Origin of the sequence: Pontivivens nitratireducens (assembly GCF_014235845.1) — a bacterium.
Taxonomy (GTDB): domain Bacteria; phylum Pseudomonadota; class Alphaproteobacteria; order Rhodobacterales; family Rhodobacteraceae; genus Pontivivens; species Pontivivens nitratireducens.
Window position 1 is genome coordinate 224,594 of record NZ_JACJUQ010000004.1, and the last position, 54,143, is coordinate 278,736.

Below are 54,143 nucleotides of genomic sequence, written 5' to 3' on the forward strand. Positions count from 1 at the left end.
CGGTCAGGCGCGGTGCGTCCACGACATTGGTGGCATCCAGGCGACCGCCCAGGCCGACCTCCAGAATGGTGTAATCCGCATCCGCGCGGGCAAAGGCCAGCAGGGCCGCGCAGGTCGTGATCTCGAAATAGGTGATCGGCACGCCGCCATTCGCCCGCTCGCATTCCTCCAGCGTGTCCATCAGCGCCTGTTCGGAAATCAAGCCGTCGGGCAGTCTGATACGCTCGTGAAACCGGGCGAGATGCGGGGAGGTGTAGGCACAGACCCGGTGGCCATCGGCCTGCAGCCCGCTGCGGATCATCGCCTGGGTTGAGCCCTTGCCATTCGTGCCCGCGATATGGATGACGGGCGCCAGATCACGCTGCGGATTGCCCAGCGCGTCCAGCAAGCGCCACATCCGGTCGAGGGTCAGGTCGATGATCTTGGGGTGCAGCGACATCAGCCGCTGCAACACCAGATCGGTGCCGCTGTCGCTCATGCGGGTTTGGCGGCCTGCGGTTGCGCGGCGGGTTCCGCCTCCTCCTTTTCGACCACAGGGGTCGGGGGGGGCAGATCCCCGTGACTGCGCGGACGTTCCTTGAGCAGCAGACGCAGCAGCGTTGCCAGTTCATCCCGCATCTTCAACCGATGCACGACGCGATCCAGCATTCCGTGATCCAGCAGATACTCGGCCCGCTGGAAACCCTCGGGCAGCTTTTCCCGGATGGTCTGCTCGATCACACGCGGGCCCGCGAAACAGATCAGGGCGTTCGGCTCCGCGATATGGATGTCGCCCAGCATCGCGTAGCTGGCTGTCACACCACCGGTGGTTGGATGGGTCAGGACGGCGACATAGGGAAGGCCCGCCTCCTTGACCATATCGACAGCGACCGTGCTGCGGGGCATCTGCATCAGACTCAGAATCCCCTCCTGCATCCGCGCGCCCCCGGCGGCGGAAAACAGGATCAGCGGGGCGTGCAGCTCCACCGCGCGCTTGGCGGCCGCGATGATCGCATTGCCGACATACATGCCCATGGAACCGGCCATGAACGAGAAATCCTGCACCGCGACAACGGATGTCAGATCACCGATCTTGCCCTCGGCGACCAGCATCGCCTCATGCTCACCGGTTGATTTTCGTGCATCGGCCAGCCGTTTCGGATAAGGCTTCTGATCCTTGAAATGCAGCGGATCGACAACCGGATCCGTGACCTCCACCGTGGTGAAGAGCCCACCGTCGAACAGCGCGTACAGGCGATCGCGCGGCGTGATGAACATGTGATGATCGCAGGTCGGGCAGGTGTTCAGCGCGTCCGACAGTTCCCTGTGGAACAGCATCGTTCCGCAATTGTCACATTTCGACCAAAGATTTTCCGGCACTTCGCGGCGCGAAAACAGCGAATTTATCATTGGACGGGTGAAGTTGGATATCCAGCTCATGCCAGTGCAGCCCCCAGTGTCTCTTTTCGCTCACCTATATCGCACGCCTGTGGATTGCAACGCCGCGGCACCCTGCCTAGGGTCAGCGGGACTGACACAAATGGAGAGCATCGCATGGCGATCGGAAGCGATATCCGCACATGGTACGAGGGGGAGTGGCACCAGGGCAATACGCCAATCATGGGTGCCGCCGACCATGCCACCTGGCTGGGCACAATGGTCTTCGACGGGGCGCGCACCTTTGGCGGGGTCACACCCGATCTGGACCTGCATTGCCAGCGGATCGTGCGCTCTGCCATCGCGATGGGCATGACGCCGCCGATGGATGCGGCGCGCGTGCTTGAGATCGCGCGGGAGGGCATCGCCCTCTACCCCGACGATGCGGAGCTATACGTGCGCCCGATGATGTGGAGCAAGGAAGGCGGTGAAGCGATGATCGCGGCCAAGGCGGACTCCTGCGCCTTCGCGCTGTGTATCGAGGCGATGCCCCTGCCCGCGATGCAAGCGATCGCGCTGTGCGTATCCCCGTTTCGCCGACCCCGGCCCGACACCGCCCTGACCGAGGCGAAGGCCGCCTGTCTGTATCCCAACAACGGGCGAATGCTGACCGAGGCCCGCAAGCGGGGCTTTGACAACGCCCTGTCACTGGATGATTGGGATCATGTTGCGGAAACGGCCACCGCGAACGTCTTTCTGGTCAAGGATGGCGTCGTGCGCACGCCGGTTCCCAATGGCACGTTCCTCAACGGCATCACGCGGCAGCGGATCATCACGCTGTTGTCGCAGGACGGCATGACGGTGGAGGAAACCTCGCTCGGGGTCGAGGATTTCGCCCAGGCGGATGAGATTTTCCTGACCGGCAACGCCTCCAAGGTTACGGCAGTCAAGCGGTTCGAGGACCGGGAAATGCAGCCCGGCCCGGTGGCCACACGCGCACGGGCGCTGTATTGGTCGTGGTCCGGCGCCGCCTGATCCATTTTCACGAGGACTCTTCAATGACCGACATGCGTTGCATCGAAATCTCGAAACCCGGCGGGCCGGAGGTTCTGGTCGAGGCCCGGCGTCCCATTCCCGTGCCCCAGGCCGGGCAGATCCTGATCCGCACCAAGGCGATCGGCGTGAACCGCCCCGACGCGCTGCATCGCGCCGGATCGTATAATCCGCCCCCCGGCGCCTCCGACCTGCCGGGGCTGGAAGCAGCCGGAGAGGTCACAGCAGTGGGCGAAGGCGTCAGCCGCTGGTCGGTGGGCGACGCGGTCACCGCCCTGCTGCCCGGCGGTGGCTATGCCGAATACGTCACGACACCGGCGGAACATGCGCTGCCGATCCCCGACGGTTATTCGTGGGAGCAGGCAGCGGCGCTGTGCGAAACCTTCTTTACCGTCTGGATCAACGTGTTCGATCGCGGCGGCTTGCAGGCGGGGGAGACGTTCCTCGTCCACGGGGGCACGTCAGGCATCGGCACGACCGCGATTCAATTGGCAAAGGCGCGCGGCGCGCGGGTGATGACCACCGCCGGCACCGATGAGAAATGCGCCCGCTGCCGCGAGCTGGGCGCGGACCTCGCCGTCAACTACCGCGAGGCCGATTTCGTGAAGGAAGCAAAGGCGTTCACCGACGGGCGCGGCCTGGACCTGATTCTCGACATGGTTGGCGGAGACTACATTCCCCGCAATATCAAGGCCCTGGCCGAAGATGGCCGTCTGTCGATGATTGCTTTCCTCGGCGGACCCAAGGCGGAGGTAAACTTCGCGCAGGTCATGGTAAAGCGGCTGGTACTGACCGGATCGACTCTGCGTCCGCGCAGTGATCTGGTAAAGGCGGATCTGGCGCGCGCGGTGGAACGTGAGGTCTGGCCCCTGCTGTCGGCGGGCACGATCGCGCCGGTGATGGACTCGACCTTCCCCCTGGCGGAGGCAGCCAAGGCGCACGCCTACATGGAAAGTTCGGCCCATATCGGAAAGATCGTATTGGTCCCCTGACGATCAGCGCACGGGCGGCAGGCTGGCCGTGCGCGAACAGTCGCGAATCACGTCGCGCCCGCAGCGGCGCGGTTCCAGATCGCGGGTCAGGCAGATGCGCACCTCCTGAATGCGGCCATCCTGGCAGGTTACGGTCACGCCGTCCGCCTCCAGATCGTCATTGGCCTCCAGAAAAGCGGCCTCGATCACCGAAGGGTCGAGCCGCAGAGTCTCACGCACCTGACGCAGGATGTCCGGTCGCTCGATGCTCTCGTAAGCCTCTCGCGACAGGGCGAAATAGTCGGTGGCGCGCAGCCCGGAACACCGACCGTGCTTTTGCCACTGATGCCATGCGGACCCGCCGGTTCCCATGATATCGGCCATCTCGCCGGTTTGGCGCCGCGACGGATCGCCATTGGACGTGCGGCAATAGTCGGGCCAGCCCGTCTCGTATTGCGGCCACAGCCCGTGCAGGACGAAACCCAGCGCCCGGTCGCATTGCGGCGATCCCTGCGCGTCGCCGGTCGCAGCACACCATGAGGGCGACCAGCTCAGGCTCAGCACGTAGTAATCGAACTCTCCGGCCTGATCCTGCTCCCGATGCTGCGAACTGACCGGCAATGCCAGCATGAGAAAGACCAGAAACCATCGCATGTCGAAACCCCTTTATCCTTCGTCCTCTACCGCCTATATACGGTGGGAATTCCCCAAACGGAAACGGACTGCGGCCCCGGCCTACCGATTTCTCGGCACGGGAGAAGATTGCAGTTTTCTGAAAGGCACGACATGGCGCTTCCTATCATGCAGAAAGCCACCGCCGTCTGGCTGGTGGACAACACCACACTCAGCTTCAAGCAGGTCGCGGACTTCACCGGCCTGCACGATCTGGAGGTTCAGGGCATCGCAGACGGCGAGGTCGCGGTCGGGATCAAGGGCTTCGATCCCATCGTGAACAACCAGTTGACGCAGGAAGAAATCACCCGCTGCGAGGAAAACCCCAAGGCCAAGCTGCAATTGAAATACAATGCCGCCGCCGAGGGCGAGCAAAAGCGCAAAGGCCCGCGTTATACTCCACTGTCCAAGCGTCAGGACCGCCCTTCGGCCATTGCGTGGCTGGTCAAGTTCCACCCCGAACTCAGCGACGGCCAGATCTCCAAGCTGGTGGGCACGACCAAGCCGACCATCCAGTCGATCCGCGACCGGACGCACTGGAACATCGCCAATATCCAGACAGTCGATCCGGTGGCATTGGGCATGTGTCGTCAGGGCGAACTGGACGCTGCCGTTGCGAAGGCCGTCGCCGCGAAGGCGAAGAACGGCGATGTGCTGACGGATGATGAAAAGATGCGGCTGATGAGCACGGACGAAAGCCTCGCCTCCGAAAACCGCATTCCCACCGCGATGGAGGGGCTGGAAAACTTCACATTCTCGGACACCGCAGCCGATGCGCCCGAGCGGGAGAAGGCGCTGCCGGACGCGGAGAGCCTGTTCAATCTGCCCGACAGCGATGATGAGGATGAGAGCGACGATTGATCGTCCTCTCCACCGTATTGAAGGGCCGGGGCATCGCTCCGGCCTTTTTGCATGGGCACCGTTAATGGGTTCGCAAGGAACCGACCGCTAGGGTCACTTCGTCAGGCGGAGGGGCGACGTGATCAGATCGAGCGGTAAGGTATGGCTGGGCGCGCAGATTTCGCGGCGCGCGATGGTTGGCAGCCTTGCCGGCATGGCAATCATGCTCCTGCTGACCGGGTTCGAAATGATCGCGATGCACGAACAGCTTGGACGAATCGACGCGATTTCAGCGCAGCAGGTGCTGATCGAACGCCAGATTTCCGATCTGCGCAGCTACGCCACCACCGCGCGGCATCTGTCGTTAGCGTCAGAGGAAACACTGGCAAGACAGGATCTGGTGACGCGGCTCGACCTGCTGACCACGAGGATTTCCGCGCGACAGGATACGTTCGCGTTCGGGCACTCTGCACAGGGGATCGCCGCATCGCTCGACTACAGCCTTGCGAAACTCTTCGCCCTCACGGCGCTCACTCGCAACCCGACGGAAGGCCTGCCGATAGGCGATATCGTCGAGCAGATAGGTCTGCTGGCGGGGGTCGACCTCAATGCAACGCTGCGCGATTGGGCAGACATGCTTTCGGCGGATGCGACGGATGCGCGCGGGCGCATCCGATTCGCATTGATCACGCTGGCGGGAATCGTATTGCTGGCGAGCCTCTCATTATGGCTCTTTGTTCTGCGCCCCCTTTCGCGCACAGTGCTGGACGGCACCGAACACGCACGCGCGCTCGAAGATGCGCTTGCGCATACCGCCGGGCATGATCGGCTGACCGGCCTGCCGAACCGGACCCGTTCCGCCGAGCTGATAGACCGGCACATCACCCGCCGCCGCAAGGAAAGTGTCGGTCTGATTCACCTCAACCTTTGCCATTTCCACATGATAAATGAGGAATTGGGTCATGAGGCGGGCGATCAGGTGTTGGTGGAAACCGCCCGGCGCTTGCTGCAGAGCATCGGTGAGAGGGAGTTTGTGGCACGGATCGGCGGCGATGAGTTTCTGATATTCGCGACTGATGTGCCCACGCCCGACGACCTGATGACACGGGCCGCCGCCCTGCGTCGCACGGTTCGCGAGCCCTTCGACCTGGCGCAGGGGGCGCGCCACATGGATTGCGTGATCGGCGCGGTCTGGTCCGCAACCGGAACGACGGACGCCGAATCGCTGAGCGTTCGGGCAGACATCGCACTGCGCTCCACCCTCAGCGGAGAGGAGGGCCCCCTGCGCCTGTTCACGCAGGCGATGATGGAGGAGGTCGCCCTGCGCGACGCGCTCAGCCGCGAATTGCGCAGGGCCTTGGAAAAAAAGGAGCTGGTCGCATTCTTTCAACCGCAGGTCAGTGCACAGGGTGGGGAAGTGACCGGGTTTGAAGCGCTGATTCGCTGGAACCATCCGACACGCGGCCTGCTATCACCGGCGAAGTTTCTGAAAATAGCGGAGGAGATGGGACTGGCCGATCAGATCGGCGCGCACATGCTGGATCAGGCTCTCGACGCGTGGCAGGGCTGGGCGGCAGCTGGATTCTCCGTACCGCACGTTGCGGTCAACTACTCAGCCGCGCAACTCGCCGACATCCTGCTGGCCGATCGTATCAAGTGGGCTCTCGAACAACGCGACCTGCCGGCGGATTGTCTGGCGCTGGAGGTCGTGGAAACAGTGGCCATCGAAACAGACGATGCGCTGGCCGTCCGCATTATCCGCAACCTTGCCGAGGCAGGCTTCGCGATTGAACTGGACGATTTCGGCACCGGCCATGCCTCGATCGCGAACATCCAGCGCCTGCGCGCCAGCCGGATCAAGATCGACCGCAGTTTCGTATCGGGCATCGACCAACGTCAGGACCTGTCGGTCATGGCGGATGCAATGGTGCGCATGGCCACGGCGCTGGGTGTCAGCACAATTGCGGAGGGGGTCGAAACAGCGGAGGAGCGTGCGAAAGTCACCGCCCTGGGCTGCACATCGCTGCAAGGCTACAACATCGCCCGCCCCATGGCGTTCGAGGATACGCTGCAGTGGCTGGCCGAACATCGCATGCTCAATCACGGGCGAAGGCGCAGTCGCGCGGCCTCGGCATAGGGCCGGTTGCGGTGGCCATCGGGGGGAAAGCCCTTGACCTTTAGCGATGTGACCTGTTGAACGCCTGCATCCCGTCAATATCCGCCGCGCAGGGGCTACTTTGCATGCAAGACGATAACAGAAATCTGATCCTGGCAATGGGGCTCAGCCTCGCTGTGCTGCTTGGCTGGACCGTTCTCTTCCCTCCGGTCGAGCAAACGCCGCTGACAGCCGAGCAACAGGCCGTCCAGCAAGAGCTGCTGGGCGACGTTGCGGATGGCACCCCCGCAGGTAACATCAGCGTGCCCGCAGTCGATACGCCGGTTGTCGAAAATCGAGATGCCGCCCTGACCAGCGTGGATCGTGTTGCGATCCGGACCCCCAGTCTGAGCGGTTCGCTTTCCCTGACTGGCGGACGGGTCGACGATCTGCACCTGACCCACTACCGCGAAACGCTGGATCCCGACAGCGAAACGGTGACTCTGCTCAATCCCGCAGGTGGTCCGGCAGCATATTACGTGCAGCACGGCTGGGCGCCCGCCGGTGGTCTGCCCGCCGATCAGGTTCCCGGTGCGACGACGGAATGGCAGCTCGAAAGCGGTGAGGCCCTGACCCCCGACACGCCCATTACCCTCAGCTGGGACAACGGCGCCGGTCTGATCTTCCGCAAGACGTTTACCGTGGACGATGATTACATGTTCACAGTCACGCAATCCGTGGAAAACACGACCGATGCAGCCGTGCGCATGTACCCCTATGGTATCATCGACCGCATTGGTGAGCCTGAGACCATCGGCTTCTACATCCTGCACGAAGGTGTGGTTCGGGAGAGTGACGGAGAGATCCACGAGATCGACTACGACAACATGCCCGACAACGATTTCGACGTGCGTGAGAACGCGAATGTCGAGCTGATCGACGTCCAGAACAGCGGCTGGATCGGATTTACCGACAAGTACTGGATGACGACCCTGATCCCCGAGGGCGGGCCGTTCACATCGGTGGTGCGCTATTCGGACCGCACGGAATCCTATTCCACCCAGGTGCGGATGCCGGTGGTTGAGGTTGCGGCAGGTTCGCAGACTGACAGCACCTCGCGCCTGTTCGCCGGTGCGAAGGAACGTGACGTGCTGACCCGCTACGAAGACGCGCTGGGTGTGGAACGTTTCGTGGATTCGATCGACTGGGGCTGGTTCTTCTTCCTGACGAAGCCGATCCACTGGCTGCTGACGCTGTTCAACAGCTTCCTCGGCAATTTCGGTGTCTCGATCATCCTCTTGACCCTGTTCATCAAGGCGCTGCTGTTCCCGCTGGCGTACAAATCCTACGTCTCGATGTCGAAGATGAAGAAGCTCCAGCCCGAAATGGAGGCGATCAAGGAAAGGGCCGGTGAGGATCGCGCCAAGCTTCAGCAGGAGATGATGGCCCTCTACAAGAAGGAAAAGGTGAACCCCGCCGCGGGTTGCCTGCCGATCCTGTTGCAGATCCCGATCTTCTTCTCGTTGTACAAGGTGCTGTTCGTCGCGATCGAGATGCGCCAGGCGCCGTTCTTCGGCTGGGTGCAAGATCTCAGCGCGCCCGACCCGACCTCGTGGATGAACCTGTTCGGACTGCTGCCGTTCGAGGCACCGGACCCTGCCAGCTTCATCGCGATCCTGTCGATCGGTGTCTGGCCGATCCTGATGGGCATCACCATGTGGTTGCAGCAGAAACTGAACCCGGCGCCCGCTGACAAGACGCAAGCGATGATCTTCGCGTGGTTGCCCTTCGTGTTCATGTTCATGCTGGGCCGATTCGCCGCAGGATTGGTGATCTACTGGGTGGCGAACAACACCATCACGTTCACGCAGCAATACCTGATCATGCGCAGCCAGGGCGTGAAGGTGGACTTGCTGGGCAACATCCACTCGAAGTTCCGCAAAAAGAAGGACGCGGAGTGATCCGGGTCTCCGCCCTCTGGCGCCATCCGGTGAAGGGGGTGGGGGCGGAACCACTGCAATCGACAATCCTGCGGGCGGGTGAATGCCTGCCCGGGGACCGCGCCTTCGCCATCGCACAACAGGGGGCGGAAACGACCGGCGCCTGGGCTGCATGCCGTAATTTCGTGCGTGGCGCAAAGGCGGGCAGCCTGATGGCCGTATCCGCCCGGCCCGATGGGGATAACTATATCTTCACCCATCCGGACCGGCCCGACCTGCGGGTTGCCCTGCCCGCACAGGGCGATGACCTGATCGAGTGGATCAGACCCCTTTACCCCGACAATCGGCCTGCGCCGGAACGACTGGTCACATCCCGCGAGCAGGGAATGACCGACGCCGCGTTCCCCTCGATCTCCCTCCTGTCGGATGCCTCACGCAGTGCGCTTGGTTCGGCGGCGGACGCGACACTGGATCGCCGGCGGTTCCGGGGCAATATATGGCTGGACGGGCTGGAGCCGTGGGAGGAATGGAACTGGATCGGCAAATGCCTGCGCATCGGGACTGCGCTGTTGGAGGTTCGCGAACGGATCACACGCTGCCGCGCGACTCATGCCAACCCCGTTACAGGGCGCGATGATCTGGATTTGCTGAACGTTCTGGCGCAAAACTGGGGCCACCGCGATTTCGGTGTCTATGCCGTTTGCGTCGAGGGCGGTGAAGTCCATATTGGCGATGAGGCTACCGTGCATGACCGGACCCGATCCTGATACGCTCCACCCGCTCGAACACGCGCCCGGTGTGGTCTTTCTCAAGCCGTTGGCCGCTGGCCGCCCGAATGTCGAGATCGGGGATTTCACCTATTACGACGATCCCGCGCGGCCCGAGGATTTCTTCGAGCGCAACGTCCTCTACCACTACGATTTCATTGGCGACTGCCTGCGGATCGGCGCGTTCTGTGCCATCGCCACGGGCGCACGGTTCATGATGAATGGCGGCGCACATGCCATGGGCGGGTTTTCGACCTTTCCGTTCAATATTTTCGGTCATGGCTGGCAGGAGGGGTTTGATCCCGCCACATGGGTGGCCGAACAGCGCGGCGATACCATCGTTGGAGCCGATGTCTGGATCGGGCGGGACGCCACGATCATGCCCGGTGTGACCATCGGGGCCGGTGCGATCATCGCGACCGGCGCAATGGTCACCCGCGACGTCGCCCCCTATGCCATCGTCGCGGGCAATCCCGCGGTCGAGATTCGCCGCCGGTTCGACGCCGACATCGTGGACAGGTTGCTGGGGATCGCCTGGTGGGACTGGCCGGTGGACAGGATCACGCGCAACCTCAACGCGATCCGCGCCGCCGATATCGACGCGCTGGCGAACGCAATTTGATCTCGCACCCGGACGGCGCATGAAGTATCCCGAAGCTCACCGTCCGGGCCGATCGCCCGCGACATGGACAATTCTGGAAGGTGCCGCCCCATGACCCCTCGTTTCCCACTGGCCGAAACACCGGACGCGGCGGCGCTGGCAAAGGGCCGCTCGCTGTTTCTGGGCCCGTGCGAATTCGTGAAGGGCGTGGTCGCGATGGAGGGCTTGCCCCCAGCGGACCGACTGGAATTCTGCATGGCGGGCCGCTCGAACGTGGGCAAGTCCAGCCTGATCAACGCGCTGACCGGACGCAAGGCATTGGCGCGGACCTCGAACACACCCGGCCGCACGCAGGAGATCAACTTCTTCGCGCTGGCCGACACGCATTACATGGTCGATCTGCCGGGCTACGGCTTCGCCAAGGCACCCGTTGCGGTGGTCGCGAAATGGCAGGCGCTGCTCAAGAACTATCTGGCCGGGCGCCAGACCCTGCGTCGTGTCTTCCTGCTGATCGACAGCCGCCATGGCGCAAAGGAAGTGGATGAGGAAATCATGTCCGTGCTCGACCGCGCGGCGGTACCCTTTCACACCGTGATGACCAAGATCGACAAACCGCGCCCGGCTGAGCTGGAAGCATCGCTGGAGCGCACCCGGCAGATCATCGCCAAGCATCCGACCGCCTATCCGGAAATCATACTGACCTCCTCCGACAAGGGGGACGGGGTCGAGACCCTGCGCGCGATCATCGCGGGCCTGAACTGAGAGTTGGGGATGGAACTGATGGAAAAATCGACTGCATCGAGCCGCGACTGGCTCGCCACCGCGCGCACACTGTCCGAGGCGCTGCCCTATCTGCAACGCTATGACGGTGCGACGGTCGTGGTCAAATTCGGCGGTCACGCAATGTCCGACGACGCGGCGATGGAACGCTTCGCCCGCGATATCGTCCTGATGAAGCAATGCAACGTGCATCCGGTCGTGGTTCACGGCGGCGGGCCGCAGATCAACCAGATGCTGGAACGGCTCGCCATCAAATCCGAATTCATCGACGGCAAGCGCGTGACGGATGAGGCAACGGTCGAGGTCGTCGAAATGGTGCTGGCCGGTCGCATCAACAAGCAGATCGTACAGGCGATCAACGATCAGGGGGGGCGCGCCGTCGGGTTGAGCGGCAAGGACGCCAAGCTGATCGTGTGCGACAAGGCCACCAAGACCCGCAAGGATCCTGACAGCAATATCGAGAAGGTGCTAGACCTCGGTTTCGTCGGGGAACCGTCGGAGGTGAATCCCGGCGTGATCAAGCTGTTCACCGACAGCGATTTCATCCCCGTCGTGGCCCCGATCGGCGCAGGTCGCAACGGTGAGACGTTCAACATCAACGGCGACACCGCCGCCGGGGCGCTGGCCGGTGCATTGAAGGCGGATCGCCTGCTGCTGCTGACCGATGTCGCCGGAGTCAAGGACGCCGACGGCGATGTGGTCACGCGCCTGACCCCCGCCGACGTGCGCCGCCTGACGGATGAGGGTGTCATCTCCGGCGGGATGATCCCCAAGACGGAAACGGCCCTGCACGCGATGGAAAAGGGCGTCGGTGCCGTGGTCATCCTGGACGGGCGCGCGCCCCATGCCTGTTTGCTGGAACTGTTCACGGAACATGGTGCGGGAACCCTCATCAAGGCCTGATCGCCATGGCCAACGCCCTTGCCGCTGGCATCGGGCGGTTCGATTTTTCCCGCAACGTCCTTGATTATGACAAGGGTTTAATTCGGTATTGCTGCATGAAGAGAATCGTTTTGATCCGCCACGCAAAGTCCTCCTGGTCCGATCCAGATCAAGAGGATATCGCGCGCCCCCTCAACCAACGCGGGCGTTTGTCCGCAGCGCTGATGGCCGCACAGATCGTTGAGCTCGATGCGGTCCCGGACGCCGTATGGCTGTCGCCCGCCGCCCGCACGGTGGAGACGTGGGAGCGCATGAAGCCGATCCTGGGTGAGGTCGAGGCGGAAACGCACAAGGCGCTCTATATGGCCGATCCGGACACGATGCTGAAAATCCTGCAGTCCACGTCGTCCAAGGCCAAAACGGTGGCAATCGTGGGGCATCAGCCCGGCGTCAGTGCCTTCGCGCGCAAGTTGTCCGACGGAAAAATCGGGCCGACCTGCGCACGGGCCTTTACCCATTTTCCGACAGCCGGGCTGGCAATCCTGTCCACTCAGGAGGAAAAGTGGTCAAAGGTGACATTCAAGTCGTGCCGGTTCGAACATTTCTCGGTTCCCAAGGACCTGGTATGACCCCCACCACCGGGACACCCTTGTAGTCGCATCAGGGTGTATACACTTGATAACCAGTGGAGTTGGAGGGAATCACATGAATGCCATTCGATCTATGGTCCGGGCCGCTCAAACGATCGTGTCGGGTCGCAACGCGGATATTTTCATCGAAATTTCCAATGCGACGGGCGTGTCCGCGTTCCGTCTGGCCGGTATGACGCGGTCTGAAATCCTGCAAACGATCCGTGATGCGGGCATTCCCCTGTCCACGATTCCGATTCACATCGTCCATGCGCTCGGTCTGGTTCACGCCGACTGATCGGCGCAACCTACTGGTTTTCATGCCATCATACAGTTGAGGCTGGCCCCTGCGGGGGCTAGGGTTGCGCCATACCCACCGGCGGGCGGGACCATCTGTAGGAGGGGGCAATGGCAACCGAAGTCGCGACCGATCCTCTTTTGCTGTCTGCCGCCATCTTCCTTGGTTCTGCCGTCATCGCCGTTCCGATCTTCAACCGGCTGGGTTTGGGATCTGTGCTGGGCTATCTGGCCGCCGGAGCCGTGATCGGACCGTTCGGGCTGGGCCTGTTCAGCGATGTGGACGGGATCCTGCACTTTGCCGAGTTCGGCGTCGTCCTGCTGTTGTTCATCATCGGTCTGGAGCTCAAGCCCGCGCGGCTGTGGCGATTGCGGTCCGACATTTTCGGGCTGGGAACGCTGCAAATCGTCCTAACCGGAGCGATCATCGCCGGGTTCTGTTATCTGGCGGGAGTGTCCGTTCCCACGTCCATCGTGACCGGGGGCGCGCTGGCGCTCAGTTCGACCGCATTCGGTGTGCAGATCCTGCGAGAGAAACAGGACCTGAACGCGCCCTACGGCGACCGGGCGTTTTCCATCCTGCTGGCGCAGGATCTCGCCATTGTGCCTCTGTTTACTTTGGTCGCGCTCCTCGGCCCGGCCTCCACGCCGGAGGGGAACGTCTGGATTGAAGGTGGCATCGCGGTGGGGGCCGTGCTGGCGCTCTACGTGACGATCCGGTATTTGATGCGCCCGTTTTTCAGGGTGATGGCCGCTACCGGCTCAAACGAATTGTTCCTGTCCGCGGCATTGCTCGTGGTGATCTGCGCGGCTCTGTTGATGAACGCGGCCGGGCTGTCCATGGCGCTGGGGGCGTTCATCGCAGGCGTCCTGCTGGCGGAGAGCGAGTTTCGCCACCAGTTGGAAACGGATATCGAGCCGTTTCGCGGATTGCTGCTGGGCCTGTTCTTCATGGGCTTCGGGATGACGCTCGACTGGTCGCTCATTGCGGATTTCTGGTGGATCGTCATCGGCGGGGCGCTGGGGTTGTTCGCGGTCAAGGCGCTGGTGCTGTACGGGCTGTCGCGGTTGTTCCGCTCCCCCCATGCCGACGCGCTGCGGATCGCGGCGACCATCGGTCAGGGGGGGGAATTCGCCTTTGTCATGGTGTCCCTCGCGACCAGCGCCGGGATCATGAGCGGGACTGTCCCCGCCACGCTATCGGCCATCGTCACATTGTCCATGGTGCTGACACCCGGCGCTGTCGCGGTTGCGGAACGCATCCTCGACCGTGGGGAGGACGAGACCGCCGACGGAATGAACGGCCCGGACGCGGCAAAGCAGACGCGGGCCATCGTCGCGGGGTTCGGGCGTGTGGGGCAGATCGTCGCGCGGCTGCTCAGAATGCGGGGGGTCGAAGTTACGATCATCGACAACTCCCCCCGCCGCATCCGCATCGCGGAAACCTTTGGCACACGCGTTTATTTTGGCGACGCCCGCAGGCTCGACATTATGGAGAGTGCCGGGGCAGGACGCGCGGATATTCTTTTTCTGTGCATAGACGACAGGCACGGAGGCGTCGAAACGGTGGAGAAACTGCGCGAGCGGTTCCCCCAGCTGAAGATATTCGCCGACACCTATGATCGCTTCTCTGAGAACCTGATGCGCGCGGCCGGCGCTGATTTCGTCGTTCGTGAAAAGTTCGAAAGCGCGCTTCTGCTGGCGCGTCGTGGGCTAGAGGAACTGGGCGACGCGGAAATCTGCGACGATCTGATCGAGGAATTCCGCCGGCGGGACGAGGAACGCCTGCAACTGGAAACCCAGCATGGTTCCGTCAAGGCGTTGGAGATGTTGCGCCAGAAATACGTGTTGGATGAGGAATAGCGCACGCCGCATACCGTGCAGCGATCCGTAAATTTCGGCACGCAGGGGGCGGCGGTTCATCTTTGCTCCACTGCCCTCGGACCCAAGTTGCGGTTTTACAAGATCACCTTGGGTTCACCGCACCCCGGCACACCATCGCAAACATGAAAGACCGCGCCTGACAGGGGGTCGGCGGCGCGGGCGGCCGCGTCCATTCCTTCATAGGCGGTGGTCGCGTACAGGGTCCCTTCCGGCGTCAGGGCCGGGCATGTGACCTGCGCCACCGGCAGATGTTCCACATGATCCACCCGCCCATCGGGCGCATGCCGCACGATCTGTCCGCCCCCCCAGCGCGCCGACCAGATATAGCCATCCGCATCGCAAATCGCGCCGTCACATCCTTCGGCCTCCACAAAGAGTTGCCGCCCCGCGACAGGCCAGCCCTGCCCGTCCAGCGCGACGGTCCAGATCGTTTTGGCCGCCGTATCCGAGAAATACATCCGGTCCCCCTGCGGTGCGAAGCAGATCGAGTTGCAGATGGTGATGCGGTCGAACATCTTGCGGATTTCGCCACGATAGTAGCGATATATCGCCCCCGCACCCGGCTCTGCCCTCCGGCCCATCGTTCCGATCCAGAATCCCCCATGCGGGTCCGCGCGCCCGTCATTCGAGCGGGTGGCGGAATTGTCCGCCTCCAGTGGCGCGACGAGGGTCCGCGCCCCGTCGTCGATGTCGAACATCCACAGGCCGGTTTCGCTGGCGATCAACAGCGTGTTGTGATCGATCCAGCCCGCCGCGGAATGGGCTTCGTCAAAGGACCAGTCGCGCGCCTTGGTGTAGAGCCGCTTGCCCAGAATATCGAACCAGAACAACTCGCCACGGTCGGGGTGCCACAGCGGCCCCTCCCCCAGTTCGCACAGACGGTCGTCATAGATCTCAGCCATCGAAGACCCCGTCATAGGCCGTGACGACGGCTGCGGCCCGGTCCGCCACCTCCCGCGGGGACATCCCCGGTTTGTAGAGGGCGGAGCCGAGGCCGAAGCCATCCGCGCTGGCCGCCGCCCAGTCGGCAAAGTTCGACGACCGCGCCCCACCCACAGCATAGACCAGCGTCCCCTCGGGCAGCACGGCGCGTATAGCTTTCAAGCCCTCGATCCCCGCCATGCCTGCGGGAAACAGTTTCAGCGCGTCGGCTCCGGTCTTGAGGGCGGCGAAACATTCGCTGGGCGTGAAAACCCCGGGAAAGGACTTCATTCTTAGGGTTTTCGTGCATCGGATCACTTGCAAGTCGCAATTGGGGGATACGATGAAGGTGGCCCCGGTTTCCTTAACCGCGGCGACCTGCTTTGTGGTTAGAACCGTGCCCGCGCCCAGTTCGGCACGATCCCCCACCGCGCCGACCATGTTGCGGATCGAGGTCAGCGGATCGGGGGAGTTCAGCGGCACCTCGATACGGGTGATGCCCGCCGTGACCAGAACCTCGGCAATCGCGGCTGCCGCCTGCGGCTCAACCCCGCGCAGGATCGCGATCAGATGCCTCATGATGCCTCCCGTGCGGCGATCAGGCCCGCCAGTACCATAGCGGTTCCGTCGTGACACTGTGCTGTCAGGCCCACGGCCTCCAGCGCGGCGCGATAGGTTTCGGTCACGTTCGGCGCGCCGATCAGGGCGACCTCCTGCCCCAACCAATATGGCTTCATCGCCGCCAGTTCCACACCGAGCAGGGTTCCCCACAATCGCGCCCGCGCCGCTGCACCGTCGCTGCCGTTGAGCACTTCCGCAGCCCGAATGCCGAACAATGCCGTGGCCAGCCGTTCGGGCCGTGAAAGCGCGTCGTCCAGCGCCGTTGCGAAAGCCTCCCCGTCCCATCCGTCGCCAACCGAATGATTCAGGACGGAGCGTTGCTCCAGCAACTGAAACAACTCACCCGTCATAGCGGTGCGGAAATGGCAAAGCTCGCCCGCGCTGATCCGCGCCCATTTCGTATGGGTTCCAGGCAGGCACAGCACGCCGTCGAAATCCGGCTGCCCGGACAGGAAACCGGCGATCTGCGTTTCCTCACCCCGCATCACGTCCGTCGGTTCGGCCTGCGATGCGCCTGACAGGATGTGCACGGTCAAGCGCGGATCCTGCGTCGGGGCGATGACGGAACGCGCGGCGGGCGCGCATGGCACGGGTTGATAGGGTGCCTCGACCCAACCCTCCCGCGATCCGACCGTTCCGCAGGCCCAGAGGTCCACTGGCCCGTCGATCCAGTCGGATACCAACGTCAGCAGGGTACCCTCGAACTGGTCGCGGTCCAGCACGCTTCCGCCCGCGTCCGAGGTCGCCTGGGCCACGACATCGCGTCCGTTCATGGCCCAGACCCGCAGGTTCGACATGCCCCAATCAGCGGCGATCCATTCAGCTTTCATCATCCGGTAAACACCACGCCCCCATCCACGACCAGTGCCTGAGCGGTCATCATCCGACTGGCCTTTGAGGCCAGAAACAAAGTTGCATCCACGATGTCCCGCGCGACGAGGTGCTCCTTCAGACATTGCCCGTTCAGATGCTCCCGCAGCGACTCCTCGGTGGCCCACAAGTCCATCTGACGATCAGTCAGGACCCAGCCGGGGACCAGCGCGTTGACACGGATCGCGTCCGGCCCGAACTCACGCGCATGGGTGCGCGTCAGACCCAGAATCGCCGCCTTCGCCGCGACATAGGCCGGATAGCCCGCATTGGCCATGCCATAGGACGCGGAGGAGAAGTTGATGATCGCACCGCCCCCCGCCGCGCGCATTCCGGGCACCACATGCTGCGTGGTAAAGAAATGTGGGCGCAGATTGACCGCGTGGTTCCAGTCCCAATCCTCGACCGAGTAGTCCAACGTGTCGTGCCGCGTATCGTTCGCGGCATTGTTTACCAGAACCGTGATCGCGCCGAACTTGTCTGCCGCCTCATCCATGCAGAATTTGAGGTGATCGATATCGGTAATATCGCATTTCATGAAGTGCGGACGGTTGGCGTGCTCACGCTCCATCCGGTCGCAGAATTCCGTCGCATCGGAGCGTTGGACGAAACTGACATGCGCCCCAGCAGCAAGGAACCCTTCCGTCAGGGAGGCCCCGATACCGGAGCCGCCGCCGGTGATGAAGACCGACTGTCCGGCAAGGTCATGAAAGGTCGCGTATTCGGTCATCAATGGCTCTCCCGCGTTAGGGGCGGATATCCCGGCCCAGTAAAACAGTAGATCGGGGTCGGCGTTCCGGTGCGTCTGCATTACAGGATATAGCTTGGAATGGCTTCGGGTATACACCCAGCCCAACCAGCTTGACCGTGATGAGAACCCCACCCATCGGGCCGGGATAAGCGGATGATTGGCCCGCTTCGATCCGGCACACGTGATGCTGTTCGACACCAGGTCGGCAACCCGGGTTCGGCAGCGACAACTAACGCGGAACGGAACCAATTCACGGCTGCGCTGTTACTTATACAATCGCAACTGAACGGACGGACTGAAAATGGAATTCATTCTTGGAATTATCTGGCTCGGCCTCTGGCTCTGGGCACTGATCAAGATTCTCGGCTCGGGCGCAAGCACGGGCTCAAAGGTGCTCTGGGTTCTTCTGGTTCTGGTGTTGCCGGTCATCGGATTCATCATCTGGTTCTTTGCCGGACCAAAATGACCTAGATCATATACTTACGCTTGGCGCGGCAGGGGAAACCCTCGCCGCGTCTTTCGTTTTGCGGCTCAGAACTCGACGCCGACCTGCGCCTTGATCCCGTCGCGGAACGGATGCTTGATCAGCGACATCTCCGTCACCAGATCGGCGGCCTCGATCAGTTCGGGCTTTGCGTTGCGACCGGTCAGCAGAACATGGGTCATCTGCGGTTTTTGGGTCAGCAGGAATTCGACAACCTCGTTGATGTCCAGATAATCGTAGCGCAGCGCGATATTGATCTCATCCAGCATCACGAACTGGATATCGGGGTTCAGGATCAGCTCCTTCGCCTTGGCCCAGCCTGCTTCGGCCGCCGCGATGTCGCGCGCGCGGTCCTGTGTCTCCCAGGTGAACCCCTCACCCGAGACGATGAACTGGCATTCGTCCGCGAAGCGTTCGCGCAGGAATGTCTTTTCACCCGTGTCCCAGTTGCCCTTGATGAATTGAACGACGGCGCAGGGCATTTCGTGCGCGATGCATCGCATGATCATTCCGAAGCCGGAGGAAGACTTGCCCTTCCCCGGACCTGTATGGACCATGATCAGGCCCTTCTCCTCGGTCTTGGTCTGCATCATCTTGTCACGCGCGGCCTTGATCTTGCGCATCTTCTCCGCATGGCGGGCGTCGGTGTCATCACTCATCGGTGTCTCCTCGCGGCGTCTGGCGACGCATCAGATAAATATCCATGATCCAGCCGTGTTGTGCCCGGGCCGCGGCCCGTGCGGCCATGATCTGCGGTGCGGTCTCGGCCAGGGGGCCGGACAGGTTGATTTCCTGAATCATCCCGGCATAGCCAGACCACCAGATATGCACCCCCTCGGGCGGGATGGACTGAAAACTGCACTGCCCGTCCAGCATTACGGCCAGCGTGTCCACGCCATCGGGCCAGCCGCTATCGCGCAACTGCCGCCCGGTGGTCACCGTGAACGGTGCGCCCAGATCGTTGATCGGAATGCGGTGCGCCGCTGTCAGCGCCTGAAGGCTGGTGATGCCGGGCACCACGCGCACCCTCAACGGCAGGATCTTCGCAACCCGCTCCGCAATCCGCAGCGTGCTGTCATAAAGCGAAGGATCGCCCCAGACCAGAAACGCGACCTTGCCCTGTGGCCCCAGGTTTTCGCGGATTTCCCGCACCCAGATCGCCGCAATCGCATCGTGCCAATCCACGACGCGAGCATGGTAATCCGGCGTCGCCTCGTCCCGTGTCGGCAGGTCGAAGGACACGACCCTCGTTCCTCCGGTCAGGACCGTATCGCAAATCTGCCGTCGGACCCGCGCCAGATCGGATTTGTCCTCGCCCTTGTCCGGGATCAGAATCAGATCCGCATCGTTCAGCAACCGGGTTGCCTGCAAGGTCACATGCTCAGGATTGCCGGTGCCGATACCGATCAGCATCAGGTCGATCATCGCTGACCCCTTATGAAAAACGCGGCCCCCGTGCAGGGACCGCGTTCGCGTACTGGATGGGCTTGGATCAGGCTGCGTTGTGCAGGCGCGGCGTGAACAGCTTGTTGTCGCGCATGGCCTTGGCACCGGCCAGCAATCCCAGATCAAGCAGCGGCTCGATCAGCACGACCGTCATGTAGGCCGCACCGAACGCCATGACGGAGGATACATTCTCCACCCCGAAGCCTTGTCCATAGAACGCCCAGAACGCGACCCAGGCGACCGTGCCGCCCTGGAACGACGCGGACAGCGCCACGACCTGGCGGTAGCTCAAATCGACATAGGCGGTGCCCGGCGCGATAAGGCGGGCGGCGATCGCTTGCAGCGCGAACAGCGGCACCAGCAGTGTGGTGACGTTCATCGCGTATTGCGGCAGGTCGGTCGGCGCCAACAGCATACCTTGCAACAGCAGTCCAAGCGCGAGGCCGATTGCAGCCGGTGCCGCGCCGAGGATCAGGAACAGGCTGGAACCGAGGATGAAGTGAACCTCGGACACGCCAACCGCGAAATGCGGCAGCACCTCGAAGAACACGAAAACCGCGACCGTCGCGACCAGCGCCCGCGCGATCAGCGCCACGGGGCCGCTTTCCAGCAGCGTTTTCCAGGTCAGCTTCGCGGCATAAACACTCGCCCCTGCTGCGGTGGCATAGCTCAGTCCGATCTTGGCGCCATCAACGAGGCCCGGTTCGATATGCATGTAGTTCATCCTTTCAAGACCGTCTCACCCGACGGCGTTTCAGTGCTGGGCCGTGGCCCGGTTTAGCGCCCCCCGGTTCGCCTTGCGAGGGGGATGACGGCAGGTCTCCTGACTTGCGGGTCAACATCCGTCCGAACCTTCCCAGCCCGGGGGCCAGTGGCATTCATCGAACGGACTCTCCGCCTACAGTTGCGGGGGCAGTCCCGGTATTGGCGTGGCTTCGGCACACCGCACCGTGTTCCCTTTTGATCCCGACATCGTGATATCGCCGGGAACCGTCCCTTTCAGTTGCCATGCTGCAAAGCCGTGTGTCAATCGTCGCCTTGGGCCAATGCCCCGAAAAGGATCAGCGCGGGCGTGGTGCTGCTGGTGGCCTCCAGCCGGGTTGCCAGTGCCGCGACACTCATCCGCTCGACGCTCTGCTCCGGTGTGCTGACGGCATGGGCCAGCAGCGCGGGCGTGTCGTCGGGCAGACCGGCATCCATCAATTGACGCGCCAGTTTTGGCCATGTCCGCTTGCCCATGTAGACGACGGTTGTGGCCTGCGGATCGGCGAGGGCGGACATGTTGATATCTTCGGGCAGTGCGCCCGCGATGTCGTGGCCGGTGATGAACTGCACCCGCCGGGCGACCAGTCTGCGCGTCAACGGAATACCGACCGCCGCCGCCGCGGCGGAGGCTGAGGTGACACCTGGAATGATCTCGTACTTTATCGCTGCGGCTCGCAACGCCGTCAGTTCTTCCTCCAACCGGCCAAAGATGCCCGCATCGCCGGATTTCAAGCGCACGACATGCTGGCCCGCCATGGCGTAGTCCACCAGCAGACGGCTGACGTGATCCTGCGAGGGTGAGGCCCGCCCTGCCCGCTTTCCGACGCCCACCAGATCAGCATCCTTGCGCGCATGATCCAGAATCGGCCCGGCGGACAGGTCGTCGAACAGGATCGCGTCTGCCTTGCCCAACCGGTCCACTGCCTTGAGCGTCAGGAGGTCCGGGTCGCCGGGACCGGAGGATACGAAGCTGACGAAACCGCTCATGTCCCCTCCGCCGTGATCAGGTGAAAGAACGTACCGGTGGCATGGTCGCGGCGCGATCCGGTCTCAACCATCGGTTGACCGTTCGCATCGGTCACATCTGCGAGGGGGGCGTCGGGCTGCTCCAGAATCGAGGAATAGTGAAACTCGTGCCCGCGCAACCGCTGCCCGTCGGGCAATGTCGCCATGCGATAGCCCAGATGCATCTTGCGCTTCTCATACGAGGTGACGAGGCCGAGCAGCCCGGCCATCTCGTGCCGCACCCCGTCCTTGTCGATCAACGCTTGGCCCATCGCCATGTAGCCACCGCATTCACCATGCACCGGCCCTGTCCGGGCGAAGTCACGCAAACCCTTCAGATAGGTCCGCGCCGCCGCGATCCGTCCGGCGTGAAGCTCGGGATAGCCGCCGGGCATCCACACGACATCCGCGCTCGGGTCGGGCGCCTGATCGGCAAGGGGTGAGAACGGCAGGATCTCGGCCCCTGCGGCGCGCCAGCCATCCTGAATATGGGGATAGACAAAGGAAAACGCCGCATCCTGCGCCAGCGCTATCCGCTGACCGGGCGGAACGACAGCCGCCAGGGGCGCAGCCTCGGGCATCGGATTGCTCCGCGCCGCCGCCCGCAGCGCCTGCAAATCGAGATTGCCGCGAATGAACGTCGCCGCATCGTTCAGCAAGGTGTCGATGCCCTCATGCTCCAACGCCTGGACAAGGCCGAGGTGACGCTCCGGCATCTCGGTGTGGCTGTTGCGGGGCAACGCGCCGAAGACCTCGATCCCGGCGGCCTCCATCCCCTCGCGGATCAGGCGTTCGTGCCGGGGGCTGGCCACCCGGTTCAGCACCACGCCCGCGAACGGCATGTCCGGGCGCAGGTCGCGAAAGCCCAGCGCCGTCGCTGCCGCCGATTGCGCCTGTCCCGACACGTCGATCACCAGAACCACCGGCCAGCCGTTGCGGGTGGCCATGTCCGCACTGGCACCGGTGCCGGATCGCCCGTTCAGCGGCACACCGTCGAACAATCCCATGGAGCCCTCAGCCAGCACCAGATCGGCACCTGCTGCGCGCGCGCTCAACCCGTCCAGCAAATTGGCATCCATCGACCACGTGTCGAGGTTATAGGACGGTCGCCCCGACGCCGCGTGGTGAAACGCCGGGTCGATATAATCCGGCCCGCTCTTGAACGCCTGCACGGTCAGTCCCGCATCGCGGTAGGCGCGCAGCAAGCCCAGCATCAGCGTCGTCTTGCCCGTCCCCGACGCGGGGGCGGAGATCATCAGACCCGGCTGCATCATTCCGTCCCTTCGGGGAACCGTGGCCGGGTCCCGACAGGCCGGAACCGGCGGTCGTAATCGCCGGCGTAAAGCTGGCTTTCGTCGAAGCCTTCGGCGGCCAGCGCCGGACCGACGAGGATCAGCGCGGTGCGCGCCACCTCCTCACCCACCGATGCCTCGATATTGCCCAGCGTCGCGCGCACGACCCGTTGATCGGGCCAGCTGGCGCGCCAGACCACCGCCACCGGACAGTCAGGGCCGTAGTGAGGGGTCAACTCCTCCACCACACGCGACAAGACATGCACCGACAGGTGGATCGCCAGCGTCGCGCCGGTCTGCGCGAAATTTTCCAGCGTCTCGCCGGAGGGCATCGCGCTCGCTCGGCCCGAGGTGCGCGTCAGCACGACCGATTGCGCCACGCCGGGCAGCGTCAGCTCATTTTCCAACACCGCAGCCGCAGCCGAGAACGCCGGAACCCCCGGTGTCACGTCATAGGGAATGTCCAGCGCGCACAGCCGGCGCAACTGCTCACCCATGGCCGACCAGATCGACAGGTCGCCCGAATGCAGCCGCACCACGTCCAGCCCCTGCGCGTGAGCCGAGGATATTTCCGCGATGATCTCATCCAACGACATCGGCGCGGTGTTCACGATCCGCGCGCCCTCGGGGCAATGCTCCAGCAAGGCCGCGGGCACCAGCGATCCGGCATACAGGCACACCGGGCAGGCCGCGATCAGGTCGCGCCCGCGCAAGGTAATCAGATCGGCGGCCCCCGGCCCCGCGCCTACGAAATGTACGGTCATCCATCCTGTCCTTCCGCTATGGCGGCAGTTGCCATGCCATCCGACGATATCCGCCGGGTTACTATCAGGCGCGCCTGCGGTCCAGCCGCGACCAGCGCCGTTGCCTCCGCCAGGGAGCCTGTTCCGAATTCGGCCAGCACCCGGGCGGAGGTCGTCGAGGTCTCCACCCCTGCCAGTGCAGCCCGTGCCACCCCGATCACCGGCAGACCGGGGATCAGGTCGCGCAGGGCCTCCGCCTTGCGGTCCAGCGTGGCCAGGGCATCCACCTGCGCATTGCCCAGAACGTCATGGATCGCGGCGGCGGTGGCCTCGGCACGAAATCCGATTCCCGCAACTTTCATCCTATGATATTCCTTTCACGACGCTCCACTGCGTGACGGGACGCGCGGCGATCCAGCCGCGCATCCGCCCCAGCGGTTCGGCCTCAGCGATGGAAACCTGCATCAACCGCCCCCCGTGATTGGCGTGCCAGCCAGCCAGCAAGGCCTCCGTTTCCAGAGTGACGCCGTTCATCAGCAGGCGCGCGCCCGTCGGCATCGCGTCCCAGACGGCTTGCAACATCGCCTCACCCGCGCCGCCGCCGATGAACACGGCATCGGGCGTGGGCAGTGCCGCCAACCCTGCGGGCAGCCGCGCGGTGGTCACGCCGATCCGATGATCCAGTCCGAACCGTGCCGCGTTCGCGACGATGTTTTTCGCGCGGTCCGCCCGCATTTCCACCGCCGAGGCGCTGCCGCCCCCCGCCAGACACCACTCCACACTGATGGAGCCGGATCCCGCCCCCAGATCCCACAAATGTTCCCCCGCACGGGGCGTCAGGGTCGAAAGGGTCAACGCCCGGATCGGTTGCTTGGTGATCTGACCGTCGCTTTGGAACAGATCGTCGGGCAGGCCGCAGGTGCGCGGCAGGCCGCGCCCACGCGCCTCAACCGCCACCATAACGGGCGCCCGTACATCCGTCAGATCGAAGGCCTGCGCCGTGCAGGAGCGTACACGTTGCTTCGGACCGCCCATCGCCTCCGCCACGATAACGCGCGAGGCGCCGAAGCCTGCTTCGCACAGATAGGCCACCAGCTCCGCCGGGGCCGCGCCATCGCGCATCGTGCAGATCAGCCGCGCGCCGTCCTGCAACACGGGCCGCAAACGCGCCATCGGGGCCGCGTGCAGGCCGATGCATTGCACCGCCTCCATCCGCCAGCCCAGCGCCGCCGCGACCAGTGCGAAGGTGGACGGCGCGGGATGCGCGACCCATGCGCCGGGGGGCAAGGCCTCCGCCAGCATCGCCCCGGCCCCGAACCAGAACGGGTCGCCCGAGGCCAGTACGACCACCCGCCGATCCTGATGCGCCAGGACCGGCGCGATCGAAAACGGCACCGGCCACGCCGCGCCCCGGGCCCCGGCATCCACCAATTCCAGATGTCGCGGCCCGCCGAATATGATATCGGCTGCGTCCAGGGCCCGAAGGCTCGCCGCGCTCAACCCGTCGCGACCGTCTTCGCCCAATCCGATGATCGTGATGCGGGGATCAGACATGCGCGTACTCCTGCTCGGCGGCACGACCGAGGCCAACCGCATGGCGCAAGCCCTGCACGCGGCGAAGATCGACGCCGTCTATTCCTATGCGGGGCGCACGCGCCATCCTGTCCGCCAACCGATCCCGACCCGTACAGGCGGCTTCGGCGGCATCAACGGTTTGCGCGCCTATCTGGCATCCGAGCGTATCACGCATGTGATCGACGCCACGCACCCCTTCGCCGCGGGGATGAGCCGGAATGCCATCGCCGCCTGCGAGGGACCGCTCTGCGCCCTCGAACGCCCCGCATGGCAAATTGAGGAAACCTGGATCCGTGTGCCTGATATAGAGACTGCGGCCAGCGCCCTGCCCGACCGCGCGGCGCGGGTCTTCCTCGCCATTGGCAAGCAGCATATCGGGCTGTTCGCGGACAGGCCGCACCATTATCTGCTGCGCCTGGTGGACCCGCCCGCCGAACCGTTGCCCCTGCCGCGTGCGAACGTGATCATCGCCAAGGGGCCGTTCGATTACGCCACCGACCTCGCCCTGCTGCGCGACCACGGGATCGAGGTGATCGTCTCGAAAAATTCCGGCAGCGAGGGCGCACGGGCAAAGCTCGACGCGGCCCGCACCCTGAACCTGCCGGTCATCATGATCGACCGGCCAGCGATACCCGCACGCACCGTTTTCGCCACGCAGACCGAGGTTATGCGCTGGCTTACTCATTCAGCGGATCGCGGGGTATAGACGAACCGACCGACGCGGCGCGTATCCCGGTTGCCCACGATGACGACGGTGCGCATGTCCGCCATGTCCGGCGTCGCCTCGTCCAGCGTCACTGTCACGATCCGTTCCTCCTCCGTGCTGACGGCGCGGGCGAAGGAGATCAGCGTGTCACCACCGCATTCCTCACGCAAGATTTCCAGCGCGCGCGCGAACTGATGCGGGCGGCTTTTCGAGCGTGGATTGTAGAACGCCATGGCGAAACCGGCGCCCCCCGCCGCGCGCAACCGCGTTTCGATCAAGGCCCACGGCTTGAGGTTGTCGGACAGGTTGATAGCACAAAAATCATGGCCCAGCGGTGCCCCGATCCGCGCCGCCGCCGCCAGCATGGCGGTGATGCCCGGCAGCACTTGGATATCCAGTTCGCGCCATGCCTCCGGCCCCGCCTCCAACGCCTCGAACAGGGCGGAGGCCATGGCAAAGACGCCCGGATCGCCTGACGACACCACGACGACGCGCCGGCCCTGCGCCGCCATATCCAGCGCATGGGCGGCCCGGTCCAGTTCCACCCGGTTGTCACTTTCATGCAGGGTCAGCCCGTCGCGCGGCGCGATCCGGCGTACATAGGGGATATAGCCCACCACGTCCGTCGCCTGCGCCAAGGCATCCCGCACCTGCGAGGTTATGAGCGCCTCGTCCCCCGGTCCCAGACCCGCGATCACAACCCAACCTTGCGTCGGGGCGTTCATGGTCTGCGCCCCTGTCCATGCACGACGACGATGGCGAAATAGGGCACCTCACCGTCGAAATCGGTCAGCTTCATCACTTTCTGCCCCGGCATCGTGCCACGCTCGACCAGCCAGGCGCGATCCAGCTTTCCGGCGCGCTGCAAGGCGCTGCGCACGCGCGGCAGGTTGCGCCCGATCTTCATGAAGACCAGCGCGTCCGACCCCTCGGCCCGCGATGCCAGCTCATCCTCGGGCAAGGTGGCCATCAGAACCGTCAGCACGTCGTCGCCCCAGGTGATCGGCTGATCCGTCGCGGTCCAGCAGCCGGACATGCCGGTGATGCCCGGCACGACCTCGACCTCCACCCGCCCTTGCAAGCGGGAGTGCAGGTGCATGAACGAGCCGTAGAAGAACGGATCGCCTTCGCACAGAACGATCACGTCACCGCGCGCCGCAACATCGGCCAGCCGGTCCGCCCAGTCGTCGTAGAAAGCGGCCAGAACCGCCCGATATTCAGTGGAGCCGAAATGCAGTTCCGTCGTCACCGGGTATTCCATGGGATATTCCGTCACGCTGTCCGTCAGCATCCCCTCGACAATCCGGCGCGCCTGCCCCGCGCGGCCCTCCTTGCGGAAATACGCCACATGCGCCGCACCCCGGATCAAACGGTCCGAGCGGACGCTCATCAAATCGGGGTTGCCGGGGCCCAGACCCGTGCAGATTACCTTGCCCATGCTCTCACTCCTTGCGGCTGGCCAGCGCGTTGATCGCCGCCACCGTTATGGCCGATCCGCCCAGCCGCCCCATGACCGCAACACTGGGCACAGGGGGGGCCGCCATCAGGGCGGCCTTTGATTCCATCGCTCCGACAAATCCGACAGGGCAGCCGATGATGGCCGCCGGACGTGGGCAATCCGGATCCTCCAGCATGTTGAGCAGATGGAACAGGGCCGTCGGCGCATTGCCGATCGCCACCAGCGCCCCGGCCAGATGCGGTCGCCACAGTTCCAGCGCCGCAGCGGAGCGTGTGTTGCCCATCGCCTTGGCCATATCGGGCACGCGCGGATCGCGCAGGGTGCAGATCACCTCGTTTTCGGCGGGCAAGCGCGTGCGCGTCACCCCCTCGCTGACCATATGGGCATCGCACAGGATCGGGGCGCCAGCCTCCAACGCGGCGCGCGCGACGACGGGCATGTCGCTGGAAAAGGCGATGTGCTCCTCCAGCCCGACCATGCCGGCGGCGTGGATCATGCGCACGGCAACGACCTCCTCCTCGGCGGTGAAGCGCGACAGGTTCGCCTCACGCCGGATCGTAGCGAAGGATTCCAGATAGATGGCCGCGCCATCGGTCACATAGGTATGGGGCATGGTCAGCCTTCGAATAATTCGTGGGGTGCCGCGATCAGCGCGCACGGGTCGAGGTCTGATCGCACCGGCACGTCACCGGCACAACCGTTTCGGATCAGAACGAAGCGTCCGCCGGGCTGCCCGGTCAGGGTATAATCCTGCGGACGCGGATGGGCGCAGCCCTTGGCACAGCCTGAAACGTGCAGGCCTTTGCCGTGGGGCAGCGCGCCTGCGAGGGCCTTGGCCACCTCGCGCGTCGCGACCAGACCCTGCGCGCAATCCGGCGCACCCGGACAGGCGGAGACCCGCAGGACCGGATCATCGGGGCGCAGAATATCGGGGTGATCCGGGACCATGCCCCCCTCCACCAACAGCATTCGCCACGGGGTCAGGCGCACGGCGCCAAGCGCGGCCAGAACCTCCGCCCGAATCCGCCCGAAGGCAAAGCCCGCCAGCCCCGTCCTATCGACCGTACCAGCCGGGCGCGCCACAGCCCCCGTGAACCGATGCGGAAGCGGTCGCACCAGCCGGGCCATGCGCTTTTCCGTGCCGGTCCGGAACCACCGTGCCATGTCCAGCGCGACGGTGACGGCGGTGTCGACGTTGACCGCACAGCCCTCGCCCGCGCCATCGGCGCGGCAAATCAGACCATCGCGTCCACGCTCGATCCGAATATCGGCGGAGGTCTCACGCAGCAGTGGTGCCGCACCGCAATCCACGGCGAACCCGAACTTTCCGGGCAGGTCCAGATCGACCGCGTCAACCAAGGCCGCTTGCAGATCGCGCGCGATCCTCTGCGTCAGGTCCCCGGTTGTCCAAAACGGCGAGATCACCAGGTTACGCCGCGACTCGGCCGCCGGGTCCGGATCCAGCAGGTCCAGGTCGCGCAAGCCGTCCTGAACGTCACCCAGCGCGGGTTCCGCAACACCGCGCAGTTGCAGATTGGCCCGCGCCGACAGGTCGATCAGCCCACTCCCGAACCGCGCGGACAGGGCTGCTACTCCGCTGGCCTGCCGCATGCTCAACCGACCCATGGGGGGGCGTATGCGCACCAGATATCCGTCGCCCGACATCATCGGGCGCAGCGCGCCGGGGCACCATCCCTTGACGATCGGGCTTGCGGTTTGCGGCGTCATCACGACAACTCCGCCAGAACCGAGTTGCGCCGCGTCACCCACAGACCCGCCGCATGCAGGGCCGCGAACCGCGCCCGCAATGCGGCCAGGGCCGCCGGGTTTTCCCGCTCCATGAACGCGACCACTTCGTCGCGCCCCAGCGTGGCATCGAAATAGGCGTCGAACAGGTGCCCGGGCACGACCTGCGCCAGATGCGCGAAGGCCGCCATGTTGTCGAGAGTGGCCGCAACCTCCGCCGCGCCGCGAAATCCGTGGCGCATCATGCCGTCCGCCCATGCCGGGTTCGCGGCCCGCGCCCGGACGACTCGGGCGATTTCCTCGGGCAGGGTGCGCGCGCGGGGGCTGTCCATCCGCGTGCTGTCCATGTGGTACAGCGCCGGGGGCGCGTGGCCCAGCGCCGCCAGCGCTGCGGCGAAGCCCGCCTCGTGACTCGCGTAATCCTCGGCCAGCAGAACATCCGTTTCGGCCAGATCCTGCACATGCACGAAGGCATCCGCCGCCCCCAGCCGCGCCTGCAATGCCGCGCGATCCCGTGTGGCATCGCCCTTGGCGTCGATCGCCCATTCGGAGGCGCTCAACCACGCCTCACCCGCCCGGGTGCGGGCGTCGTCGGTATAGATGTCGAGGTCCGCCCCCATGGCCAGGCCGAACTGCCCCGGCTTCGGGCCGAAGACACGCGGCGTGCGGGCCAGATAGGGGTTGTCCTGCGCCGTCTCGTCCCGATCGGCCAGAGCATCTGCCGCCAGCTCGAACATCTGCGCCAGCCCGGGAAACACGTCCCTGAACAGGCCGCTGACACGCAGGGTCACGTCGATGCGGGGCCGGTTCAGCAGGACCAGCGGCACGATCTCGAACCCGCTGACACGTTCGGACCCGTCATCCCAGATCGGGGCGAGACCGGCCAGATGCAGCGCCATGGCAAATTCCTCACCCGCTGTGCGCATCGTGGCGGACCCCCACAGATCGACGACCAGCCCGCGCGGCCAGTCGCCATGGTCCTGCAAGTGTCGCCGCAGCAATTCCTCGGCCAGCTTGACGCCCTGCGCATGTGCGGCCCGCGACGGGACCGCGCGCGGATCGGTGGTGAACAGGTTGCGCCCGGTCGGCATCACGTCGCCCCGTCCGCGATAGGGGGAGCCTGACGGCCCTGCCGGCACTCGCCTTCCGTCCAGCGCGGCGTGCAGCCCTGCCATTTCCGCCGCGCCGCATTGACCGGAGCCATAGACGTGCAGGCCGTCACCGAACTGGCTTTCCTTGATATCGCAGACGAAGCGGTCGATGCGGGTGATCGCCTCAGCCATCGAGGCGTCGGGCGTCAGGCCCAGATCCTCCTCAACCCCGCGCGCGCGGGCCTCATCCCGGATCGCGCCGATCAACCGGTCGCGTCGCGCCGGGTCCAGACCGTCGGCGGTAGAATATTCGTCCAGCAACTGTTCCAGCCGGCTCAGCACATCGGGCACAGCGGACTCGGCCATCGGCGGCGGCAGATGCCCCAAGGTGACCGCCCCGATCCGCCGCTTGGCCTGCGCGGCCTCACCCGGATCATTGACGATGAACGGATAGATGGTCGGTGTCGGGCCGCTGAGCACTTCTGGCCAGCACGCCTGTGACAGGGCAACGGACTTGCCCGGCAACCATTCCAGCGTGCCATGCGCGCCGACATGGATCAGCGCGTGCAGACCGCGCGCCCGCAGCATCAGATAGAACGCGACATAGGCGTGCCGGGGTGTGCGAGCCAGATCGTGATAATCATCATCGCGTTGCGCCACCGTGCCGCGTTCCGGCTGCAAGGCGATCAGGGCGTTACCCGCCGTGACGGCACGGAAACGGAACATGCCGCCGGTCACATCCGGGTCATCCTCGACCGCGCCCCATGCTTGTAGCAGATCCTCTTGCAGCGCGTCGGGCAAGGTTTCCAGCGCTGTCACGTAATCGGCGACCGGCCATTCGATGACCTGCGTTTCCAGCGCGCGGCCCAGATCCTGCGGCACATCGACGGTGTAGCCCTTGGCGGCCAGATCGGCCAGCATCGCGACGCTCGATTGCAGCGGGTCCAGCCCGACCGCATGCGCCAGATTGTAGTCGCGCCCCGGATAGGTGGACAGCACGACAGCCAGCCGCCGATCCGCCACGGGGGCCTGCGCCAGTCGGTGCCACGCCGCCACCTTGTCCGCCGCCGCCGCGATCATGTCCACCTGCGGGCGGTGGCCGAAGTGGGCGAATTGCAGATCGGGGTCTTTCCTGCCCGGCTCCTTGAAGCTGACCAGCCCGGCGAACAGCCGTCCGTCAACCTCGGGCAGGACCACATGCATGGCCAGATCGGCGGGCGACAGCCCCCGGTCGCCCAGCGCCCAATCCTTGCGCCGCGCCGTGGACAGCGACACCTGAAAGACCGGCACCTGCGCCACATCCAGCGGCGATGCGGCCCCACCTGCCCCCTGCGCGGAAAACGCTGTCGCATTGACGATGGCGACCGGTTGCAGCCGTTTCAGCTGACCCGTGAGCCATTCCGCCGCCTCTGGCTGTTTCAGGCTGGGCGCGAAGGCACCTACAGCCGCAAATCCCCGATCGCGCAAGGCCGCGATCAGCGCATCCACCGGGCCGGTATCCGCCGCCGTCAGATAGCTGCGGTAGAAGCTGACGACGACCAGGGGCGCATCCTGCGGCACCTGTGCGATCACGCCATCCTCGGGAGTATAGAATCCGAAATCCGGCACGGATTTCTGCCCGATCACCGGCCCGGCATACAGACCCGCCGCCAGCGCCATCTGTGCCAGCGCCGCCTGTGCCGCGGCAGCCCCGCCCGCATCGCACAGATGCTGCAAACGGCGCAGCGTGCTGACCGGTACGGTGGACAACTCGTCCAACTGCGTATCCTCTCGCCCGTCCGCCGGCAGGATCGCCAGCGCGATCCCCTTGCGACGGGCCAGATCCTGCACCTGCATCAGGCCATAGGACCAGTAGCCCGCGCCGCCGATCAGACGGATCAGGATGCCTTTCGCGGCCTGCAACGTGTTCTCCACGTAAGTATCGACGGACAGCGGATGTTTCAGGGCCACCAGATTGACCAGCCGCAAACCGGGCAAGCCGCCCCTGGCCCGATGCCATCCCGCCGCGAAGGCCCCCAGATCGGAATCCGAAAACGACATCGCCACCAGATCGGCGGGCGTCTGCCCGACATCGAACGGCGTGTCGCCCTGATCCAGTCCGTGGCTCTCGCGGAAGATGACGTGCATCGTGCGTCAGCCCCCCAGCGCGGCACGAATGGCAGGGGGGTCGATCCGGTCATGCTCGGCGATCACCACCAGCGAGGAGACGCGCGGCCGACCGCCCCACGGGGTGTCGTACTGCATCCGCACCCGGTCACCCACGGCCTGTACCAGCATCCGCATGGGCTTCCCCTCGACCGCGATGTAGCCCTTGACCCGCAGTACATCATGCGACCGGGCCAAGCCCTCGATCGCAGATTTCAGCGTGTCGGTATCTGCGATTTCCGGCAGGTCCACCATGATGGTGTCGAAATCGTCATGCTCATGGTCGTCATGGCCGTCGTGATGCGAGGGGCGCGCATCCAGATCATCCTCCGCTGCGGCCTCCAACCCCAGGATCACGCGCGGATCCACGTCGCCCTCGCTTATAGCCACGACCGATACCTTGCGCGGGGATTCGGCGGCGATCACGTCGCGGGCCTTTTGCATCTGCGCCTCATCGACCAGATCGGCCTTGGTCAGCAGGATAATGTCGGCGCATGAAATCTGATCCTCGAACACCTCGGACAAGGGCGTGTCGTGATCGAGCGAATCATCCGCGAGACGTTGCGCCTCCACCGCCTCGACGTTCGGAGCGAAACGACCGGCGGCGACAGCCTCCGCATCGGCCAGCGCGACCACACCGTCCACGGTGATGCGCGACCGGATCGCCGGCCATTCGAAGGCCTTGAGCAAGGGCTTGGGCAGGGCCAGACCGCTGGTCTCAATCACGATGTGATCGGGCTTTTGCGGCAGGGCCATCAGCGCCTCGATCGTGGGAATGAAATCATCGGCAACCGTGCAGCAGATGCAGCCATTGGCCAGCTCGACGATGTTTTCCTCAGGGCAGTTTTCGTCGGCACAGGCCTTCAGAATCTCCCCATCCACGCCGACAGTGCCGAATTCGTTGACCAGAACGGCCAGACGCCGCCCCTGCGGGTTTTGCATCAGATGCCGGATCAGCGTCGTCTTGCCCGAGCCGAGGAAGCCGGTGATGACGGTCACGGGGATTTTGTTCAGGTCGGTCATGTTCACTCCTGCGGCGGAACGCGCGCGATGGATTGCTTGCGGAAAATTTGCGGACGCGACCGCCATGGCACGAGGCCATCCTCGCTCGCGGCATAGGCACTGGCCCCTTCGACGATCTGTGCCACATGCTCGGCCGGGTCGAGACGGCCGTAAACATAGGTCCAGCGGCCCGGCGCGGCCAATGCGATGGCGCAGCCGGTATTGCAGGCCGACAGACATTCGACCGGGCGCAGCTCGATATTTTCGGGCAGGGTTTCGGCGGCCAGCGCGTCCATCAGCACGGCACCGGGGCGCGGGGCCTCGGGGTCGTATTCTCCGACACCCTTGCAGGTCGTACATACCATCAGAACGGTCTTTACCATCGCACCAGCCTTACCTTACGCGGACGGCGGGGAGGAGTGCCAGCGAACAGGCGGGGAAACGCAGCCTGCACATGCCAGTCACGAAACACCCCGTTCGCCGGTTACATCTCTTGCTGGCAGGTCTCCCGGCTTGCGAAGTTCGGAGGGGGTCCCCCGGCGGCCCCTCCCCTTCCCAACCTTGCGGTCAGTGGCGTGAGGGACCTCTTCGGTCACGGTCGCGGGGGCGGCTGTGCTTGCAGTCTGATGACCGTGCACATTCCCTTTTCACCCGCCGGATGGCGGGAACCAACGCCACACACTTGCGGCGCGATACGGCGGATTGTCAAGAAAGATCGGGGGGAACGTCGCGCATCACGTCGGCGCTCCAAATTCCCTACCACGCTAACAATGTAAGTAGGAAAATTTGGAGCGGGCGAGGCGATTCGAACGCCCGACTTCAACCTTGGCAAGGTTGCGCTCTACCCCTGAGCTACGCCCGCATCCTTGGGTGGGGCGATGTATAAAGATTCGTGCGGAGGCCGCAAGCGGAAAATCGTGGTTTTTTCATATTCCGCGAACCGGTTTTCACCCACCTTCGCACGCGCCATTCGCACCTGTCGCAAGCCGATACCTTGCGCCTGTCCGCTCAGCCGCTAACTTGCCCGCGCCAACCGTGGCGCCCCCCCATCGGGGCGACCACATCACCGCGCAAGGGAGGACCGACATGCCACAAGCGCAAACCGAAACCGATCTTGTCGAACTGCTGGATGAACTGAACATCCCCTTCACGCTGACACGGCACGAGGCGCTGTTCACCGTCGAGCAAAGTCAGGCTGCCGTCCGCGACACCCCCGGCGCGCATTGCAAGAACATGTTCCTGAAATCCAAATCCGGCGCGCTGATCCTGGTCACCTGCGAGGAAAACCGCCGCATCCGCATCCGCGATCTGGAACGCGCCATCGGGGTAAAGAAGCTCAGCTTCGCCAGGCCCGACCTGCTGCTGACCCATCTGGGCGTCACACCCGGCGCGGTCACGCCGCTGTCGGTGGTGAACGATACGCAGAACGCTGTACGGATCGTTCTGGATGCCCAGATGATGAACAGCGACACACTTCACTGCCACCCGTTGCACAACGAGGCGACCATCGCCATTTCCACAACAGATCTGATACGCGTCTTCGACCATACCGGCCATATGGCGGAACTGGTCGATTTCGACGCACTGGAACAGGCCGCCCTGACCGCGACGTCAGGACTGGCCGCTAACGCGAATTGACGCATCTGCCGCGGCAATACTGCCGTATATGCGCAGATATGATATAAGAGAGAGATGATGCTCGAACTCAACGCCACGCCCGCAGGAAACACCGCCGATCTGATCAAGGACACGACCGAGGCCACCTTTATGGCGGATGTCGTGGATGCCTCGCAGCAGGTTCCGGTCCTTGTCGTCTTCTGGTCGGCGATGGTTCCGCAATCCAAGCAAATCATCCCGATGATCGAGGCAGAAGTCACCGGCGCACGCGGCGCGGTGAAGCTGGTCAAGGCGAACGCGGATGAGAATCAGGCCATCGCCGCCCAGCTTCGCATCCAATCCGTGCCCACCGTCTATGCCTTCTATCAGGGCCAACCGCTCGACGGGTTCCAGGGCGCTCTGCCGCAGAGCCAGATCAAGGCCTTCATCGAGAAGACCGTGCAGGCCGCAGGCGGCGATATGTCCGGTGGTCTGGATGAGGCGATCGAGCAGGCCGAGCAGATGCTGGATGCCGGTGAGGTCGCGGATGCCGCGCAGGTCTTCGCCGCGATACTGGAGGAAGACCCCGCTCAGCCCCGCGCCATCGCCGGACTGGCCAATGCCTATATGGCACTGGGTGAGACAGCACAGGCCAAGGCCGTTCTGGACGCCGCCCCGGAACAGGTCGCGGAGGCGGCGGAGATTTCCGCCGTGCGCGCCCGGATCGAGCTGACCGAGGCCAGCGCCGGTGCGGGTGAACTGGACACGCTGCAAGCCGCTGTCGAGGCCGCACCCGACGATCATCAGGCCCGCTTCGACCTGGCCCTTGCCCAGATCGGCGCAGGCGAAAACGACGCGGCCATCGACAGTCTGCTGGAGATCTTCCGCCGCGACCGCGACTGGAACGACGACGCCGCGCGCCAGCAATTGTTCAAGCTGTTCGACGCGATGGGCCCCAAGGATCCCGCCACGGCGAAGGGCCGCCGCCGTCTCAGCTCGATGATCTTTTCCTGATGCGCCGCTTCGCCGCAGCCGATCTGCCCGAGGTCCTGCCGATCTTTCCGCTGGGCGGTGCCTTGCTGCTGCCCCGTGCGCGGTTGCCGCTCAACCTGTTTGAGCCGCGCTATCTGGCGATGTTCGACGACGCGCTGAAAACACCGGAGCGGATGATTGCCATGATCCAGCCCGCCGAGGGGCCGCAGGGCACCTCGCGCCTGCATTCCATCGGCTGTGCGGGGCGCATCACGCAATTCTCCGAAACCGATGACGGGCGCTATATCGTGTCTCTCACCGGGATATCCCGCTTTCGTCTGATCGAGGAGGTCGAGGGCTTTACCCCCTACCGCCGCGCGCGGCTGGATTGGGGCAGCTTCGGCCGCGATCTGGGTGTCGAGGAGAAGGACGACGCCTTCGACCGCCACGCCTTTCTCGACCTGCTGTCGCGCTTTTTCGACAGTGCGCAACTGTCCAGCGACTGGGACAGCCTCAAGGAAGCGGATGAGGAGTTGCTCATCAACTCCCTGTCGATGCTCTGCCCGTTCGAGGCGGAGGAGAAGCAGGCCTTGCTCGAAGCGCCGTCCCTGGCCACCCGGCGTGAGACTCTGGTGATGTTGATGGAGTTCGCCCTGCGCGCCGGCGATGGCACCGACACGTCGATCGTGCAATGAAGGCGGGCGCAGGATGACGCAGGTGGTGGATCGCAAATTGCTGGAAACACTCGTCTGTCCCGTGACGCGGGGCGTGCTCGTCTATGATCGTGAGGCGAAGGAACTGATTTCACGCAATGCCGGCCTCGCCTATCCGGTGACGGAGGGGGTGCCGGTCATGCTGCCAGAGGTTGCCCGCCAGATCGACGATTAGTCGCCGCGTATCGCTACGATATTTCCCGGCAGAATCTATCTCTCTCAGGCCCGGTGATACGGCGATTGCGCCCGTATGGACGCGGCCCGATACAGTTGTTCGGCCAGCATCACCCGCACCAGCATGTGCGGCCAGACCATTTTCCCGAAACTCAGTGAAGCGTGGCATGTCTTTCGCAAAGCAGGCGCGATACCATCTGCGCCCCCGATTATGAACGCCATGTCTCGCTGACCGTCATCTGCCCGCGCCTGAAGCATGGTCGCGAAATCGGGCGAGGAGATGAGCTTGCCCCTCTCGTCCAGCGCGATGCGCCACGCACCGGCGGGGATCGCGGCATCCAGCAGCTTGCCCTCACCCGCCATGCCGCCGCCCTTGCGGTCATCCACCTCAATCACCTCGACCGGGCCGAGGCCATGTGGCCGCCCGGACCGGTCGAACCGAGCGAGGTAATCCTCGATCAGGTCCTTCTCGGGCCCTGTACGCAAACGCCCGACAGCGACAATGGCAATCCGCACGCCGCGATCAGGTCGACGGCTGATCCGGCTCGCCCATCGGGCCGAGCCACATCTTTTCCAGCTGGTAGAACTCGCGCACTTCCGGCCGGAACAGATGCACGATGACATCGCCCGCGTCGATCAGCACCCAATCGCCGGTGTCACGCCCCTCGACGCGCGCCGACTTTCCGGTCGCCGCCTTGACGCGATCAATCAGCTTTTCCGCCATTGCGGAAACCTGACGAGAGGATCGCCCCGAAGCCACGACCATATGGTCCGCCATGGCGGATTTACCCTTGAGCGGAATGGATACGACCTCTTCGGCCTTGTCATCGTCGAGCGAGGCCAGCACCAGCGCCAGCATCTCTGCCGAGCTGAATGCGTTTCGTGCCGTAGTGACCGTGGCACTGTCCGGTGCGGTGGTGTCCACCGCGGCAACACGTTCCGACAGAACGATGTCCTCCTTCATTTGCGCACCGGAATGGCACGCGAGACTATTATAATTTAGCAACTTTGCCCCGTTCGCTCAACCCTACGCAACGGCGGGACGCGCCCGAATAGCCGATTCGCGACGTGTTGTCGCGCGCAATCTCAAACCGCGCGCGCATGACTGTTCCGCACGATCGCCGGTCATGTTCGCCTCGCCCCCGCTAGTGTGCGGTTCAGCTCCGCGAATTTGTCGCGGGACATTGGCGGTCGCCGCCGCGCAGCCCTATGCTGGATACGGAACGCAGATCACCGACGCAGCGGAGCAGGTTATGCAGGATTTCACGACCGCGTTTTTCGCAGCATTCGATCTGGTGCTGACGCTGGACCCGGACCTGATGCAGATCGTCGGGCTGTCGTTGCTGGTCTCGGGCGCGGCGGTGGCGCTGTCCTGCCTGATCGGGTTTCCGCTGGGGGCTGCGCTCGGCGCGGGCCGGTTTCCCGGCCGCCTGCCGCTGCTGGTTTTGGTCAACGCCGCGATGGGCCTGCCACCGGTGGTGGTCGGGCTGACGCTGTACCTGCTGCTCAGCCGGGCGGGCCCGCTTGGCCCCCTCGGCCTGCTCTACACGCCCGCCGCGATGATTCTGGCGCAAGCGGTCCTCGTCACGCCCATCGTCGCGGCCCTGACCGCGCAGATCGTGGCGGACCTGTCCGAGGAATACCGCGACCTGTTCGCGACTATGGGGATGAGCCGCACAGCCCAGGCCGCGACCCTGATGTGGGACGGACGGTTCGCCCTGACCACAGCCGTGCTGGCCGGTGCAGGCCGCGCACTGGCGGAGGTGGGCGCAGTCATCATCGTGGGCGGCAATATCGACCATGTCACCCGCGTGATGACCACCGCCATTGCGCTCGAAACTTCACGCGGGGCGCTGGAACTTGCCCTGGGCCTCGGCCTGATCCTGCTGGCGCTGTCGCTGGGTATCAATGCCGCGCTGATGGGAATGCGGGCCACTGCACGCAGGCTGGCCGATGGTTGAAAGCAACCGCCTGACCAATCTGGCACATCATCGCGGGGCGCAGACCCGGCCTCCGGCCGTGCGGTTGCACGACATACAGCTTCGGCGCGGCGGACAGCCGATCCTGCGCGGGCTCAGCGCCGAACTGGGCCAAGCAGATGTCTCCGCTATCATGGGGCCGAACGGTGCGGGAAAGACGCAATTGTTGCGCCTGCTTGCCGGGCTCGCCCAGCCCGATGGCGGCACCGTGCACTTTGCCTGGCCCGACGCGCCCGAGAAGCATCGCATCGCTCTGGTGTTCCAGCGACCTGTCCTGCTGCGCCGATCGACATTGGGCAATCTGTCCCACGCCCTCCGGCAATACGGGGTGCCCCGGCGCCGTCGGCTGTCCCGCGCGATGGAGCTGTTGGCATTCGGTGATCTGACGGACCGCGCCCGCACCCCGGCCCGCGCCCTGTCAGGGGGGGAGCAGCAGCGCCTCGCTCTCGTCCGCGCGATGGCAGCCGCCCCGGACCTGCTGCTGCTGGACGAACCGACATCCAACCTCGATCCCCGCTCCACCGCCGCCATCGAGGCCTTGATCCTGCGCGCCACCGCCCAGGGGGTACGCGTTATCCTGGTGACGCATGATGCGGGTCAGGCGCGCCGCCTGGCCGATGATATCCTGTTCCTGCACGACGGGCAGGTGGCCGAACACAGCCCCGCCGCCCGCTTTTTCGATATGCCAGCCTCGGCGCAGGCTGCCGCCTATCTTCAAGGAGATCTCTACCTATGATCCGCCTCGCATCCCTGTTCGTGTTGCTGACGCTGCCTGCAGTCGCGCAGGATCACATTCTGATCCAGTCCACTACCTCGACCCAGAACTCCGGCCTCTACGATCATTTGCTGCCGGTGTTCGAGGCCGAGACAGGCATTGAAACCCGGGTTGTCGCCGTCGGCACCGGACAGGCGATCCGCAATGCCACGAATTGCGACGGTGACGTGCTGCTGGTCCACGCCCACGCGGCGGAGGACGCCTTTGTCGCCGCCGGATACGGACTGCCGCGCCGCGATGTGATGTACAATGATTTCATCCTGATCGGCCCCGATGTCATCCTGGCCGACAGTCCGGCGGATGCGCTCACGCTTCTCGCCCGCGCGCAGGGGCCTTTCCTCTCTCGCGGGGATGACAGCGGAACCCATCGGCGCGAAACGGAGCTGTGGCGCGCGGCCGGCATCGACCCGACCACGTCGTCGGGCACATGGTATCGCGAAACCGGATCCGGCATGGGTGCGACGCTCAACATCACCGCCGCGATGGATGCCTACACCCTGACCGACCGCGCGACGTGGCTGACCTTCGCCAATTCGGCGGACCTGATCATTGCCTATGAAGGGCATGCCGATCTGAACAATCAATACGGGGTCATTGCCGTCTCACCCGACCACTGCCCGAGCGTCAATGCGACAGGCGCCCGGATATTCGTGGACTGGATTACCGGCCCGCAAGGACAGGCGACCATCGCCGCCTATCGCATGAACGGCGCGCCTCTGTTCACCCCGAACGCGACGGAGTAACGGTTCACTTTCCCGAAATATCCCCGCCGGAGGCATCCCATCCAAGGACGCCAGCGGCGAGGATATGGCGCAGTCCGAGAGGGGCTCAGGCCTCCCCGCGCACCAGCTTTTCGTAATCTTCGGCAATCATCCGGGCCAACGCGCCAACCTCGAACGTGTGTTCCCCGATCTGCCCGACGGGCGTCACCTCGGCCGCGGTTCCGGTCAGCCAGCACTGCTCGAAGCCGTCCAGTTCGTCGGCCATGATGTGACGCTCGACCACTTCGACATCCCGATCGCGCAGCATTCCGATCACGGTCTGGCGTGTGATCCCGTTGAGGAAGCAATCGGGCGTGGGCGTATGCACCTTGCCGTCCTTGACGAAGAACACGTTGGCGCCCGTCGCCTCAGCCACGTAGCCGCGATAATCCATCATCAGCGCGTCGGAGCAGCCTTTGGCCTCCGCCGCGTGCTTGGACATGGTGCAGATCATGTAAAGACCGGCGGCCTTCGCCTCGCTCGGGATGGTTTCGGGCGAGGGGCGTTTCCACTTCGAGATGTCGAGCTTGGCGCCCTGCATCTTCGCATCGCCGTAATAGGCGCCCCATTCCCAGGCGGCGACGGCCATACGCACCGGGTTGCGCTGCGACGCGACGCCCATATCCTCACCCGATCCGCGCCATGCCAACACACGGACATAGGCGTCCTTCAGACCGCTGGCTTTCAGGACTTCGGCCTTCGCCGCCTCGATCTGATCGACCGTATAGGGGATCTCCGCTTCGATCAGCCGGCCCGAGCGCAGCAGCCGCTCCGAATGTTCGCGGCTCTTGAAGATCGTGCCGTTATAGGCGCGCTCCCCCTCGAATACGGCGGATGCGTAGTGCAGCGCATGGGTCAGGACATGCACGTTCGCATCCCGCCACGGCACCATCTTGCCATCCATCCAGATGTGTCCATCCCGATCGTCGTATCCACCCGCCATGGTCATCCCCTCGTATTACGGCCGCTCGGCCAAGATTTTCATATGTTGCGCGAAAGTGCCCGCACTGGCCATTATATTTCATTAAAACAGGGTTCGGCTAGCATTCCGGTCTTGGATAGTCAATAAGACTGACTTAAAAAGGACCGCAGCCCAGAAGCAGGACCGACCATGAGCAGACGTTTCGCCGCCACGGCCCCGCGCAGTGAGCAACTCCTTTTCCTGACGGACGATCAGCTTCGCAATGGTATCGAGCTGATGTTCTTCGCCTATCGCGGTTTTACCGCCGATCCCGACCGATTGCTGGAGGATTACGGCTATGGCCGCGCCCATCACCGGGCGCTGCATTTCGTGAACCGCCGTCCCGGCGTGACGGTCAACGCCCTGCTCGACATCCTGGGGGTGACGAAGCAATCGCTGAACCGTGTGCTTCGCCAGTTGGTCGAGGATGGCCTGATCGAAAGCCGCATCGGTCAGGTCGATCGCCGGCAGCGCAACCTCTACCTGACCGAGAACGGCAAAACGCTGGAGCGCACCCTGTCGGAATCCCAGCGGACCCGAATGCGCAAGGCGTATATGGAGGCCGGGCCCGAGGCCGTGCACGGATTCCGCACCGTTCTGGAACAGATGATCGACCCCGAAATGCGCCCACGCGTGCTCAGCCTGATGGAGGAAGAGCGTGAGTGATCCGGCCATGGACGTCCACATCCTGATTGTGGACGATGACCAGCGCATCCGCGATCTGCTGCGAAAGTTCCTGTCTCGCCAGGGCTTCCTCGTCTCGGGCGCGCGCGATGCCGCCCATGCCCGGCGGCTGTTGGAAAATCTGGAATTCGATCTGATCGTGCTCGACGTGATGATGCCGGGCGAGGATGGTCTGAGCCTGACCCGCGCGCTGCGCGAAACGATCACGACGCCGATCCTGTTGCTGACCGCCCGCGGCGATGCCAACGACCGCATCACCGGGCTGGAGGCAGGCGCCGACGATTACCTGCCCAAGCCGTTCGAACCGCGTGAACTGGTCGCGCGCATCAACGCCATTCTGCGCCGCGCCCCGCTGGGGCCACGCAAGGATGAACCGCCCAAGACCATGCAGCTCGGCCCGGTACGCTATGATATCGGGCGGGGTGAGATGTGGCAGGGTGAAACGCAGGTGCGGCTGACCTCGACCGAGCAGACCCTGATGCGAATCTTCGCCGCCGAGCCGCACACCCCGATCACCCGTCAGGCCCTGATCGAGGCGTTGGGTCGCGATCACGGTCAGGCACAGGAACGCGCGATCGACGTGCAGATCACCAGATTGCGGCGCAAGATCGAGAGCGATCCGAAATCCCCCCGTTACCTGCAAACCGTGCGGGGTGCGGGGTATATGCTGGTTCCCGACTGAGGGGACGGAATCCGGGCAGCCCCCCGTGACGCCGGTTTTCAGGGCTGTTAACGTGTGGCCATGACAGTCTTGTTCACTCACCCTTCCAGCCTCGACCACGCGACACCTGAGGGCCATCCCGAACGGGCCGCCAGGATCGAGGCGATCTTCAAGGCGCTCGCCCCTTTTGACACGCTCAACAGAAGGGATGCGCCCGAGGTTACGGACGCGGCGCTGTTGCGCGTGCATCCGCAGCGCCATATCGACGCCATCACCGCCGCCAGCCCCGCGTCCGGCCTCGCTCAGCTGGATGCCGACACGTGGATGTCGCCCGGATCACTGAGGGCGGCACGGCATGCAGCCGGCGGCGCGATTGCTGCGGTGGATGAGGTCTTGTCCAACGGTGGCAATGCATTCGTCGCAATGCGCCCGCCGGGACATCACGCGGAAAAGACCACACCGATGGGGTTTTGCCTGTTCGGGAACGTCGCTGCCGCTGCGAAACACGCGCTCGACATGCACGGCCTGGCCCGTGTCGCCATCGTCGATTTCGACGTGCATCACGGCAACGGAACGCAAGATCTGCTGTGGGATGAGGAGCGGGTGCTGTTCATCTCCTCCCACCAGATGCCGCTATGGCCCGGCACCGGCGACGTCGATGAGCGTGGCGCGCATGGCAACATCCTGAACGTGCCCCTGCCGCCTGAAAGTGGCGGCGCGCAAATGCGCGAAGCTTATGAAAGCAAGGTGTTTCCCGCCCTCGAAGCATACAGGCCGGACCTGCTGATCCTGTCGACCGGGTTCGACGCGCACAAGGATGATCCGCTGGCGAACCTTAATTGGGCGACAGCGGATTTCGTCTGGCTAACGCAGGCGCTGTGCGATATCGCAGCGCGGCATTGCGCGGGACGGATCGTGTCCATACTCGAAGGCGGCTATGATCTGAACGCGCTGGCCGAGGCCGTCGCGGCCCATGTCAACGTATTGATCGAAAAGGAAAAGCGATGAGCGAACCCAAGGTCGAGGACCTCACTTTCGAGCAAGCCATGGCGGAACTGGAACAGGTTGTCGCCAAGCTGGAACGCGGCGATGTCGCGCTGGAACAGTCGATCACGCTCTACGAACGTGGTGCCGCGCTGAAAAAGCATTGCGAAACCCAGCTCGGCCGCGCCGAGGAGAAGATCGCCCAGATCACCGGCGAGGGCAGCGGCGCGACACCGGCAAGCTACGAATAATGCGGGATTTTCCCGAATATCTGGGCACCATTGCCACCGATCTGGAAGCGCGTCTCGATGCGCTGCTGCCCACCGGGGACGCGATTGCCGAGGCGATGCGCTGGGGCACGCTGGGCGGTGGAAAGCGCCTGCGTGGATTTCTGGTGGTGGAAAGTGCCGCCCTGTTCGACGTGTCGCGCGATCGGGCGCTCAATACCGCCGCCGCCATCGAATGCTTGCACGCCTACAGCCTGATCCACGACGACCTGCCCTGCATGGACGACGACGATCTGCGGCGCGGTCGCCCGACGGTGCACCGCAAATGGGACGAGGCGACAGCGGTTCTGGCCGGTGATGCGCTGCAAACGCAGGCTTTTGCGATTCTGTCCGACCCCGCAACACATCCCGATCCGTCGGTGCGGATCGCCCTGGTTTCCGCGCTGGCCGCTGCCTCCGGTCAGGGGGGAATGGTTGGCGGACAGGCGATGGATATCGCGGCGGAAACGGCGGGCCGAATGCTCGACCTTGTCGAAATCCGCACTTTGCAGGCGCTGAAGACCGGGGCCCTGATCCGGTTCGCGGCCCAGTCCGGCGCCCTTCTGGGGCAGAGCGACAGCACCGCGCGGGACGCGCTGACCCGCTATGCCGATGCCTTGGGCGCTGCCTTTCAAATCCGCGATGACCTGCTGGACGTGGACGGTGACGAAGCGGCGGCGGGCAAGGCATTGAACAAGGATGCACAAGCGGGCAAGGCGACCTATGTGTCATTGCTGGGCGTGGATGGCGCGCGGCAAAAGGCGGACGAATTGATCGCGCAGGCTATCTTTGCTCTAAGGCCCTTCGGCACCCGTGCAGACGCGCTCGCGGATGCCGCCCGATATACGATTTCACGAACGACGTAGCAGATTCCCGAGGAGACCCCGACTTGGCCCAACGCCCCGATACACCCCTGCTGGACCGCGTGGCCTTTCCGTCTGACCTCGCGCAGTTTTCCGATTCCGAACTGTCGCGTGTCGCGGATGAGTTGCGGGCCGAAACGATCAGCGCGGTAAGTGAGACGGGCGGCCATCTGGGCGCGGGTCTGGGCGTGGTGGAACTGACCGTGGCGCTGCACGCCGTATTCGACACCCCGCGCGACAAGATCATCTGGGATGTCGGACACCAGTGCTATCCGCACAAGATCCTGACGGGCCGGCGCGACCGCATCCGCACTTTGCGCATGGCAGGCGGTCTGAGCGGTTTTACCAAGCGCAAGGAAAGCCCCTACGATCCGTTCGGGGCGGCGCATTCCTCCACCTCCATTTCCGCGGCCCTCGGCTTTACCATGGCGCGGGAGCTTCACGGCAAATGCGCCGAGGGGTTGGGCGATGCGGTGGCGGTGATCGGCGACGGGTCGATCAGCGCCGGCATGGCTTATGAGGCGATGAACAATGCCGGGCATCTGGGCAAGCGGATGTTCGTGATCCTCAACGACAACGAGATGAGCATCGCCCCGCCGACCGGCGCGATGTCATCCTATCTTTCGCGTCTTTATGCCGAGGGTCCGTTCGAGGAACTGAAACATGCCGCGAAGACTGCCGCCAGCCTGCTGCCCCCACCCTTCCGCGAGGGGGCCAAGCGGGCGAAGGATCTGCTCAAGGGCCTGACCGTCGGCGGCACCTTGTTCGAGGAGCTGGGCTTTTCCTATATCGGCCCGATCGACGGGCATGACATGGAACAGTTGCTGGCCGTCCTGCGGGCCGTGCACGCCCGCGCAACCGGTCCGGTCCTGATCCACACCATCACCAAAAAGGGCAAGGGCTATGCTCCGGCCGAGGGCGCGGCGGACAAGGGACACGCCCGCGCGAAATTCGACGTCATCACCGGCGAGCAAAAGAAATCCGCCTCGAACGCGCCGAGCTACACCAAGGTCTTCGCCAAGGCCCTGATGGATGAGGCCGCGCGTGACGAGCAGATTTGCGCCATCACCGCCGCGATGCCCGACGGAACCGGGCTGAACCTGTTCGCGGAACGCTTTCCCAAGCGGTGTTTCGACGTGGGCATCGCGGAGCAACATGCCGTGACCTTCGCCGCCGGTCTGGCCGCAGGCGGATGCAAGCCGTTTGCCGCCATTTACTCCACCTTCCTGCAACGCGGTTACGATCAGGTCGTGCATGACGTGGCAATCCAGCGCCTGCCCGTGCGCTTCGCCATCGACCGGGCCGGGCTGGTCGGCGCGGACGGGGCGACCCATGCGGGGACGTTCGATATCGCCTATCTGTCGAACCTGCCCGATTTCGTGGTCATGGCCGCCGCGGACGAGGCGGAACTGGTGCACATGGTCGCCACCGCCGCCGCGATCGACGATCGCCCCTCCGCCTTCCGCTTTCCACGGGGTGAGGGGATGGGCGTGGACATGCCCGAACGCGGCATCCCCATCGAGATCGGCAAGGGCCGCATCCTGCGTGAGGGCACCAAGGTCGCGATCCTGAACTTCGGCGCCCGCATGGCCGAGGCGATCAAGGCGCATGAGGATCTGGAGGCGCGCGGCATTTCCACCACCCTGGCCGATGCCCGCTTTGCCAAGCCGCTGGACCGCGACATGATCCTGCGTCTGGCGCGGGAGCATGAGGTATTGATCACGCTGGAGGAGGGCGCAGTGGGCGGTTTCTCCTCGCACGTGTTGCATCTGCTGGCGGTCGAGGGCGCGTTGGAACATGGACTGAAGGTCCGCCCGATGGTCCTGCCTGACACCTTCATTGATCAGGACAGTCCCAAGGCGATGTACGACGTCGCTGCGATGAACGCACCGCAGATCGTTGAACAGGCTCTATCGGCGCTGGGTGTAGCACAAATGGCGGCGCGGGGCTGATCCTCAACTGAAAAACGGGCTTCGGGCCGGTTCTTTTCAGGAGATTTCCGGTATTTTCCGAAATCTATCGTTCCCTCGGCGTGCTTTCATCCTCACACTGACGTCCAGTTCTTAGAGAGAGGAAACGAAATGCGGCTGTCCATTCCTGTTTTACTGGCAACGTCGATCGCTATATCCGGATGTGCGACGACATCGCCCGGTCTCGCGGTTCAGGCTCCGGCGGCGGCCGGCAAGGGCTCTGCTGTTCCGGCCACGCGCGCGGCGACGCCGGTCGCACCGATGGCGCCACAGGCCACCCGGGTGGCGACTCCGGTGGCCCCGATCTCCACGCAAGCAGCGCCTATGGCCACGCAAGCCGCCCCCGTGGCAACCCAGGCAGCGCCGATGGCGGTACAGGCGGCGCCGATAGCCACGCAGGCTGCGCCCATGGCTGTTCCCGTTCCGGCGGCGACCGGCATCAACTTCGGCAATGACAGCGGCAGCTATCCGTTCGACGGTGAGTGCGACGACCCCCGCTTTCGTGGGGCGGGCATGGCGGTCGCGGCAAGCCTGTCATCCTCCAACAGGTTTCGCGATGCCTCCGACTGCCAAACCCTGTTCAACGCCGGTCTGATATTCCTGTAGGTCCGAAACGACGGTCAGACGGGTCGCAAGGCCTCATGCAGGGCGATCCCCGCCGCAACCCCGACATTCAGCGAGCGCCCGCCGCCCGGCATCGCGATCCGCACACCGGCATCGCAGCGGGCGGCGACGGCATCGGGCACGCCTGCGGATTCGCGCCCAACCATCAACGTGTCCTCCGCCTCGAATGCGAACCCGTGCAAGGGGACGCTGGAACCGGTGGTCAGCAGGATCAGACGCCCCGGCACCGTGGGGCGAAACGCGGCCCACGAATCGTGGCGGCGATAGCCCCCCTCGGGCATGTAATCCATCGCCGCGCGCCGCAAAGCCTTGTCCGACAGGGGGAAACCGCACGGCTCGATCACGTCCAGTCCGGTGCCGAAGCAGGCACAGATGCGGATCATCGCGCCCAGATTTGCCGCGATGTCAGGCTCGAATACCGCAAGTCGCATAGTGACAGACCTCCCTGCGTGGCGCGGATGCATCGCTTGCGCACCATGCGGCGCACTGTCTGCTGGACCGACACGCGCGCACGGTGTAGGTGAAACCCAGATCGCCGCACTTTGCCGCGATATCGGAAGATGACGTTGGCCCCGCGCCATTGCAAGGGGCCGAAACCGAAGAGGGGAGATGCGTACCGTGTCCCAGACCGCAGAAGAACCAAGCCGCCGCGACTTTCTTTACGTGGCCACTGCCGGCGCAGGGGCCGTTGCCGCCGGCGCCGCCGTGTGGCCACTGGTCAATCAGATGAATCCGTCCGCCGATGTACAGGCGATGGCGTCCATCCCGGTTGACGTGTCAGGCTTAACCGAGGGCACGCAGCTGACCGTGCTGTTCCTGGGCAAGCCGGTGTTCATTCGCCGCCGCACGCAGGAGGAGATCGAGGACGCTCGCCAGGTGTCGCTCGACGATCTCAAGGATCCGGAATCACGCAACCCCAACAGCCCCGGCGGTGTGGACAGCCCCGCCACGGACGAAAACCGCACCTTGGGCGAATCCGGTGAATGGCTGGTGATGCAGGGCGTGTGCACCCATCTGGGCTGCGTGCCGCTGGGCGATGGCGCCGGCGATTTCGGTGGCTGGTTCTGCCCGTGCCACGGTTCGCACTATGATACGGCAGGCCGTATCCGCCGCGGGCCTGCGCCTCAGAACCTTCACGTCCCGGTCGCGGAGTTCATCTCCGATACCGTCATTCAACTCGGATAAGGGAGCATACCGATGGGTGGCATTCCCCACGACCATTACGAGCCGAATTCCGGTGGAGAGAAGTGGCTGCACAAGCGTCTCCCCGTTGTCGGCCTTCTCTACGACACATTGATGATTCCCACGCCCAAGAACCTGAACTGGATGTGGATCTGGGGCATCGTTCTGGTCTTCACGCTGGTCATGCAAATCGCCACAGGCGTCGTGCTGGTCATGCACTACACACCGCATGTCGATCTGGCGTTCACCTCGGTCGAGCACATCATGCGCAACGTGAACGGGGGCTGGGCGATCCGCTACGTCCACGCGAACGGCGCGTCGCTGTTCTTCATCGCCGTCTATGCACACATCTTCCGCAACCTGTACTACGGCTCGTACAAGGCCCCGCGTGAGGTTACGTGGCTGATCGGTGTCATCATGCTGATCGTGATGATGGCAACCGTGTTTATGGGCTACGTCCTGCCCTGGGGTCAGATGTCCTTCTGGGGTGCGACCGTGATCACCGGCCTGTTCGGCGCGATCCCCTATGTCGGAGAGCCGATCCAGACATTGCTGCTGGGTGGCCCCGCGGTGGACAATGCCACACTGAACCGCTTCTTCTCGCTGCACTATCTGATGCCGTTCCTGCTGCTGGGCCTGACGCTGGTCCACATCTGGGCGTTCCACACCACGGGGAACAACAACCCGACCGGTGTCGAGGTGCGTCGCGACAGCAAGGAGGTCGCCCAGAAGGACACCCTGCCCTTCTGGCCGTATTTCGTCATCAAGGACCTCTACGCGCTGGCGCTGATCATGACGATCTTCGTGGCCATCGTGGGCTTCATGCCGAACTTCCTGGGCCATCCGGACAACTACATCCCGGCGAACCCGCTGGTGACACCGTCCCATATCGTGCCGGAATGGTATCTGCTGCCGTTCTACGCGATGTTGCGGGCGATCACCTTCTCGATTTCGATCCCGTTCACGGATGTGGTTCTGATCGACTCGAAGTTCCTGGGCGTGATCGTGATGTTCGCATCGCTGGCCGTTCTGGCCGTCGTGCCGTGGACCGATACCAGCCGCGTGCGTTCGGGCCGTTATCGCCCGATGTTCAAGTGGTGGTTCATCCTGCTGGTCGTCGATTTCATCGTCCTGATGTGGGCGGGCGCGATGCCGGCGGAGGCGCCGATCCCGCAAATCTCGCTGATCGGTACGATCTACTGGTTCGCCTATTTCCTGGTGATTCTGCCGCTTCTGGGTCTCTTTGAAGAGCCCACGCAGCAGCCCGTTACCATCGAGGAAGATTTCGACGCGAAACATCCCGCCACCAGTGCCGAAGCTGGCACCGTTCCGGCGGAATGACAGGCGAAGGGAAAGACAAGCAAATGAAAAAACTACTCCTTTCGGCCCTCGCGGCGCTGACCCTGACCACCGGTGGCGTCTTCGCTGCCGAGGAAGAGGCCCATATCACCGACTATGCGTTCCCTTTCGAGGGGCCGTTCGGTCGCTATGATACCGCACAGCTTCAGCGCGGTCTGGCGATCTACAATTCGATCTGTTCGTCGTGTCACGGCATGGAACTGGTCTATTTTCGCAACCTGACGGAACCGACCGGTCCCAACATGCCTGCGGATATGATCACCGAGCTGGCCAGCAACTACTACGTTCCCGACGACGGGTTGGAGGCGATGGTCGGTGATGAACGTCCCGCGACCCTGTCCGACACGTTCCCGGGCTCGCAGCTTGCCGGTGCACCGGACATGTCTCTCTTGGCGAAGGCGCGCGCGGGCTTCCACGGGCCCTACGGCACAGGCATCAGTCCGCTGATCAACGGCATCGGCGGGCCGGAATACATCGCGTCGATCCTGACCGGTTACACTGGTGAGGAAAAGGTCGAGGCCGGCATCACCTTCTACGGCAACACCGCCTTTCCGGGTGGCTGGATCGCGATGGCGCCCCCGCTTTATGGGGACGACATCGAACATGCCGACCATGCCCCTACCGATCTGGAGAGCGAGGCGAAGGACGTCGCGGCGTTCCTGATGTGGGCCGCAGAACCGAAACTGAACCAGCGCAAGGCGTTCGGCCTGACCGCGGTCCTGTTCCTCGGCCTGCTGACGGTTCTGCTGTACCTGACCAACAAGAAGCTCTGGTACAATGTGAAACACCGCACGGAGTGATCCACGCGGCAAAGTTGCGAAAGGCCGGGGCATGTCCCCGGCCTTTTTCGTTCACAATCCCAGATATTCCGCGACGGCGGGCGGCGGCTCTGCGAAAAACTCGGTCACTGTCAGGGGCGGGTGCGCCTGCCCTTCCTCCACGAACATCACATGATCCGCGATGGTGCGGGCATCCTCCGGCTCATGCGTGACCATCAAAACGGTCAGGTTCCGTTCGATCGCAACGGATTGCACCAGCAACAGCATCTCACGACGCAGACCGGGGCCAAGCGCGCCGAACGCTTCATCCAGCAGCAATACAGGCCTGTCGCGCAGCAGGGCGCGAGCCAGGGCCACGCGCTGTTGCTGGCCACCTGACAGGGCGGCGGGTTTGCGACCCTGCAATCCGTCAAGCCCCGTGCGGTGCAGCGCATCGCGCACTTGCGCGGCCTGATCCGTGGACAGTCGCAGGTCGGGCCGCAGACCCAACGATACGTTGTCGGTCACGCTCAGATGCGCGAACAGATTGTGATCCTGAAACAGAACGCTGACCGGTCGCCGGGCTGACACGACATGCGTGATATCGCGCCCATCTACACTTAGCCGGCCCTGTACCACCGGCAGGAACCCGGCCAGCGCCAGCAACAACGTGGATTTCCCCGAGCCTGAGGGCCCGACCACAGCGCAGATGCCCGGCCCCTCCACCGTCAGGTCCGCGCGGACATCGAATGCGCCATTCCGCAGCACTGCGCCTTCAAATCGGATCATTCGACTTTCCCATCCTGTCGATCGCGGCAAACAGGCCAAAGCTGAGGATCAGCAACAGCAAGGCGGCGCCGGCTGCGGTCTCCATCCTGTAGGCCCCCATCAGTTGATACATGACCAAGGGCAAGGTCGCCGTGCTGGTGGAGCCGAACAGCGCGATCACACCCAGATCGCCCATAGACAAGGCCGCCGCCAGACCCGCCGCGAACGCGACGGGCCCACGCATATGGGGCAACAGGACGTGTCGCAGCCGCGTCGCACCGGTCAGACCCAGCATATCGGCCAGCCTGCCATCCGTCCTCTCCGCCAGGGCGACCGCCGGAACGAAGGACCGCAGCGCGAACGGCAGCGCCATCAGCGCATTGATCACCACGACCATCGGCAGAGCGATTGCGAACGGATCGACATGCCCCCGCAGCAGAATGAACCACCCGGTTGCCAGCACGAATGGCGATATCGCCAGCACAATCAGGATCGCCCCCTCGCACAGACGGGCGAGCAGCGGCCTGAATATCGCGAGCCGAACCAGCCCGACCGCAATGGCCAGCCCGACCGTGACGGACAGAGCCGCCGAAGTGATCGCCACGAGGATCGAGCGGATCGCCGCCTCGACCACCGATGCGGGCAAATCCGTCAAGGCAGGCGCACCGCGCAGGATGACGACCCCGACGGGGGCCGCCAGAAACATCCCGGCCGCCCCGATGATCGTGTAGTCCAGATACAGCCCGTCGCGCGCGCCCGCTGCCTCCGCTCGGATCATGCCGGCGCGCGCCTCACCTGGGGTGCCCGTCAGCATCGCGACCCCCGCCACCAGCAGACATAGCAACGTCTGGATCGCGGCCAGCATACCGGCCCGCGTCAGATCGAAGTCGAAGCGGATCGCCTGATATATCGCCAGCTCGACCGTCGTCGCCTTCGGCCCGCCGCCCAGGGTCAGGGCGATGGCGAAACTCGTGATGCATAGCAGAAACACCAGCAGCCCAGCCCCCGGCAGGACCGTGCGCAGCATCGGCAACTCGATCAGGCGGAATCGCACATATGGGCTGAATCCAAGTTGATGGCCAAGGCGGAAATGCTCCGCCGGGATGCTCGCCCATCCTTGCAGCAACAGCCGTGTTACCAGCGGTATGTTGAAAAAGAGATGCGCCAGCACAACCCCGGTAAGACCATAGATATTCAGTCGAGGGGCGCCCAGAACTTCCAGAAAGCTGGAAAGCGCCCCATTGCGGCCCCAGATCGCCAACAGCCCCAGCACCGCGACCAGAACGGGCAGCAGGAAGGGTGCCCCCAACGCCGTCACCACGGCATCGCGACCGGGAAACCTGCGGCGCGCCAGCGCCCGTGCCAGGGGCACCGCGATCACGACGGACCCCACGGCAGACAGGCCCGCCTGAACCAATGTGAAGCGGATCGCTGCCAGATCGGCGGGGGACAGCGCGAATGCGCCCCCCGATATATCGATCAACGCCACAATCGCGGCCCCGCATCCCAGCAGGATCAACACCGCAATCGTCAGCCCCAGCCATCCCGTCAGCTTCACTGGCTCAACGCATCCCGCCACAGGGCCAGCGCCGCATCGCGCCGCTCGGCAGCAAGTTCGGGCGCTTGCAGTAGCGCGACTTCAGGCACGTTCAGGGTATCGTATCCGTCCGGCAGATCGGTTTCATAGGCCGGATACATCCACTGCGTTGTCGGCAATTCGGACTGGAAAGCCTGAGACGCTATAAACCGCAGAAACTGCGCCGCCAGTTCAGGTTGGTCGCTGCCGGCAAGCGCGGCGGCCACCTCGACCTGAAGGTAGTGCCCCTCATCAAACATCGCGCTGTCCTTGCCGGCGTCTTCCTCCGCGATCAGGTGATAGGCGGGCGACGTCGTATAGGACAGGACCATATCGGCTTCCCCCTTCAGAAACAGGCCATAGGCCTCGGACCAGCCGGGGGTGACGGTCACGATATTGTCGGCAAGCCCGCGCCAAATCCGGCCCGCCTCATCCCCGTACAAGGCATCGATCCACATCAGCAGCCCCAATCCGGGGGTGGAGGATCGCGGGTCCTGAATGACGATGCTGATGTCGGATGCAGCCAGCTCCTCGAACGAGGCTGGGACATTGGCCAGCACATCAGACTCGTAAACGAATGCGAAATAGGACCAGTCGAACGGGACGAACACATCGTCCTGCCATGCGACCGGCAAGTCCGGCTGCGTCAGGTCGTCCGGCGCCGTAGTGAACAATCCTGTTTGTCGCGCAGCCTGAATCAGGTTCGTATCAAGACCCAGTACCACATCTGCATCGGTTCCCGGCCCTTCGAGTTGCAACCGCGCGACCATAGCGGCCCCGTCACCGGTGCCGACGAATGTCACGTCGCAGTCGCACTCCACCTCGAAGGCCGCTTCGACCAGCGGTCCAGGCCCCCACTCCGACGTGAAACTGTCATAGGTATAGACCACAAGCTCCTGCGCGTGTAACGGCAGCGTCGTCAATGTGGCAAGCAATAGCGTTTTCTTGATCATGCGAGGTTCCTTCCATGGCAGATGAAGGAGGGGCCTGCGCCACAGCCTTCCCTCCGCCGGTATGATCCGGTTCAGGTTCTACGGGTCTGCGCACGCGCATCTCAGGCCATTGACCACCCCGAGGCATCTGCAACTGTACGGACCATACACGCGGACGCAATGGCCTATCGCTGCG

At 64.2% G+C, this 54,143-nt stretch carries 60 protein-coding genes, 1 tRNA gene and 3 riboswitches (1 of these 64 cut by a window edge); of the genes, 31 read left to right on the forward strand and 30 right to left on the reverse strand.

Features of this window, described 5'->3' with window-relative positions; translation table 11 throughout:
- Both H1S03_RS06955 and accD read right to left on the reverse strand, forming a co-directional pair.
- Nucleotides 1–478 carry the start of a bifunctional folylpolyglutamate synthase/dihydrofolate synthase gene (locus H1S03_RS06955; RefSeq protein WP_185803769.1) on the reverse strand. The gene continues 788 nt to the left of window position 1, outside the view, so only the first 478 of its 1,266 coding nucleotides appear in the window; its start codon is at nt 476–478; the stop codon falls past the left edge of the window.
- Nucleotides 475–1,419: an acetyl-CoA carboxylase, carboxyltransferase subunit beta gene (gene accD, locus H1S03_RS06960; RefSeq protein ID WP_185803770.1), complete on the reverse strand. Its 945-nt coding sequence runs from the start codon at nt 1,417–1,419 to the stop codon at nt 475–477. Before accD ends, H1S03_RS06955 begins: the two co-directional genes overlap by 4 nt.
- Before the next feature lie 114 nt (nt 1,420–1,533).
- Between accD and H1S03_RS06965 the strand changes: the two genes are divergently transcribed.
- Together H1S03_RS06965 and H1S03_RS06970 are read left to right on the forward strand one after the other, a co-directional pair.
- Complete coding sequence (locus H1S03_RS06965) at nt 1,534–2,391, forward strand: branched-chain amino acid aminotransferase (RefSeq protein ID WP_185803771.1); 858 nt, start codon at nt 1,534–1,536, stop codon at nt 2,389–2,391.
- A gap of 23 nt (nt 2,392–2,414) precedes the next feature.
- Nucleotides 2,415–3,401 (forward strand): NAD(P)H-quinone oxidoreductase, encoded by a 987-nt coding sequence (locus H1S03_RS06970; protein WP_185803772.1) that lies wholly within the window; start codon nt 2,415–2,417, stop codon nt 3,399–3,401.
- A gap of 3 nt (nt 3,402–3,404) precedes the next feature.
- Here H1S03_RS06970 and H1S03_RS06975 read toward each other — a convergent pair whose 3' ends face one another.
- Complete coding sequence (locus tag H1S03_RS06975; RefSeq protein WP_185803773.1) at nt 3,405–4,034, reverse strand: ribonuclease T2 family protein; 630 nt, start codon at nt 4,032–4,034, stop codon at nt 3,405–3,407.
- Nucleotides 4,035–4,166: 132 nt separating this feature from the next.
- On the opposite strand from H1S03_RS06975, the gene H1S03_RS06980 reads away from it, so the two are divergent.
- From H1S03_RS06980 to H1S03_RS07025, 10 genes are all read left to right on the forward strand, one after another.
- Complete coding sequence (locus H1S03_RS06980; protein WP_185803774.1) at nt 4,167–4,913, forward strand: DUF1013 domain-containing protein; 747 nt, start codon at nt 4,167–4,169, stop codon at nt 4,911–4,913.
- Nucleotides 4,914–5,031: 118 nt separating this feature from the next.
- Nucleotides 5,032–7,029: an EAL domain-containing protein gene (locus tag H1S03_RS06985; protein ID WP_185803775.1), complete on the forward strand. Its 1,998-nt coding sequence runs from the start codon at nt 5,032–5,034 to the stop codon at nt 7,027–7,029.
- A gap of 104 nt (nt 7,030–7,133) precedes the next feature.
- On the forward strand, nt 7,134–8,948 hold the full coding sequence (yidC, locus tag H1S03_RS06990; RefSeq protein ID WP_185803776.1) for a membrane protein insertase YidC: 1,815 nt from the start codon (nt 7,134–7,136) through the stop codon (nt 8,946–8,948).
- Complete coding sequence (locus H1S03_RS17715; protein WP_185803777.1) at nt 8,945–9,694, forward strand: MOSC domain-containing protein; 750 nt, start codon at nt 8,945–8,947, stop codon at nt 9,692–9,694. The genes yidC and H1S03_RS17715 overlap by 4 nt, the downstream gene beginning before the upstream one ends.
- Nucleotides 9,675–10,316: a CatB-related O-acetyltransferase gene (locus H1S03_RS07000; RefSeq protein WP_185803778.1), complete on the forward strand. Its 642-nt coding sequence runs from the start codon at nt 9,675–9,677 to the stop codon at nt 10,314–10,316. The genes H1S03_RS17715 and H1S03_RS07000 overlap by 20 nt, the downstream gene beginning before the upstream one ends.
- Before the next feature lie 90 nt (nt 10,317–10,406).
- Entirely contained in the window at nt 10,407–11,057 is a 651-nt protein-coding gene (yihA, locus tag H1S03_RS07005; protein ID WP_185803779.1) for a ribosome biogenesis GTP-binding protein YihA/YsxC, read from the forward strand.
- An 18-nt stretch (nt 11,058–11,075) separates the two neighbouring features.
- Nucleotides 11,076–11,978: an acetylglutamate kinase gene (gene argB / locus H1S03_RS07010; protein ID WP_166189441.1), complete on the forward strand. Its 903-nt coding sequence runs from the start codon at nt 11,076–11,078 to the stop codon at nt 11,976–11,978.
- A gap of 95 nt (nt 11,979–12,073) precedes the next feature.
- On the forward strand, nt 12,074–12,586 hold the full coding sequence (locus H1S03_RS07015; RefSeq protein ID WP_185803780.1) for a SixA phosphatase family protein: 513 nt from the start codon (nt 12,074–12,076) through the stop codon (nt 12,584–12,586).
- Nucleotides 12,587–12,662: 76 nt separating this feature from the next.
- Nucleotides 12,663–12,884, forward strand: a complete 222-nt coding sequence (locus tag H1S03_RS07020) for a hypothetical protein (protein ID WP_185803781.1) — start codon at nt 12,663–12,665, stop codon at nt 12,882–12,884.
- 110 nt (nt 12,885–12,994) lie between these two features.
- Nucleotides 12,995–14,746 (forward strand): monovalent cation:proton antiporter-2 (CPA2) family protein, encoded by a 1,752-nt coding sequence (locus H1S03_RS07025; protein ID WP_185803782.1) that lies wholly within the window; start codon nt 12,995–12,997, stop codon nt 14,744–14,746.
- A 95-nt stretch (nt 14,747–14,841) separates the two neighbouring features.
- On the opposite strand, the gene H1S03_RS07030 is transcribed toward H1S03_RS07025, so the two are convergent.
- From H1S03_RS07030 to H1S03_RS07045, 4 genes are read right to left on the reverse strand one after another with little or no spacing between them, the layout of a single operon-like run.
- Entirely contained in the window at nt 14,842–15,669 is an 828-nt protein-coding gene (locus H1S03_RS07030; protein ID WP_185803783.1) for an SMP-30/gluconolactonase/LRE family protein, read from the reverse strand.
- A complete protein-coding gene (locus tag H1S03_RS07035) occupies nt 15,662–16,270 on the reverse strand; it encodes a 2-dehydro-3-deoxy-6-phosphogalactonate aldolase (RefSeq protein WP_185803830.1) in 609 nt (202 codons plus the stop codon). The genes H1S03_RS07030 and H1S03_RS07035 overlap by 8 nt, the downstream gene beginning before the upstream one ends.
- Nucleotides 16,264–17,142, reverse strand: coding sequence for a 2-dehydro-3-deoxygalactonokinase (locus H1S03_RS07040; RefSeq protein ID WP_249777834.1), 879 nt, complete (start codon nt 17,140–17,142; stop codon nt 16,264–16,266). The genes H1S03_RS07035 and H1S03_RS07040 overlap by 7 nt, the downstream gene beginning before the upstream one ends.
- Complete coding sequence (locus H1S03_RS07045; RefSeq protein WP_185803784.1) at nt 17,139–17,909, reverse strand: SDR family NAD(P)-dependent oxidoreductase; 771 nt, start codon at nt 17,907–17,909, stop codon at nt 17,139–17,141. The genes H1S03_RS07040 and H1S03_RS07045 overlap by 4 nt, the downstream gene beginning before the upstream one ends.
- Before the next feature lie 322 nt (nt 17,910–18,231).
- On the opposite strand from H1S03_RS07045, the gene H1S03_RS07050 reads away from it, so the two are divergent.
- Nucleotides 18,232–18,396, forward strand: coding sequence for a PLDc N-terminal domain-containing protein (locus H1S03_RS07050; RefSeq protein ID WP_185803785.1), 165 nt, complete (start codon nt 18,232–18,234; stop codon nt 18,394–18,396).
- 65 nt (nt 18,397–18,461) lie between these two features.
- Here H1S03_RS07050 and cobO read toward each other — a convergent pair whose 3' ends face one another.
- From cobO to cbiE, 8 genes are all read right to left on the reverse strand, one after another.
- Nucleotides 18,462–19,073 carry a cob(I)yrinic acid a,c-diamide adenosyltransferase gene (gene cobO / locus H1S03_RS07055; RefSeq protein ID WP_185803786.1) on the reverse strand — a complete coding sequence of 204 codons (612 nt, stop codon included), beginning with the start codon at nt 19,071–19,073 and terminating at the stop codon, nt 18,462–18,464.
- Nucleotides 19,066–19,839 carry a precorrin-6A synthase (deacetylating) gene (gene cobF / locus H1S03_RS07060; RefSeq protein ID WP_185803787.1) on the reverse strand — a complete coding sequence of 258 codons (774 nt, stop codon included), beginning with the start codon at nt 19,837–19,839 and terminating at the stop codon, nt 19,066–19,068. The genes cobO and cobF overlap by 8 nt, the downstream gene beginning before the upstream one ends.
- A gap of 67 nt (nt 19,840–19,906) precedes the next feature.
- On the reverse strand, nt 19,907–20,575 hold the full coding sequence (locus H1S03_RS07065; protein ID WP_185803788.1) for an energy-coupling factor ABC transporter permease: 669 nt from the start codon (nt 20,573–20,575) through the stop codon (nt 19,907–19,909).
- 81 nt (nt 20,576–20,656) lie between these two features.
- A riboswitch (cobalamin riboswitch) is annotated at nt 20,657–20,870 on the reverse strand.
- Between the two features lie 16 nt (nt 20,871–20,886).
- A complete protein-coding gene (gene cobA, locus H1S03_RS07070) occupies nt 20,887–21,612 on the reverse strand; it encodes a uroporphyrinogen-III C-methyltransferase (protein WP_185803789.1) in 726 nt (241 codons plus the stop codon).
- Complete coding sequence (locus H1S03_RS07075; RefSeq protein ID WP_221892619.1) at nt 21,609–22,904, reverse strand: cobyrinic acid a,c-diamide synthase CobB; 1,296 nt, start codon at nt 22,902–22,904, stop codon at nt 21,609–21,611. Before H1S03_RS07075 ends, cobA begins: the two co-directional genes overlap by 4 nt.
- Nucleotides 22,901–23,686: a precorrin-4 C(11)-methyltransferase gene (gene cobM / locus H1S03_RS07080; RefSeq protein WP_185803791.1), complete on the reverse strand. Its 786-nt coding sequence runs from the start codon at nt 23,684–23,686 to the stop codon at nt 22,901–22,903. The genes H1S03_RS07075 and cobM overlap by 4 nt, the downstream gene beginning before the upstream one ends.
- Nucleotides 23,683–24,027, reverse strand: a complete 345-nt coding sequence (locus H1S03_RS07085; RefSeq protein WP_185803792.1) for a cobalamin biosynthesis protein — start codon at nt 24,025–24,027, stop codon at nt 23,683–23,685. The genes cobM and H1S03_RS07085 overlap by 4 nt, the downstream gene beginning before the upstream one ends.
- Nucleotide 24,028: 1 nt before the next feature.
- A complete protein-coding gene (cbiE, locus tag H1S03_RS07090) occupies nt 24,029–25,219 on the reverse strand; it encodes a precorrin-6y C5,15-methyltransferase (decarboxylating) subunit CbiE (RefSeq protein ID WP_185803793.1) in 1,191 nt (396 codons plus the stop codon).
- Here cbiE and H1S03_RS07095 point away from each other — a divergent pair.
- The gene (locus H1S03_RS07095; protein WP_185803794.1) at nt 25,218–25,946 is read left to right on the forward strand and encodes a cobalt-precorrin-6A reductase; all 729 of its coding nucleotides are present in this window, start codon (nt 25,218–25,220) and stop codon (nt 25,944–25,946) included. The genes cbiE and H1S03_RS07095 overlap by 2 nt on opposite strands.
- Here H1S03_RS07095 and cobJ read toward each other — a convergent pair.
- From cobJ to H1S03_RS07135, 8 genes are all read right to left on the reverse strand, one after another.
- Nucleotides 25,922–26,671 carry a precorrin-3B C(17)-methyltransferase gene (gene cobJ / locus H1S03_RS07100; protein WP_185803795.1) on the reverse strand — a complete coding sequence of 250 codons (750 nt, stop codon included), beginning with the start codon at nt 26,669–26,671 and terminating at the stop codon, nt 25,922–25,924. The genes H1S03_RS07095 and cobJ overlap by 25 nt on opposite strands.
- Nucleotides 26,668–27,384, reverse strand: coding sequence for a precorrin-2 C(20)-methyltransferase (cobI, locus tag H1S03_RS07105; RefSeq protein ID WP_185803796.1), 717 nt, complete (start codon nt 27,382–27,384; stop codon nt 26,668–26,670). Before cobI ends, cobJ begins: the two co-directional genes overlap by 4 nt.
- A 4-nt stretch (nt 27,385–27,388) precedes the next feature.
- Nucleotides 27,389–28,018, reverse strand: coding sequence for a precorrin-8X methylmutase (locus H1S03_RS07110; RefSeq protein WP_185803797.1), 630 nt, complete (start codon nt 28,016–28,018; stop codon nt 27,389–27,391).
- A gap of 2 nt (nt 28,019–28,020) precedes the next feature.
- Nucleotides 28,021–29,133 carry a precorrin-3B synthase gene (locus H1S03_RS07115; RefSeq protein ID WP_185803798.1) on the reverse strand — a complete coding sequence of 371 codons (1,113 nt, stop codon included), beginning with the start codon at nt 29,131–29,133 and terminating at the stop codon, nt 28,021–28,023.
- On the reverse strand, nt 29,133–32,369 hold the full coding sequence (gene cobN, locus H1S03_RS07120) for a cobaltochelatase subunit CobN (RefSeq protein WP_185803799.1): 3,237 nt from the start codon (nt 32,367–32,369) through the stop codon (nt 29,133–29,135). The genes H1S03_RS07115 and cobN overlap by 1 nt, the downstream gene beginning before the upstream one ends.
- Nucleotides 32,370–32,375: 6 nt before the next feature.
- On the reverse strand, nt 32,376–33,410 hold the full coding sequence (cobW, locus tag H1S03_RS07125) for a cobalamin biosynthesis protein CobW (protein WP_185803800.1): 1,035 nt from the start codon (nt 33,408–33,410) through the stop codon (nt 32,376–32,378).
- Nucleotides 33,411–33,412: 2 nt separating this feature from the next.
- Entirely contained in the window at nt 33,413–33,772 is a 360-nt protein-coding gene (locus H1S03_RS07130) for a DUF1636 domain-containing protein (RefSeq protein ID WP_166189391.1), read from the reverse strand.
- Between the two features lie 98 nt (nt 33,773–33,870).
- A riboswitch (cobalamin riboswitch) is annotated at nt 33,871–34,077 on the reverse strand.
- A 99-nt stretch (nt 34,078–34,176) separates the two neighbouring features.
- Nucleotides 34,177–34,251, reverse strand: a tRNA-Gly gene (locus H1S03_RS07135).
- Between the two features lie 224 nt (nt 34,252–34,475).
- Here H1S03_RS07135 and H1S03_RS07140 point away from each other — a divergent pair.
- Genes H1S03_RS07140 through H1S03_RS07155 form a run of 4 tightly spaced genes read left to right on the forward strand, consistent with a single transcriptional unit; the run spans nt 34,476 to nt 36,845 of the window.
- Nucleotides 34,476–35,027 (forward strand): prolyl-tRNA synthetase associated domain-containing protein, encoded by a 552-nt coding sequence (locus H1S03_RS07140; RefSeq protein ID WP_185803801.1) that lies wholly within the window; start codon nt 34,476–34,478, stop codon nt 35,025–35,027.
- Nucleotides 35,028–35,084: 57 nt separating this feature from the next.
- On the forward strand, nt 35,085–35,999 hold the full coding sequence (locus H1S03_RS07145; RefSeq protein ID WP_185803832.1) for a thioredoxin family protein: 915 nt from the start codon (nt 35,085–35,087) through the stop codon (nt 35,997–35,999).
- On the forward strand, nt 35,999–36,652 hold the full coding sequence (locus H1S03_RS07150) for an LON peptidase substrate-binding domain-containing protein (RefSeq protein ID WP_166189385.1): 654 nt from the start codon (nt 35,999–36,001) through the stop codon (nt 36,650–36,652). The genes H1S03_RS07145 and H1S03_RS07150 overlap by 1 nt, the downstream gene beginning before the upstream one ends.
- 13 nt (nt 36,653–36,665) lie before the next feature.
- Nucleotides 36,666–36,845, forward strand: coding sequence for a Trm112 family protein (locus tag H1S03_RS07155; protein ID WP_166189382.1), 180 nt, complete (start codon nt 36,666–36,668; stop codon nt 36,843–36,845).
- Nucleotides 36,846–36,889: 44 nt separating this feature from the next.
- On the opposite strand, the gene rlmH is transcribed toward H1S03_RS07155, so the two are convergent.
- Nucleotides 36,890–37,360, reverse strand: a complete 471-nt coding sequence (rlmH, locus tag H1S03_RS07160) for a 23S rRNA (pseudouridine(1915)-N(3))-methyltransferase RlmH (protein ID WP_185803802.1) — start codon at nt 37,358–37,360, stop codon at nt 36,890–36,892.
- Nucleotides 37,361–37,367: 7 nt separating this feature from the next.
- Nucleotides 37,368–37,808, reverse strand: coding sequence for a ribosome silencing factor (gene rsfS, locus H1S03_RS07165; protein ID WP_166189377.1), 441 nt, complete (start codon nt 37,806–37,808; stop codon nt 37,368–37,370).
- Between the two features lie 289 nt (nt 37,809–38,097).
- Here rsfS and H1S03_RS07170 point away from each other — a divergent pair, with 289 nt between their 5' ends.
- The 3 genes from H1S03_RS07170 to H1S03_RS07180 are packed head-to-tail and all read left to right on the forward strand — an operon-like array spanning nt 38,098 to nt 40,341.
- On the forward strand, nt 38,098–38,805 hold the full coding sequence (locus H1S03_RS07170) for an ABC transporter permease (protein WP_185803833.1): 708 nt from the start codon (nt 38,098–38,100) through the stop codon (nt 38,803–38,805).
- Nucleotides 38,798–39,559, forward strand: coding sequence for an ATP-binding cassette domain-containing protein (locus tag H1S03_RS07175; RefSeq protein ID WP_185803803.1), 762 nt, complete (start codon nt 38,798–38,800; stop codon nt 39,557–39,559). Before H1S03_RS07170 ends, H1S03_RS07175 begins: the two co-directional genes overlap by 8 nt.
- On the forward strand, nt 39,556–40,341 hold the full coding sequence (locus H1S03_RS07180; protein WP_185803804.1) for an ABC transporter substrate-binding protein: 786 nt from the start codon (nt 39,556–39,558) through the stop codon (nt 40,339–40,341). The genes H1S03_RS07175 and H1S03_RS07180 overlap by 4 nt, the downstream gene beginning before the upstream one ends.
- Nucleotides 40,342–40,426: 85 nt before the next feature.
- Here the strand turns inward: H1S03_RS07180 and H1S03_RS07185 are convergent, their stop codons facing one another.
- The gene (locus H1S03_RS07185; RefSeq protein ID WP_185803805.1) at nt 40,427–41,302 is read right to left on the reverse strand and encodes a branched-chain amino acid aminotransferase; all 876 of its coding nucleotides are present in this window, start codon (nt 41,300–41,302) and stop codon (nt 40,427–40,429) included.
- Between the two features lie 168 nt (nt 41,303–41,470).
- On the opposite strand from H1S03_RS07185, the gene H1S03_RS07190 reads away from it, so the two are divergent.
- From H1S03_RS07190 to H1S03_RS07220, 7 genes are all read left to right on the forward strand, one after another.
- Nucleotides 41,471–41,986: a MarR family winged helix-turn-helix transcriptional regulator gene (locus H1S03_RS07190; protein ID WP_185803806.1), complete on the forward strand. Its 516-nt coding sequence runs from the start codon at nt 41,471–41,473 to the stop codon at nt 41,984–41,986.
- Nucleotides 41,979–42,686 carry a response regulator gene (locus tag H1S03_RS07195; RefSeq protein WP_185803807.1) on the forward strand — a complete coding sequence of 236 codons (708 nt, stop codon included), beginning with the start codon at nt 41,979–41,981 and terminating at the stop codon, nt 42,684–42,686. The genes H1S03_RS07190 and H1S03_RS07195 overlap by 8 nt, the downstream gene beginning before the upstream one ends.
- Before the next feature lie 60 nt (nt 42,687–42,746).
- A complete protein-coding gene (locus tag H1S03_RS07200) occupies nt 42,747–43,673 on the forward strand; it encodes a histone deacetylase family protein (protein ID WP_185803808.1) in 927 nt (308 codons plus the stop codon).
- Entirely contained in the window at nt 43,670–43,900 is a 231-nt protein-coding gene (locus H1S03_RS07205) for an exodeoxyribonuclease VII small subunit (RefSeq protein ID WP_166189357.1), read from the forward strand. Before H1S03_RS07200 ends, H1S03_RS07205 begins: the two co-directional genes overlap by 4 nt.
- Nucleotides 43,900–44,781, forward strand: a complete 882-nt coding sequence (locus tag H1S03_RS07210; RefSeq protein WP_185803809.1) for a polyprenyl synthetase family protein — start codon at nt 43,900–43,902, stop codon at nt 44,779–44,781. Before H1S03_RS07205 ends, H1S03_RS07210 begins: the two co-directional genes overlap by 1 nt.
- A gap of 23 nt (nt 44,782–44,804) precedes the next feature.
- A complete protein-coding gene (gene dxs / locus H1S03_RS07215; protein WP_185803810.1) occupies nt 44,805–46,730 on the forward strand; it encodes a 1-deoxy-D-xylulose-5-phosphate synthase in 1,926 nt (641 codons plus the stop codon).
- Between the two features lie 129 nt (nt 46,731–46,859).
- Nucleotides 46,860–47,354 (forward strand): hypothetical protein, encoded by a 495-nt coding sequence (locus tag H1S03_RS07220; RefSeq protein WP_185803811.1) that lies wholly within the window; start codon nt 46,860–46,862, stop codon nt 47,352–47,354.
- A gap of 14 nt (nt 47,355–47,368) precedes the next feature.
- On the opposite strand, the gene H1S03_RS07225 is transcribed toward H1S03_RS07220, so the two are convergent.
- A complete protein-coding gene (locus H1S03_RS07225) occupies nt 47,369–47,803 on the reverse strand; it encodes a TrmH family RNA methyltransferase (protein ID WP_185803812.1) in 435 nt (144 codons plus the stop codon).
- 178 nt (nt 47,804–47,981) lie between these two features.
- On the opposite strand from H1S03_RS07225, the gene petA reads away from it, so the two are divergent.
- Genes petA through H1S03_RS07240 form a run of 3 tightly spaced genes read left to right on the forward strand, consistent with a single transcriptional unit; the run spans nt 47,982 to nt 50,713 of the window.
- The gene (petA, locus tag H1S03_RS07230; RefSeq protein ID WP_185803813.1) at nt 47,982–48,557 is read left to right on the forward strand and encodes a ubiquinol-cytochrome c reductase iron-sulfur subunit; all 576 of its coding nucleotides are present in this window, start codon (nt 47,982–47,984) and stop codon (nt 48,555–48,557) included.
- Between the two features lie 12 nt (nt 48,558–48,569).
- Nucleotides 48,570–49,895: a cytochrome b gene (locus H1S03_RS07235; RefSeq protein ID WP_185803814.1), complete on the forward strand. Its 1,326-nt coding sequence runs from the start codon at nt 48,570–48,572 to the stop codon at nt 49,893–49,895.
- 23 nt (nt 49,896–49,918) lie between these two features.
- Nucleotides 49,919–50,713, forward strand: coding sequence for a cytochrome c1 (locus tag H1S03_RS07240; protein WP_185803815.1), 795 nt, complete (start codon nt 49,919–49,921; stop codon nt 50,711–50,713).
- A gap of 51 nt (nt 50,714–50,764) precedes the next feature.
- Here the strand turns inward: H1S03_RS07240 and H1S03_RS07245 are convergent, their stop codons facing one another.
- Genes H1S03_RS07245 through thiB form a run of 3 tightly spaced genes read right to left on the reverse strand, consistent with a single transcriptional unit; the run spans nt 50,765 to nt 53,968 of the window.
- The gene (locus H1S03_RS07245; RefSeq protein ID WP_185803816.1) at nt 50,765–51,460 is read right to left on the reverse strand and encodes a thiamine ABC transporter ATP-binding protein; all 696 of its coding nucleotides are present in this window, start codon (nt 51,458–51,460) and stop codon (nt 50,765–50,767) included.
- Nucleotides 51,447–52,997, reverse strand: coding sequence for a thiamine/thiamine pyrophosphate ABC transporter permease ThiP (locus H1S03_RS07250; RefSeq protein WP_347339212.1), 1,551 nt, complete (start codon nt 52,995–52,997; stop codon nt 51,447–51,449). The genes H1S03_RS07245 and H1S03_RS07250 overlap by 14 nt, the downstream gene beginning before the upstream one ends.
- Complete coding sequence (gene thiB / locus H1S03_RS07255; RefSeq protein ID WP_185803817.1) at nt 52,994–53,968, reverse strand: thiamine ABC transporter substrate binding subunit; 975 nt, start codon at nt 53,966–53,968, stop codon at nt 52,994–52,996. Before thiB ends, H1S03_RS07250 begins: the two co-directional genes overlap by 4 nt.
- A gap of 31 nt (nt 53,969–53,999) precedes the next feature.
- Nucleotides 54,000–54,099, reverse strand: a riboswitch (TPP riboswitch).
- Between the last annotated feature and the right edge of the window lie 44 nt (nt 54,100–54,143).

What these genes read in the sequence shown, in the direction of transcription:
- accD (WP_185803770.1), bottom strand. Translation starts at nt 1,419, where the DNA reads ATGAGCTGGATATCCAACTTCACCCGTCCAATGATAAATTCGCTGTTT.
- H1S03_RS06965 (WP_185803771.1), top strand. Translation starts at nt 1,534, where the DNA reads ATGGCGATCGGAAGCGATATCCGCACATGGTACGAGGGGGAGTGGCAC.
- H1S03_RS06970 (WP_185803772.1), top strand. Translation starts at nt 2,415, where the DNA reads ATGACCGACATGCGTTGCATCGAAATCTCGAAACCCGGCGGGCCGGAG.
- H1S03_RS06975 (WP_185803773.1), bottom strand. Translation starts at nt 4,034, where the DNA reads ATGCGATGGTTTCTGGTCTTTCTCATGCTGGCATTGCCGGTCAGTTCG.
- H1S03_RS06980 (WP_185803774.1), top strand. Translation starts at nt 4,167, where the DNA reads ATGGCGCTTCCTATCATGCAGAAAGCCACCGCCGTCTGGCTGGTGGAC.
- yidC (WP_185803776.1), top strand. Translation starts at nt 7,134, where the DNA reads ATGCAAGACGATAACAGAAATCTGATCCTGGCAATGGGGCTCAGCCTC.
- H1S03_RS07000 (WP_185803778.1), top strand. Translation starts at nt 9,675, where the DNA reads ATGACCGGACCCGATCCTGATACGCTCCACCCGCTCGAACACGCGCCC.
- yihA (WP_185803779.1), top strand. Translation starts at nt 10,407, where the DNA reads ATGACCCCTCGTTTCCCACTGGCCGAAACACCGGACGCGGCGGCGCTG.
- argB (WP_166189441.1), top strand. Translation starts at nt 11,076, where the DNA reads ATGGAAAAATCGACTGCATCGAGCCGCGACTGGCTCGCCACCGCGCGC.
- H1S03_RS07015 (WP_185803780.1), top strand. Translation starts at nt 12,074, where the DNA reads ATGAAGAGAATCGTTTTGATCCGCCACGCAAAGTCCTCCTGGTCCGAT.
- H1S03_RS07020 (WP_185803781.1), top strand. Translation starts at nt 12,663, where the DNA reads ATGAATGCCATTCGATCTATGGTCCGGGCCGCTCAAACGATCGTGTCG.
- H1S03_RS07025 (WP_185803782.1), top strand. Translation starts at nt 12,995, where the DNA reads ATGGCAACCGAAGTCGCGACCGATCCTCTTTTGCTGTCTGCCGCCATC.
- H1S03_RS07030 (WP_185803783.1), bottom strand. Translation starts at nt 15,669, where the DNA reads ATGGCTGAGATCTATGACGACCGTCTGTGCGAACTGGGGGAGGGGCCG.
- H1S03_RS07040 (WP_249777834.1), bottom strand. Translation starts at nt 17,142, where the DNA reads ATGATGAAAGCTGAATGGATCGCCGCTGATTGGGGCATGTCGAACCTG.
- H1S03_RS07045 (WP_185803784.1), bottom strand. Translation starts at nt 17,909, where the DNA reads ATGACCGAATACGCGACCTTTCATGACCTTGCCGGACAGTCGGTCTTC.
- H1S03_RS07050 (WP_185803785.1), top strand. Translation starts at nt 18,232, where the DNA reads ATGGAATTCATTCTTGGAATTATCTGGCTCGGCCTCTGGCTCTGGGCA.
- cobO (WP_185803786.1), bottom strand. Translation starts at nt 19,073, where the DNA reads ATGAGTGATGACACCGACGCCCGCCATGCGGAGAAGATGCGCAAGATC.
- cobF (WP_185803787.1), bottom strand. Translation starts at nt 19,839, where the DNA reads ATGATCGACCTGATGCTGATCGGTATCGGCACCGGCAATCCTGAGCAT.
- H1S03_RS07065 (WP_185803788.1), bottom strand. Translation starts at nt 20,575, where the DNA reads ATGCATATCGAACCGGGCCTCGTTGATGGCGCCAAGATCGGACTGAGC.
- cobA (WP_185803789.1), bottom strand. Translation starts at nt 21,612, where the DNA reads ATGAGCGGTTTCGTCAGCTTCGTATCCTCCGGTCCCGGCGACCCGGAC.
- H1S03_RS07075 (WP_221892619.1), bottom strand. Translation starts at nt 22,904, where the DNA reads ATGATGCAGCCGGGTCTGATGATCTCCGCCCCCGCGTCGGGGACGGGC.
- cobM (WP_185803791.1), bottom strand. Translation starts at nt 23,686, where the DNA reads ATGACCGTACATTTCGTAGGCGCGGGGCCGGGGGCCGCCGATCTGATT.
- H1S03_RS07085 (WP_185803792.1), bottom strand. Translation starts at nt 24,027, where the DNA reads ATGAAAGTTGCGGGAATCGGATTTCGTGCCGAGGCCACCGCCGCCGCG.
- H1S03_RS07095 (WP_185803794.1), top strand. Translation starts at nt 25,218, where the DNA reads ATGCGCGTACTCCTGCTCGGCGGCACGACCGAGGCCAACCGCATGGCG.
- cbiE (WP_185803793.1), bottom strand. Translation starts at nt 25,219, where the DNA reads ATGTCTGATCCCCGCATCACGATCATCGGATTGGGCGAAGACGGTCGC.
- cobJ (WP_185803795.1), bottom strand. Translation starts at nt 26,671, where the DNA reads ATGAACGCCCCGACGCAAGGTTGGGTTGTGATCGCGGGTCTGGGACCG.
- cobI (WP_185803796.1), bottom strand. Translation starts at nt 27,384, where the DNA reads ATGGGCAAGGTAATCTGCACGGGTCTGGGCCCCGGCAACCCCGATTTG.
- H1S03_RS07110 (WP_185803797.1), bottom strand. Translation starts at nt 28,018, where the DNA reads ATGCCCCATACCTATGTGACCGATGGCGCGGCCATCTATCTGGAATCC.
- H1S03_RS07115 (WP_185803798.1), bottom strand. Translation starts at nt 29,133, where the DNA reads ATGACGCCGCAAACCGCAAGCCCGATCGTCAAGGGATGGTGCCCCGGC.
- cobN (WP_185803799.1), bottom strand. Translation starts at nt 32,369, where the DNA reads ATGCACGTCATCTTCCGCGAGAGCCACGGACTGGATCAGGGCGACACG.
- cobW (WP_185803800.1), bottom strand. Translation starts at nt 33,410, where the DNA reads ATGACCGACCTGAACAAAATCCCCGTGACCGTCATCACCGGCTTCCTC.
- H1S03_RS07130 (WP_166189391.1), bottom strand. Translation starts at nt 33,772, where the DNA reads ATGGTAAAGACCGTTCTGATGGTATGTACGACCTGCAAGGGTGTCGGA.
- H1S03_RS07140 (WP_185803801.1), top strand. Translation starts at nt 34,476, where the DNA reads ATGCCACAAGCGCAAACCGAAACCGATCTTGTCGAACTGCTGGATGAA.
- H1S03_RS07145 (WP_185803832.1), top strand. Translation starts at nt 35,085, where the DNA reads ATGCTCGAACTCAACGCCACGCCCGCAGGAAACACCGCCGATCTGATC.
- H1S03_RS07150 (WP_166189385.1), top strand. Translation starts at nt 35,999, where the DNA reads ATGCGCCGCTTCGCCGCAGCCGATCTGCCCGAGGTCCTGCCGATCTTT.
- H1S03_RS07155 (WP_166189382.1), top strand. Translation starts at nt 36,666, where the DNA reads ATGACGCAGGTGGTGGATCGCAAATTGCTGGAAACACTCGTCTGTCCC.
- rsfS (WP_166189377.1), bottom strand. Translation starts at nt 37,808, where the DNA reads ATGAAGGAGGACATCGTTCTGTCGGAACGTGTTGCCGCGGTGGACACC.
- H1S03_RS07170 (WP_185803833.1), top strand. Translation starts at nt 38,098, where the DNA reads ATGCAGGATTTCACGACCGCGTTTTTCGCAGCATTCGATCTGGTGCTG.
- H1S03_RS07175 (WP_185803803.1), top strand. Translation starts at nt 38,798, where the DNA reads ATGGTTGAAAGCAACCGCCTGACCAATCTGGCACATCATCGCGGGGCG.
- H1S03_RS07180 (WP_185803804.1), top strand. Translation starts at nt 39,556, where the DNA reads ATGATCCGCCTCGCATCCCTGTTCGTGTTGCTGACGCTGCCTGCAGTC.
- H1S03_RS07185 (WP_185803805.1), bottom strand. Translation starts at nt 41,302, where the DNA reads ATGGCGGGTGGATACGACGATCGGGATGGACACATCTGGATGGATGGC.
- H1S03_RS07190 (WP_185803806.1), top strand. Translation starts at nt 41,471, where the DNA reads ATGAGCAGACGTTTCGCCGCCACGGCCCCGCGCAGTGAGCAACTCCTT.
- H1S03_RS07200 (WP_185803808.1), top strand. Translation starts at nt 42,747, where the DNA reads ATGACAGTCTTGTTCACTCACCCTTCCAGCCTCGACCACGCGACACCT.
- H1S03_RS07205 (WP_166189357.1), top strand. Translation starts at nt 43,670, where the DNA reads ATGAGCGAACCCAAGGTCGAGGACCTCACTTTCGAGCAAGCCATGGCG.
- H1S03_RS07210 (WP_185803809.1), top strand. Translation starts at nt 43,900, where the DNA reads ATGCGGGATTTTCCCGAATATCTGGGCACCATTGCCACCGATCTGGAA.
- H1S03_RS07220 (WP_185803811.1), top strand. Translation starts at nt 46,860, where the DNA reads ATGCGGCTGTCCATTCCTGTTTTACTGGCAACGTCGATCGCTATATCC.
- H1S03_RS07225 (WP_185803812.1), bottom strand. Translation starts at nt 47,803, where the DNA reads ATGCGACTTGCGGTATTCGAGCCTGACATCGCGGCAAATCTGGGCGCG.
- petA (WP_185803813.1), top strand. Translation starts at nt 47,982, where the DNA reads ATGCGTACCGTGTCCCAGACCGCAGAAGAACCAAGCCGCCGCGACTTT.
- H1S03_RS07235 (WP_185803814.1), top strand. Translation starts at nt 48,570, where the DNA reads ATGGGTGGCATTCCCCACGACCATTACGAGCCGAATTCCGGTGGAGAG.
- H1S03_RS07240 (WP_185803815.1), top strand. Translation starts at nt 49,919, where the DNA reads ATGAAAAAACTACTCCTTTCGGCCCTCGCGGCGCTGACCCTGACCACC.
- H1S03_RS07245 (WP_185803816.1), bottom strand. Translation starts at nt 51,460, where the DNA reads ATGATCCGATTTGAAGGCGCAGTGCTGCGGAATGGCGCATTCGATGTC.
- thiB (WP_185803817.1), bottom strand. Translation starts at nt 53,968, where the DNA reads ATGATCAAGAAAACGCTATTGCTTGCCACATTGACGACGCTGCCGTTA.